This window comes from Aminobacterium thunnarium (assembly GCF_055390565.1).
Genome location: NZ_AP042412.1, coordinates 288,358 through 346,028, shown reverse-complemented (window position 1 = coordinate 346,028; position 57,671 = coordinate 288,358). Strand labels below are relative to the sequence as shown.

53 protein-coding genes, 3 rRNA genes and 1 riboswitch (2 of these 57 only partly in view) are annotated in these 57,671 nt (G+C 42.4%); of the genes, 15 read left to right on the top strand and 41 right to left on the bottom strand.

The window, feature by feature from the left end; translation table 11 throughout:
* The 5 genes from ACZ5GY_RS01625 to ACZ5GY_RS01605 form a co-directional block, all read right to left on the bottom strand.
* Window positions 1-657 carry the 5' portion of a citrate transporter gene (locus ACZ5GY_RS01625; RefSeq protein ID WP_213690245.1) on the bottom strand. The gene continues 648 nt to the left of window position 1, outside the view, so only the first 657 of its 1,305 coding nucleotides appear in the window; it begins with the start codon at window positions 655-657; its stop codon lies off the left edge, out of view.
* 123 nt (window positions 658-780) lie between these two features.
* Window positions 781-1,617: a MurR/RpiR family transcriptional regulator gene (locus ACZ5GY_RS01620; protein WP_213699819.1), complete on the bottom strand. Its 837-nt coding sequence runs from the start codon at window positions 1,615-1,617 to the stop codon at window positions 781-783.
* 249 nt (window positions 1,618-1,866) lie between these two features.
* Window positions 1,867-2,682 carry a formate/nitrite transporter family protein gene (locus tag ACZ5GY_RS01615; RefSeq protein ID WP_213690243.1) on the bottom strand — a complete coding sequence of 272 codons (816 nt, stop codon included), beginning with the start codon at window positions 2,680-2,682 and terminating at the stop codon, window positions 1,867-1,869.
* 30 nt (window positions 2,683-2,712) lie between these two features.
* Window positions 2,713-3,264, bottom strand: a complete 552-nt coding sequence (locus tag ACZ5GY_RS01610; RefSeq protein WP_213690242.1) for an ATP-binding protein — start codon at window positions 3,262-3,264, stop codon at window positions 2,713-2,715.
* A gap of 19 nt (window positions 3,265-3,283) precedes the next feature.
* Entirely contained in the window at window positions 3,284-4,207 is a 924-nt protein-coding gene (locus tag ACZ5GY_RS01605) for a hypothetical protein (protein WP_213695480.1), read from the bottom strand.
* 167 nt (window positions 4,208-4,374) lie between these two features.
* Here ACZ5GY_RS01605 and ACZ5GY_RS01600 point away from each other — a divergent pair, with 167 nt between their 5' ends.
* A complete protein-coding gene (locus ACZ5GY_RS01600; RefSeq protein WP_213695481.1) occupies window positions 4,375-5,091 on the top strand; it encodes a lipid-binding SYLF domain-containing protein in 717 nt (238 codons plus the stop codon).
* Window positions 5,092-5,208: 117 nt separating this feature from the next.
* On the opposite strand, the gene ACZ5GY_RS01595 is transcribed toward ACZ5GY_RS01600, so the two are convergent.
* Both ACZ5GY_RS01595 and ychF read right to left on the bottom strand, forming a co-directional pair.
* Window positions 5,209-5,649: a hypothetical protein gene (locus ACZ5GY_RS01595; RefSeq protein WP_213691772.1), complete on the bottom strand. Its 441-nt coding sequence runs from the start codon at window positions 5,647-5,649 to the stop codon at window positions 5,209-5,211.
* Between the two features lie 72 nt (window positions 5,650-5,721).
* Window positions 5,722-6,813, bottom strand: a complete 1,092-nt coding sequence (gene ychF, locus ACZ5GY_RS01590; RefSeq protein ID WP_213699886.1) for a redox-regulated ATPase YchF — start codon at window positions 6,811-6,813, stop codon at window positions 5,722-5,724.
* A gap of 109 nt (window positions 6,814-6,922) precedes the next feature.
* Between ychF and ACZ5GY_RS01585 the strand changes: the two genes are divergently transcribed.
* The 3 genes from ACZ5GY_RS01585 to ACZ5GY_RS01575 are packed head-to-tail and all read left to right on the top strand — an operon-like array spanning window position 6,923 to window position 10,419.
* Window positions 6,923-8,422, top strand: a complete 1,500-nt coding sequence (locus ACZ5GY_RS01585) for a mucoidy inhibitor MuiA family protein (RefSeq protein WP_464111929.1) — start codon at window positions 6,923-6,925, stop codon at window positions 8,420-8,422.
* A 39-nt stretch (window positions 8,423-8,461) separates the two neighbouring features.
* Complete coding sequence (locus tag ACZ5GY_RS01580) at window positions 8,462-9,274, top strand: MBL fold metallo-hydrolase (RefSeq protein ID WP_213699888.1); 813 nt, start codon at window positions 8,462-8,464, stop codon at window positions 9,272-9,274.
* Window positions 9,275-9,297: 23 nt separating this feature from the next.
* Complete coding sequence (locus tag ACZ5GY_RS01575) at window positions 9,298-10,419, top strand: diguanylate cyclase domain-containing protein (protein ID WP_213699889.1); 1,122 nt, start codon at window positions 9,298-9,300, stop codon at window positions 10,417-10,419.
* A 54-nt stretch (window positions 10,420-10,473) separates the two neighbouring features.
* Here the strand turns inward: ACZ5GY_RS01575 and ACZ5GY_RS01570 are convergent, their stop codons facing one another.
* Window positions 10,474-11,310 carry an Mrp/NBP35 family ATP-binding protein gene (locus ACZ5GY_RS01570; RefSeq protein WP_213699890.1) on the bottom strand — a complete coding sequence of 279 codons (837 nt, stop codon included), beginning with the start codon at window positions 11,308-11,310 and terminating at the stop codon, window positions 10,474-10,476.
* Window positions 11,311-11,463: 153 nt separating this feature from the next.
* Here ACZ5GY_RS01570 and ACZ5GY_RS01565 point away from each other — a divergent pair, with 153 nt between their 5' ends.
* Window positions 11,464-12,747: an ArsB/NhaD family transporter gene (locus ACZ5GY_RS01565; RefSeq protein WP_213699891.1), complete on the top strand. Its 1,284-nt coding sequence runs from the start codon at window positions 11,464-11,466 to the stop codon at window positions 12,745-12,747.
* Here the strand turns inward: ACZ5GY_RS01565 and ACZ5GY_RS01560 are convergent.
* The gene (locus ACZ5GY_RS01560; protein ID WP_213690935.1) at window positions 12,742-13,575 is read right to left on the bottom strand and encodes a LacI family DNA-binding transcriptional regulator; all 834 of its coding nucleotides are present in this window, start codon (window positions 13,573-13,575) and stop codon (window positions 12,742-12,744) included. The genes ACZ5GY_RS01565 and ACZ5GY_RS01560 overlap by 6 nt on opposite strands.
* 27 nt (window positions 13,576-13,602) lie before the next feature.
* Window positions 13,603-15,246 (bottom strand): nucleoside kinase, encoded by a 1,644-nt coding sequence (locus ACZ5GY_RS01555; protein WP_213690934.1) that lies wholly within the window; start codon window positions 15,244-15,246, stop codon window positions 13,603-13,605.
* A 93-nt stretch (window positions 15,247-15,339) separates the two neighbouring features.
* Between ACZ5GY_RS01555 and ACZ5GY_RS01550 the strand changes: the two genes are divergently transcribed.
* Window positions 15,340-16,050: a FadR/GntR family transcriptional regulator gene (locus tag ACZ5GY_RS01550; RefSeq protein ID WP_213690933.1), complete on the top strand. Its 711-nt coding sequence runs from the start codon at window positions 15,340-15,342 to the stop codon at window positions 16,048-16,050.
* Window positions 16,047-17,240, top strand: a complete 1,194-nt coding sequence (locus tag ACZ5GY_RS01545) for a YibE/F family protein (RefSeq protein WP_213690932.1) — start codon at window positions 16,047-16,049, stop codon at window positions 17,238-17,240. The genes ACZ5GY_RS01550 and ACZ5GY_RS01545 overlap by 4 nt, the downstream gene beginning before the upstream one ends.
* On the opposite strand, the gene ACZ5GY_RS01540 is transcribed toward ACZ5GY_RS01545, so the two are convergent.
* Complete coding sequence (locus ACZ5GY_RS01540; protein ID WP_213699892.1) at window positions 17,237-18,547, bottom strand: HD-GYP domain-containing protein; 1,311 nt, start codon at window positions 18,545-18,547, stop codon at window positions 17,237-17,239. The two genes, ACZ5GY_RS01545 and ACZ5GY_RS01540, sit on opposite strands and share 4 nt — an antisense overlap.
* Window positions 18,548-18,812: 265 nt before the next feature.
* Window positions 18,813-18,941, bottom strand: a riboswitch (molybdenum cofactor riboswitch).
* Between the two features lie 32 nt (window positions 18,942-18,973).
* A complete protein-coding gene (locus ACZ5GY_RS01535) occupies window positions 18,974-19,915 on the bottom strand; it encodes an AEC family transporter (RefSeq protein WP_213690930.1) in 942 nt (313 codons plus the stop codon).
* Window positions 19,916-20,019: 104 nt separating this feature from the next.
* Between ACZ5GY_RS01535 and ACZ5GY_RS01530 the strand changes: the two genes are divergently transcribed.
* Window positions 20,020-21,402 carry a phosphomannomutase/phosphoglucomutase gene (locus tag ACZ5GY_RS01530; RefSeq protein WP_213690929.1) on the top strand — a complete coding sequence of 461 codons (1,383 nt, stop codon included), beginning with the start codon at window positions 20,020-20,022 and terminating at the stop codon, window positions 21,400-21,402.
* An 88-nt stretch (window positions 21,403-21,490) separates the two neighbouring features.
* Here ACZ5GY_RS01530 and ACZ5GY_RS01525 read toward each other — a convergent pair whose 3' ends face one another.
* Window positions 21,491-22,381, bottom strand: coding sequence for an MBL fold metallo-hydrolase (locus ACZ5GY_RS01525; RefSeq protein WP_213690928.1), 891 nt, complete (start codon window positions 22,379-22,381; stop codon window positions 21,491-21,493).
* A gap of 144 nt (window positions 22,382-22,525) precedes the next feature.
* Here ACZ5GY_RS01525 and ACZ5GY_RS01520 point away from each other — a divergent pair, with 144 nt between their 5' ends.
* The 3 genes from ACZ5GY_RS01520 to ACZ5GY_RS01510 all read left to right on the top strand — a co-directional run bounded on the left by ACZ5GY_RS01520 (window position 22,526) and on the right by ACZ5GY_RS01510 (window position 24,276).
* Window positions 22,526-22,657 carry a hypothetical protein gene (locus tag ACZ5GY_RS01520; protein ID WP_307879540.1) on the top strand — a complete coding sequence of 44 codons (132 nt, stop codon included), beginning with the start codon at window positions 22,526-22,528 and terminating at the stop codon, window positions 22,655-22,657.
* A 189-nt stretch (window positions 22,658-22,846) separates the two neighbouring features.
* Complete coding sequence (locus ACZ5GY_RS01515) at window positions 22,847-23,623, top strand: amino acid ABC transporter ATP-binding protein (RefSeq protein ID WP_323402036.1); 777 nt, start codon at window positions 22,847-22,849, stop codon at window positions 23,621-23,623.
* The gene (locus tag ACZ5GY_RS01510) at window positions 23,623-24,276 is read left to right on the top strand and encodes an amino acid ABC transporter permease (protein ID WP_213690926.1); all 654 of its coding nucleotides are present in this window, start codon (window positions 23,623-23,625) and stop codon (window positions 24,274-24,276) included. The genes ACZ5GY_RS01515 and ACZ5GY_RS01510 overlap by 1 nt, the downstream gene beginning before the upstream one ends.
* A 43-nt stretch (window positions 24,277-24,319) precedes the next feature.
* On the opposite strand, the gene ACZ5GY_RS01505 is transcribed toward ACZ5GY_RS01510, so the two are convergent.
* From ACZ5GY_RS01505 to ACZ5GY_RS01460, 10 genes are all read right to left on the bottom strand, one after another.
* On the bottom strand, window positions 24,320-25,372 hold the full coding sequence (locus ACZ5GY_RS01505) for a hypothetical protein (protein WP_464111928.1): 1,053 nt from the start codon (window positions 25,370-25,372) through the stop codon (window positions 24,320-24,322).
* On the bottom strand, window positions 25,290-26,129 hold the full coding sequence (locus tag ACZ5GY_RS01500) for a lysophospholipid acyltransferase family protein (RefSeq protein WP_464111927.1): 840 nt from the start codon (window positions 26,127-26,129) through the stop codon (window positions 25,290-25,292). Before ACZ5GY_RS01500 ends, ACZ5GY_RS01505 begins: the two co-directional genes overlap by 83 nt.
* Window positions 26,130-26,152: 23 nt before the next feature.
* Window positions 26,153-27,049: a hypothetical protein gene (locus ACZ5GY_RS01495; RefSeq protein ID WP_464111926.1), complete on the bottom strand. Its 897-nt coding sequence runs from the start codon at window positions 27,047-27,049 to the stop codon at window positions 26,153-26,155.
* Window positions 27,050-27,054: 5 nt separating this feature from the next.
* Complete coding sequence (gene tyrS / locus ACZ5GY_RS01490) at window positions 27,055-28,338, bottom strand: tyrosine--tRNA ligase (protein WP_213690922.1); 1,284 nt, start codon at window positions 28,336-28,338, stop codon at window positions 27,055-27,057.
* Between the two features lie 37 nt (window positions 28,339-28,375).
* Window positions 28,376-29,890: a hypothetical protein gene (locus tag ACZ5GY_RS01485; RefSeq protein ID WP_213690921.1), complete on the bottom strand. Its 1,515-nt coding sequence runs from the start codon at window positions 29,888-29,890 to the stop codon at window positions 28,376-28,378.
* A gap of 86 nt (window positions 29,891-29,976) precedes the next feature.
* Entirely contained in the window at window positions 29,977-31,587 is a 1,611-nt protein-coding gene (locus ACZ5GY_RS01480; protein ID WP_213690920.1) for an MBL fold metallo-hydrolase RNA specificity domain-containing protein, read from the bottom strand.
* Between the two features lie 38 nt (window positions 31,588-31,625).
* Entirely contained in the window at window positions 31,626-33,002 is a 1,377-nt protein-coding gene (locus ACZ5GY_RS01475; RefSeq protein WP_213690919.1) for a sensor histidine kinase, read from the bottom strand.
* Window positions 32,999-33,634: a response regulator transcription factor gene (locus tag ACZ5GY_RS01470; RefSeq protein WP_213690918.1), complete on the bottom strand. Its 636-nt coding sequence runs from the start codon at window positions 33,632-33,634 to the stop codon at window positions 32,999-33,001. The genes ACZ5GY_RS01475 and ACZ5GY_RS01470 overlap by 4 nt, the downstream gene beginning before the upstream one ends.
* A 114-nt stretch (window positions 33,635-33,748) precedes the next feature.
* Window positions 33,749-34,324, bottom strand: coding sequence for an HDIG domain-containing metalloprotein (locus ACZ5GY_RS01465; RefSeq protein ID WP_213690917.1), 576 nt, complete (start codon window positions 34,322-34,324; stop codon window positions 33,749-33,751).
* A gap of 30 nt (window positions 34,325-34,354) precedes the next feature.
* The gene (locus ACZ5GY_RS01460) at window positions 34,355-34,855 is read right to left on the bottom strand and encodes a deoxycytidylate deaminase (protein WP_213690941.1); all 501 of its coding nucleotides are present in this window, start codon (window positions 34,853-34,855) and stop codon (window positions 34,355-34,357) included.
* Between the two features lie 129 nt (window positions 34,856-34,984).
* Between ACZ5GY_RS01460 and ACZ5GY_RS01455 the strand changes: the two genes are divergently transcribed.
* Together ACZ5GY_RS01455 and ACZ5GY_RS01450 are read left to right on the top strand one after the other, a co-directional pair.
* Window positions 34,985-36,268 (top strand): MFS transporter, encoded by a 1,284-nt coding sequence (locus ACZ5GY_RS01455; RefSeq protein ID WP_213690916.1) that lies wholly within the window; start codon window positions 34,985-34,987, stop codon window positions 36,266-36,268.
* A 28-nt stretch (window positions 36,269-36,296) separates the two neighbouring features.
* On the top strand, window positions 36,297-37,313 hold the full coding sequence (locus ACZ5GY_RS01450) for an asparaginase (protein WP_213690915.1): 1,017 nt from the start codon (window positions 36,297-36,299) through the stop codon (window positions 37,311-37,313).
* Here the strand turns inward: ACZ5GY_RS01450 and ACZ5GY_RS01445 are convergent.
* The 6 genes from ACZ5GY_RS01445 to ACZ5GY_RS01420 all read right to left on the bottom strand — a co-directional run bounded on the left by ACZ5GY_RS01445 (window position 37,300) and on the right by ACZ5GY_RS01420 (window position 42,472).
* Complete coding sequence (locus ACZ5GY_RS01445) at window positions 37,300-38,166, bottom strand: TIGR02757 family protein (RefSeq protein ID WP_213690914.1); 867 nt, start codon at window positions 38,164-38,166, stop codon at window positions 37,300-37,302. The two genes, ACZ5GY_RS01450 and ACZ5GY_RS01445, sit on opposite strands and share 14 nt — an antisense overlap.
* Window positions 38,147-39,355 carry an FprA family A-type flavoprotein gene (locus ACZ5GY_RS01440; protein WP_213690913.1) on the bottom strand — a complete coding sequence of 403 codons (1,209 nt, stop codon included), beginning with the start codon at window positions 39,353-39,355 and terminating at the stop codon, window positions 38,147-38,149. The genes ACZ5GY_RS01445 and ACZ5GY_RS01440 overlap by 20 nt, the downstream gene beginning before the upstream one ends.
* A gap of 37 nt (window positions 39,356-39,392) precedes the next feature.
* Window positions 39,393-39,917: a flavin reductase family protein gene (locus ACZ5GY_RS01435; RefSeq protein ID WP_213690912.1), complete on the bottom strand. Its 525-nt coding sequence runs from the start codon at window positions 39,915-39,917 to the stop codon at window positions 39,393-39,395.
* Between the two features lie 88 nt (window positions 39,918-40,005).
* Window positions 40,006-40,521 carry a ferritin gene (locus ACZ5GY_RS01430; RefSeq protein WP_213690911.1) on the bottom strand — a complete coding sequence of 172 codons (516 nt, stop codon included), beginning with the start codon at window positions 40,519-40,521 and terminating at the stop codon, window positions 40,006-40,008.
* 3 nt (window positions 40,522-40,524) lie between these two features.
* Window positions 40,525-40,890, bottom strand: a complete 366-nt coding sequence (locus ACZ5GY_RS01425) for a desulfoferrodoxin (protein ID WP_213690910.1) — start codon at window positions 40,888-40,890, stop codon at window positions 40,525-40,527.
* Window positions 40,891-41,104: 214 nt separating this feature from the next.
* Window positions 41,105-42,472: a uracil-xanthine permease family protein gene (locus ACZ5GY_RS01420; protein ID WP_213690909.1), complete on the bottom strand. Its 1,368-nt coding sequence runs from the start codon at window positions 42,470-42,472 to the stop codon at window positions 41,105-41,107.
* A gap of 123 nt (window positions 42,473-42,595) precedes the next feature.
* Between ACZ5GY_RS01420 and ACZ5GY_RS01415 the strand changes: the two genes are divergently transcribed.
* Both ACZ5GY_RS01415 and ACZ5GY_RS01410 read left to right on the top strand, forming a co-directional pair.
* Complete coding sequence (locus tag ACZ5GY_RS01415) at window positions 42,596-43,363, top strand: SIR2 family NAD-dependent protein deacylase (protein ID WP_307879546.1); 768 nt, start codon at window positions 42,596-42,598, stop codon at window positions 43,361-43,363.
* Window positions 43,364-43,401: 38 nt separating this feature from the next.
* Complete coding sequence (locus ACZ5GY_RS01410) at window positions 43,402-44,397, top strand: FlgT C-terminal domain-containing protein (RefSeq protein ID WP_213690907.1); 996 nt, start codon at window positions 43,402-43,404, stop codon at window positions 44,395-44,397.
* Between the two features lie 164 nt (window positions 44,398-44,561).
* Here the strand turns inward: ACZ5GY_RS01410 and rrf are convergent.
* The 12 genes from rrf to ACZ5GY_RS01350 form a co-directional block, all read right to left on the bottom strand.
* A 5S ribosomal RNA gene (gene rrf / locus ACZ5GY_RS01405) occupies window positions 44,562-44,677 on the bottom strand.
* A 66-nt stretch (window positions 44,678-44,743) separates the two neighbouring features.
* Window positions 44,744-47,728: ribosomal RNA gene (locus tag ACZ5GY_RS01400) — 23S ribosomal RNA — on the bottom strand.
* A gap of 127 nt (window positions 47,729-47,855) precedes the next feature.
* A 16S ribosomal RNA gene (locus ACZ5GY_RS01395) occupies window positions 47,856-49,386 on the bottom strand.
* The 16S, 23S and 5S rRNA genes sit together here, the layout of an rRNA operon.
* Before the next feature lie 289 nt (window positions 49,387-49,675).
* Window positions 49,676-50,791, bottom strand: coding sequence for a recombinase RecA (recA, locus tag ACZ5GY_RS01390; protein WP_213691793.1), 1,116 nt, complete (start codon window positions 50,789-50,791; stop codon window positions 49,676-49,678).
* 57 nt (window positions 50,792-50,848) lie between these two features.
* Window positions 50,849-51,415: an RNA 2',3'-cyclic phosphodiesterase gene (thpR, locus tag ACZ5GY_RS01385; protein ID WP_464111925.1), complete on the bottom strand. Its 567-nt coding sequence runs from the start codon at window positions 51,413-51,415 to the stop codon at window positions 50,849-50,851.
* Window positions 51,412-52,635: a CinA family nicotinamide mononucleotide deamidase-related protein gene (locus tag ACZ5GY_RS01380; RefSeq protein ID WP_213691795.1), complete on the bottom strand. Its 1,224-nt coding sequence runs from the start codon at window positions 52,633-52,635 to the stop codon at window positions 51,412-51,414. The genes thpR and ACZ5GY_RS01380 overlap by 4 nt, the downstream gene beginning before the upstream one ends.
* Before the next feature lie 6 nt (window positions 52,636-52,641).
* Complete coding sequence (locus tag ACZ5GY_RS01375) at window positions 52,642-53,109, bottom strand: phosphatidylglycerophosphatase A family protein (protein WP_213691796.1); 468 nt, start codon at window positions 53,107-53,109, stop codon at window positions 52,642-52,644.
* On the bottom strand, window positions 53,106-54,398 hold the full coding sequence (rimO, locus tag ACZ5GY_RS01370) for a 30S ribosomal protein S12 methylthiotransferase RimO (protein ID WP_213691797.1): 1,293 nt from the start codon (window positions 54,396-54,398) through the stop codon (window positions 53,106-53,108). The genes ACZ5GY_RS01375 and rimO overlap by 4 nt, the downstream gene beginning before the upstream one ends.
* Window positions 54,395-55,318, bottom strand: coding sequence for a RodZ domain-containing protein (locus ACZ5GY_RS01365; RefSeq protein ID WP_213691798.1), 924 nt, complete (start codon window positions 55,316-55,318; stop codon window positions 54,395-54,397). The genes rimO and ACZ5GY_RS01365 overlap by 4 nt, the downstream gene beginning before the upstream one ends.
* The gene (gene rpe, locus ACZ5GY_RS01360) at window positions 55,287-56,018 is read right to left on the bottom strand and encodes a ribulose-phosphate 3-epimerase (RefSeq protein ID WP_464111924.1); all 732 of its coding nucleotides are present in this window, start codon (window positions 56,016-56,018) and stop codon (window positions 55,287-55,289) included. Before rpe ends, ACZ5GY_RS01365 begins: the two co-directional genes overlap by 32 nt.
* Window positions 55,997-57,181, bottom strand: coding sequence for a PASTA domain-containing protein (locus ACZ5GY_RS01355; protein ID WP_213691800.1), 1,185 nt, complete (start codon window positions 57,179-57,181; stop codon window positions 55,997-55,999). The genes rpe and ACZ5GY_RS01355 overlap by 22 nt, the downstream gene beginning before the upstream one ends.
* 2 nt (window positions 57,182-57,183) lie before the next feature.
* Window positions 57,184-57,671, bottom strand: partial view of an RsmB/NOP family class I SAM-dependent RNA methyltransferase gene (locus tag ACZ5GY_RS01350; protein WP_213691801.1) — the final stretch only. Its footprint extends 841 nt past the window's final position; 488 of the gene's 1,329 nt are visible here — the last part of the coding sequence; its start codon lies off the right edge, out of view — the gene reads right to left on this strand; its stop codon occupies window positions 57,184-57,186.

Below are 57,671 nucleotides of genomic sequence, written 5' to 3'. Positions count from 1 at the left end.
TGCATCTTCTTCACTATAAGAAAACTTTCCTTCTGTAAGTTTTTGAGTTCGACAAGCCATGAAGAAGGTACTTCCCCAAACTATGACTGCAAGAGGTATTCCTGCTGTCATAAGATATTCGCAATATCCTATTCCAGTTAATCCCATGATGGTTACTACAGGAGGAACAAAGGGACCTATGTATAAACCAGTCGCACCTGCACCATGCATAATTACGCCAAGGGTATTGGGAGTAACACCAAGACTGGCCACAATGGGGATGAGGATAGGGGCGATAATAGCATTTGAACCAGCGAGAGTTCCGAGCATGCTAACCAACCCGGTAGATGTAAGCATAGCAATCAAAATAGCCTGTTTCTTCGATTTAAGTCTTGCTTTGCCAACAACTTGATACACAATATTGTGAGCAACCTTGGTTTCTGTTAAGACTTCCCCAAGACCTGCCCCCAGAACAATAATAAAACCTATTAAAGATAAAAAGGAACTTAACGATTGCTGTAATACGGCACCGAAACCAGTAATACTTTCTCCAGTCAAAATAGCCCCAAGAATAACACAAACCAACACCGATAAATTCATGTCCTTGCCTTTAAGCATTAAAACGATATAAAGCAAGAGAGGGAGAAAACCTAAAATTGGTGGTAACCCAAGAATCATGTTATAACCTCCTCAAGTTGTATTTAGTCATAAAGTACGATGGTCAACCACAGCCCCATGCGGTTATTAAGGCCAAGCACTTTTATGCTGAAGAGTAAGAACATAGAAATAAGAAATTAAAGACTAAAGATAGATACCATTTTCGAGCGCTATCTGATCCTGTTGTTTCATTCGTTCTAATGATTCTGGAAGATTTGCTTTGGCTAATGCCGCAACTAAACAGTTTGCAAGCGTCATTGCACCCACAAGAGAATAAGAAGCTGTATTTTGTGCAAGCAATATTTGCGATGATTTCAATGCAATAGGGGAGGTATGAGTATCTGTTATAGAAATTACATTACAACCTTTGGAAAAGAAATGATTTACCACTTTATATGTAGTTTTCGTATAGCGAGTATAGCTCACGGCAATAAGACAGTCCGTCTTTTCAACATAGAGTAAATGATTAGAAAGATCGCCTACTCCATTAATAAGACAAACATTATCGAGAAATCTTTGAAGCATAAAATAGATGTAGTACCCAACAGAATATGAAGAACGGGAAGCGATAATATATATTTTTCGCGCTTTCTGTATTTTTTGAATTGCAATTTCGAAGCTCTTCTCTAAATTTTCGTTGTATAGCGTATCAAGAGCATACGCATTATTTTTTATAGTCTGCATTAGAAAACTTCCGTTGGAATCTTCCTGTATTAAACTTTTCAAAGAATGAAAGGGCGTTATATCCTTCTGCACTAATTGACTTAAACTTCTTTGGAAATCAGCATACCCTGCAAAAGATATTTCTCGTGTAAAACGAGTGATACTGGCAATACTGACACCAGCTCGATCTCCTAGTTCGTTTATAGAAAGAAAGGGTAAGTCATGAATGTTCGCTTGAATGTAATTTGCAAGTTTTTTATGGGTTTTTGAAAGTGATTCATAACGTTCTTCTATGAGCTTTAGTACATTTTTATTCATTTCTTAACATCCCTTTCTTTGTTGGATAGAGAGATTTTCTGAACTTGAAGGAACTAAAGTTTTTAAAAATGAAAATAAATTATCGTTTTTTGATGTAAAAAATAATTTCTTTTCATTTTAGCACCTATTGTATGACAGTCAATATATTCAATGAATAAATAATCTTTAATCAAAAAGAAAGGAACCTGCTTTCACAGGTTCCTTTAACGGCAACAATATTCATATATTCGTTATTTTATTCAACAAACACTATTCCGACGCCCGTAGCTTCTCTTTAAATATAAGGAAATAAAAAACAGCGACAAAAAGAACACCACCAACGATATTTCCTAATGTTACGGGAATAAGGTTTTTAAAATAGCCGCCTAGAGAAATAGCATGTAACTGAGCTTCCGTAAGATGTGCAGCTGCCACTAAAGACGGCATTCCTTTTAAAAGAAGCCCCATTCCCATAAAGTACATATTTGCAATAGAGTGTTCAAAACCTGAGGCTACAAAAGCCATTATAGGAAAGAAAATAGCCCATATTTTGCCAGTGACATCCGTTGCTGCCATGCTTAACCATACAGCAAGCACAACAAGCCAATTACAAAGTACTCCCCTGAAAAAAGCCTGTCCGAAAGGCAAACTCATCTTCCCAGCTGCAATAGAAAGTGTTTTGGCCCCAATGGGGCCATTCCATAAGCCTGTGCTATAGATAAGAAAAGCTACAAGTGTGCCCCCTATAAAATTCGCAACGTAAACCCAAAACCAAGCGCGCAGAATACTCTTCATAGGTGTACATCCAACCATGGCACCCAGAGGCATCATACAGTTCCCGGTAAAAAGTTCTCCTCCGCCAATAACTACCAGAATAAGGCCGACTGAAAAGACAAATCCTGCCATAAATTTCCCCATCCCACCAGGGATATCATAGGTTACACATGTCATGAGCCAACCGCCAAAGCCAATATATGCTCCGGCTAGTATTCCAAGTAAGAGCATTTGCCTGATGCTCCATGATATTTTTGTTTGTGATGTCGAACAAGCCATTTTCGCCAATTCAAAGGGCGACTTGTAGTTCATACTGTATCACTCCTCCAGAAAACCTAAAGATCAATGCTGACGTAAGGTTTCTATACTCTCTTTAAAATACTCTTGAAGCCAGCGCGCTATTGATGGATTCTGTACCTCTCTTATATCCCCCAAGACATTATTTAGTTCAAAACTATCAAAAGTAAAATTTCTACCATTGAGATTGTGGCGATAGATCAGCTGTACTTCGGGATATGCAATGAGGAGGGAGATCAAAGATGCTGGAATATTGCCGAGCGGTGGAAGATCTATATGGTCATAGCGAAAACTGGCCCGCACCCAGGTGCCCTTTCCGGGAGCAGACTCTATAACCAATTTTCCATCACATAATTCGGCTAATTGTTTTAAAAAAGGTAGACCCAGCCCAACCCTGCGCGTTGTGCGGCTTGTATAAAAAGGATCTGTTACAACACGCAAAACCTCTTGATTCATTCCTCTTCCATTATCTTTTACCTCGAAAAGAAACCATCCCCCCTTACGATCTTCTGTTATGCGTATATCAACCCATGTAGCTCCCGCATTAATGCTGTTTTCCGCTATGTCTAATACGTGTTGAGAAAAATCTTCTAACACGGCGCCACCCCTCCATTTTTTATTTTAGGGGAAGGTAGACGTTTGACCTCAGCATATCTAAAACAGTTGTGTCAAAGGATTCAGCGTCAAGAGCATCGACGTCATACCCCATGTCCTGCGTTGCCTTCTCATAGAAAGAAGTGATTCCAAGGGAATCCATAAGTACAAGGAAATTTTCTTTATCTTCTTCAAGGAAGCGGCCTGTAAGCATTCCAAAAAGAATAGTCGCAGAAGCAAGCCAATTGGCAAGTTCTTGTGAAATTGTCCAGGCGTCTTCGAAGAGTATAGAAAAATTGTAATCTTCTTCCTGCTGTTCATCAATAGAATCAAGGTCAGGCTCAGGAACGTAACCCAATATATAAAGAGGAATATCTGGTCCGACTTTAAATGCATCCCAAAGAGCTTTATACGAAGCGTTATCTGCACCTGAAAGCATAAAAGTAGCTATGGCAATCGAATGTTGACGAGCAGGTGAAACTTCCTCGTCTTTCATTGCTCTTTCCAGAACTTCGCCAAAACGCTGAAGCTCTACAAGACAACGATACATAAGTGTTTTTCCGAGGGTAAGTCCTTCAGGGTCGTACGAAATGATCTCTTCTGCGACACCAAGAGCCTCTTCTATGTGTGCCTCAGAGAGCAAAGCAAATCCTAAACGTTGTAAAAGACCAATATAGATGAGTCCTTCATCTTCATCCATTAGCTCCTCGCTATTGAGAAGTCCGGCTTCTTCCATCATGCTGCGCATGGGCTTTAGTGCACGCTGCAAAAGTTCGAGCTTTTCTTCCGAGTATTCCAACGTATCGGCAAGGAGCATTAACGCCTCTGGATTCTCGGGATCAAGCTCAAGAATCTGCCGGGTGATGCGCGCTATTTCTTCTATCTCTTCACTTTGATACGCTTCTTCAAGTAACTCTTCAATTTGTTTCATTTCTGAATAAGACATATAGGGTACCTCCAGCCTTATAATCAATATTATATATATCTAGTCAGTGTACGCGAAAAAGTGGAGCTCCGTCAATTCTTTAGATTCTTGCGCAAAAGAAAACATGCGAATAATATAGACGAAGCAGATTCTAAGATAAAGAAGCTATTGTGAAAGGAGAGATAAAGATGACATTGCAGAGAGAGAGGAACCTCCATTCTATAATAGGGGTATTCATCCTCCTGGCTCTGTTGAGCTGCGGAGGTATTTTTTCTCAGGCTGCCTGGGCTAAAACTCCAGAAGAAAGAATTTCTGGCTCTGTTAAGCTTCTCAGAGAGATGCAAGAACAATCAGATGTTGGAACTATGGCCGATTTGTTAGAGCGTGCAAAGGGAGTAGCTATATTTCCATCAGTGATCAAGGCGGGGTTTGTCTTTGGGGGGAAATATGGCGAAGGACTTGTGCTCAAAAGAGATGCCACTACAGGAAGATGGTATGGGCCCAGTTTTGCAACAATAGCGGGAGCCTCGTGGGGATTGCAAATCGGAGCAGAATCTATAGGTCTGGTTCTTGTTATTACCAATGAACGAGGTCTTGAAGGGTTTATGGGAAACAACGTTAAACTCGGTGGGGATCTCGGAGTTGCTGCCGGCCCAGTGGGACGTCGAGGTGAACTTGGAACAGATATTAAGCTTAAAGCTTCTATCTACAGCTATTCTATTGCCAAGGGGCTTTTTGCTGGGATGTCTCTTGAAGGCGCGGCAATCAATGTTGACGAAAATGCAAATACAGTATATTGGGGAAAACCCACAACCGCTGCACAAGCTCTGAAACAACGAGCAAGCAGCGCTAAAATTAACAGCCTCATAAAAGAACTTGAGAAAGTTATAAAAGAAGCAAAATAGAAATCTTCAGAATAACGCTGCTTCAAAAAATGAACGCCAACAAAAAGATCTAAAAAAGCGGGGAAGAATATTCTTCCCCGCTTTTCGTATTCATTGTAACTAGATAATTACTTTTAACTAGATGATAAGTTTCCCTCCGCCACCCTGCCGAGAGTTGCCACTCATCTTATCGAGCTGCTGCAACATCTGAGGTGAAGCTACATCAATCTTCGGTTTTCGTGCTTCTTCCATAGCAGCTTCCTGCATCTTCTTTTCATATTCTTTAATCTGCTCTTTCAGCTTCTCTGAGTCTCCCTTAATCCAAAGCAAAATGCTATCAGCAATAGCATTTACGACTTCATCTTCTGGCTCTTCTTTTATGAGACCCAGTTCTTTCATCAAGCGATGCTCATCACGAATGGACTCGACAACATCATCGTCTGTAATGAGCCCTTTTTTATAGAGAACTCTGAAGATGATGTTCAGACGACTTTTCAGATTTTCTTCATTCATAGCCATACCGTCTACACGAGCAAGTAAGGCACTTAAAAGCTCATCAAGACTAATCTGCATTGGCATGTGTCGATCCTCCTCTCTTCTCGTAAAATTCAGTTATTCATTCTAACATAGAACAAAAACAGAATAAAAATTCTATACGTTAAATCGAATTTCGATCATATCTCCGTCTTGTACTATATAATCCTTTCCTTCGAGGCGTAATACCCCCTTATCACGACATGCAGACAAGGAGCAACCGAAATCGATAAAATCCTGATAATGAACTACCTGAGCACGGATAAAGCCCCTCGCCAGATCCGAATGAATAGCCCCAGCTGCATCAACAGCAGTTGAACCTTTCTTCAAAGTCCAAGCTTTGACTTCGTCCTTACCTGTCGTGAAAAAGGAAATCAATCCCAACAGACTATAAGCTTCTTGTATCAGCCTGTTTCGCCCAGCCTCTTCAATGCCAAGTTCGGCCATAAATTCTTGTTGCTCTTCTTCTGAAAGATCAGCCATATCCATTTCCATTCGGCCAAAGACCTGAACAAGGCCGAGGCCACGCTCTTTTGCTATAGAACGGATTTCATCAAGACCGGGGATATTTTCTCCTGTTTGAGTTTCGTCGAGATTCAAAACGATCATCTCTGGTTTAAGGGTAAGGAACGCGAAACCACTTAACTTCCGTTGCTCTTCTTCAGTGAGCCCCAGCTCGCGAAGGGGTTTTTCATCCATCAAAAAGGCCTGACAACGCTCAAGTTGTTTTCTCTCTTCTTCCTCTTCAGGCATAAGACGCTTTTTAGCAGCAAGACGAGAAAGGCGATTTTCTATAACGCCAAGATCTCGATAGATCAACTCCATCTCAACAATGTTCCAATCTCTTGCAGGATCTATTGTCTCTTCAGGGTGGGGAACATCAGCATTATCGAATGTTCTTACCACATGAACGAGAGCATCTGATTCTGAAACGAAAGAAAGGAAAGCATTTCCTACACCTGCCCCCTTGCTCGCATCTTTTGAGAGTCCCGCCAAATCGACAAAATCGACAGTGGCAGGAGCTTCTTTTTTCGGCTCAAAGACCTTAACGAGATTATCAAAACGAACATCTGGCACAGCAACCATAGCTCTATTTGGATCTGTTTTGCCGCTGGCATAAGCCTTTACTTCCGCTCCAGCCCGCGTTATAACATTAAAAATAGTGCTTTTACCACAAAGGGGCAAACCCACTATACCGCATTTCAGCATGAGGACATACCTCCTGATTATTCGATATCATCTTTTCCATGATGAGATTGCATTATAATTGTATTATACGCTTATGCCAACTGAAAAAGAAAAGGAGGTCTTTTCTTTCATGAAAAAACTATTTTTGGTGTGCTTTACGATCATTTTTACTTTGATTTCAAGCGCAACTCTTTGGGCAACTGATGTAGCTATAGAGCAGGTTCACGTCTATCCAAGAGGAGCACAGATACGACTAAAAACAAGTGTCAATGGAAAGGGAGAAATTATCCTTCCCAATACTTTTACACTCGAAAGCATTAAAGTAATTCCAGGAGATGGACTGCTTTTAAAAAACTCTCAGGTGAAAGTACGAAATAATACTCAATGGCTTCCCCCTACGCTTACCCCTTTGTCTAATCAGATTGAAGAAAAGAAAAAAGAGCTTTCAGTTCTGGAATCCCGATTAATGGCCCTTAAGCAATCTACTCTTCTTATGGAGAAAGCGGTTCCTTCGGATCTTTCTATCTCTAATATGTCTTCATATTTGAAAACAACAGAAGAAACCCGTGAAGCGAAAGAAGAAGAACAAACATCTGTAGTAAACGCTATTGAAGATATAAAGCAAATTATTGCCGATCTAACCAAAGAACTAGAAGAGAAGAAACCTCAAACACAGGGAAAGGTCATTACCGTCGAATATACAGCATTAGCCAAGGGAGACCTTTACATTGAAGCGTGGTCTAACTATGCTCGCTGGACTCCTGAATATATATTGTCTCTTTCCACAAAAGATCAAACTATACAAGGACAAATGCTAGCTAAAGTTACGCAACATACGGGGCTGACATGGGACGGTGCTATACAACTACATACCGCCTACCCGATTTCTTCAGTGGAAACGCCAGAGCTATTTCCGCTTGTAGCTGATTTTAAAAAAACCACCTATCAAACTCGGAGCATGGAAAATGCTATGATGCTGAAAACAGCGGCAAAAGATGAAGCTTCCCTTGCACCTATGGAAGAAACTCTGACAGATCGTATATTTACAGCCAAAGGCAATGTAGAAGGAGATAACTCACAAACGATGCTGCTGTTAAACGAGCTTTCTTTGCCGATTACGGTTTCTATAGAATGCATTCCCGTTCTTTCTCCCCAAGCTTGGATCGTAGCCTCTACAGAAAAAGTAGAAGATCCATTGCTTGCTGGACAAGCGGACCTCTTTATAGACGGCGTGGGATCAGGCAGAACATCAGTACCGCAAGTTGCACGTGGTGAAATAATAAGATTGGCCTTTGGACAAACACCTTCGGTTACTGCGGCACGTGAGGAAATTATCCCTAAAGAAGGTAGCAATTGGTTGGGTAAGGGGAAATTAGCCCAGGGCTATACTATAAACGTAACCAACGGTTTACCCTACGAAACAGAGTTAGTTATTAAAGATAGAATTCCTGTTTCAGCTCAAGAGAAAATAACTGTTAGTGCAGAAAGTCTAGACCCTCAACCTACAGAGCAAGATTCTAAAAAGGGTTTTCTCACGTGGAAGCTAAAGCTTCGATCGGGAGAACAAAAGAAACTTTCTGTAATTTATCGCCTTTCCTTCCCCGCGGAAGAGGAAATATGGATTCAATAAACATGTGGAGAAACACCCTGAAAAGGAGCGTAAAAGAAGATGAATATAACTGTAGTTGTAGATGATTATTGCGGAACATCAAAGCTTTTAGGAGAACATGGTTTAAGCCTTTTCATTGAAACACCGAGAGGTAATCTGCTTTTTGACACTGGTAGGGGTATGGCCCTCTATCCTAATGCATCCACCCTCGGAATTCGGCTTGGCAACCTTGACGGTGTGGTTCTTAGCCATGGCCATTTTGACCATACATGGGGTTTACCCGAAATTTTAAGACGAGAGGGAAATATTCCCGTATGGGCTTCTCCCCTTTTTGATCAGCAAAGATTTGCACGAAGGGGAAAAGAAAAAGAAATTGCAGGAAGTCTTCTTCGAAAAGATGACGTAAACTTTCATTCAGTAGGTGATAGTGCCGAAATTATAGAAGGGGTATGGGCTATCACTGTTCCTCTCTCAGAAAGAAACACCGATTTTATTCCAGTAGACTCTGATCTTGTTGTTGAAGAAAAGGGAGAATTCAAAGCTGATCAGATGGAAGACGACCTCTCCCTTGTTGTTCGTGGTATTCATGGATATAGTATTATATTAGGGTGTGCACATGCAGGAAGCGTTAATATTCTCGAACGAGCTTCCCGCCTTTTTAATACCCGGGATTTTTATAGTGTTATTGGAGGCATGCATTTCAGAAGTCAGAATGAAGAGTTTCTTATTCGTTCGGCCACGGAATTCAAGGATAAATTCTCCGTGCAATACTGGAGACCATGTCATTGCACAGGATTTAAAGCAGCCTTTACACTTGGAAAAATTCTAAACGATGTGGATTGGGCCCCTTCCGGCTCTAACTACGAGGTATAAACCAACTTTAGGAGGATCTTTTTATGCTCTCATGGTCAACGTTGCCCCCCTTCATTTCCCTTCCTATTTTGATAGGGACAATACTCTTAGCTGGAGGTGGGGAAAGGTATTTTATTAGTCTTCCCTTCTGGGCGCTTTTTATTATGAGTTATATTACATGTACGTTTCTTTACGCTTTTTTCGTCACTCAAAATTATAAAGAAGGGTATATTCCTCTTCAATTTTTAGCGCAGGGAATGCTGATAACAATGCTAGCGCAACATTTAGGAAATCCTGAATCGTTGATCTGGGTGGGAGTGGCAACATCAACAGTTGGCTTTATACTTTTCGCCAACATTATTATTCGTAAACGCGAATCAGATGTTTCGGTAGATTTCAGCAAGAGCACACCGAAACCAGAAGATGTTCTTACAGATGATTCTTCTTTCTGCACCATTCCCGTACCTATTCTAGTCACGGATGAGAATGGACTTATTACGAATGCTAATGAAGCTTTTCTTTCCCTTATCGATCAAAAAAAAGAATCCCTTTTAGGGAAAATTGTCACAGAAATTATTTCTCTTGACACGGAAAAGATGGTTTTAAAAGGGAAAGAGTGGCATATTCAGCAAAAGCAGCAGGAAGGTACATTTTTTTTCTTTCTTTCCGAGGATTCCGAGCTTAATGAAAATAATGAGCCACATAAAGGTTTTTCAGACTTATTGGATTCCGATCTGCCAATTTATACTTTTAAATATAGCGAGCGTCGTCTTCCTGAAGAGATAAGTCGGGCTCACAGATATCGACGGTGGCTTTCTGCTGCCCTTTTCAAAATGGATTTTCATAAAACAGAAACAGGACTTTTTTCTTCAGATGATGAAGATGATTTTTTCAAGGCATTTTGCAACTATGTATTTGAAAAAGTAAGAGAAAGTGATCTTTGTTTTCGGATGGGCAATAGAGAAGTGCTTGTCCTTATGCCGGAAACGCCTCAAAATGGAGCAAAAGAATTAGCTATACGATTGACACATTTTCCGAAGGATGTCAGTGAAGAATATGATATCGCCGAAACAGCACAGGTCTACTCAAGCATTACCTTTTATAATGGAAATCAAGAAACGACTGCGGAAAAAATTCTTCAAGCCTTGTACAGCAATTTAGCGTAATGGGAAAGGCAGCTTGAATAAAGTTACCTTTCCCATTCTTATTATCAACGTAAATTAAACTTCTACTGAAACTCCCAACCGACTTAAAACACCCTCGGCGAGAGAGTTAAAAAGCTCTTCATTCTTATATTTCTCTATATCGCCATGATCTGCCAGGCGCGCAAGCTCTGGATCAATGGGGAATCGCCCGAGAGCAGGTATAGAGAACTTCTCTTCAATCTCTTGTACGTGACTCGGTCCAAAAACTTCCATCCTTTTTCCACAATCAGGACACTTAACGTAACTCATATTTTCAATAACACCAAGAAGTGGAATTTCCATCATTTGAGTCATATTGAGAGCTTTCTCCACTACCATAACGGAAAGCTCCTGAGGTGACGTAACTACGAGGAAACCGTTCAAGTCAATAGTCTGCATAACTGTGAGAGGCGCATCGGCCGTTCCAGGAGGAAGATCAACTATAACAAAATCCGTGCCATCCCATGCTACATCTTCCCAGAACTGTTTTATTACATTTCCAATGATAGGGCCACGCCATACCACTGGTTTAGTAGGATCGTCAAGAAGAAGATTGACAGACATAACTCTTATATTGAAAATAGAAGAAGCTGGAGGAACGATTCCCTCGGGGGTACCGTATGGAGCATCAGAAATTCCCATTAATTTGGGAACAGAAGGTCCCGTTATATCTGCATCGAGAATTCCTACAGAAAAACCTTTTTTCGCCAAAGCAACAGCCAACAAGCAAGATACGGAACTTTTTCCTACTCCGCCCTTACCGCTACCAACAGCTATTACGTGGCCAACATTCTTTTTCTTTTTAGCGCATCCGCTGCAACCTTCACAAGAAGATTTCCCGCAAGATTGTTCGCCGCATACATTATCTGACATTCATTTATCCTCCCCTATTGGAATCCCCTCAGAGGGGCTTTTTGTCTGTTTCTTTATACTCTTAGAGATTGTGAGCGTCAAGTTATTCACACTCTTGTCGCCATTCCTGAATAGTTGTATAGTGAGAAATTTGTCAGGAGGCGATGATGAAAAATGCAAATCCAAGCCTGGATAACATTAGGTATATTTATTACTATTTTAGCTATTATCGGAACGGGAAAACTCTCAAGAAGCGTAGCTGCTCTTCTTGGGGCAGCCTTTCTCATGGTAACACAGCTTCTTCCGGCAGATGTCGCTGTTCGTTTTATCGACTTTAACACTATTGGCCTGTTAATGGGAATGATGATTGTTGTCGGAGTCCTCTCTAAAACAGGTATTTTCCAATATATAGCCATTAAAAGTCTTAAGATGACCAAGGGTAATTGGCTTGTTACTGTTTTTGCCATTACTTTAACAACAGCAGTCCTCTCTGGTGTGCTTGATAACGTCACGACAGTATTGCTCATCAGCCCTATTATTCTTTCTCTGGCTGATATTATGAAATTCAACCCGGTTCCCCTTCTTATTTCAGAAGCTATCGCTTCGAATATTGGAGGAACGGCAACTCTTATTGGAGACCCACCAAACATTATTATTGGTTCTCATGCCCACTTTTCTTTTATGGATTTTATTGTGAATCTGACTCCCATTACCTTTGTCATTCTTTTTGTTACTGTGGGAATCATTGCCCTCATATATAGAAGAGACTTCAAGATTCAGCCTGAAGAATATGAGAAAATTCTTAAGGTTGATGAGAATGCTGCTGTGAAAAACATTCTGACTTTGAAAAAAGCCCTGATTATAACTGGCTTTATCCTCATTGGTTTCTTAAGTCATGGATTTTTACATGTTGAAGCAGCCGTTATTGCTCTTATGGGGGCATCTTTGCTTCTCGCCATCATTCCAGACAACGGAGACGAGATCATTCACAAAGACATAGAGTGGCCTACTCTTATTTTTTTCGCAGGACTCTTCATTATTGTAGGAGCCCTCAAAGAAACGGGAGTTATTTCTGCTCTCTCAAATATTTTAGGACGCCATCTCCACGGACACCCCATGGCAGCGTTACTTACCGTTCTGTGGTTTTCAGGCCTAACATGTGCTTTCGTAAATAACATTGGATTTACGGCAACGTTTGTCTATGTTATTGACGAGTTGGCTGGACAGGTGGGCATGCCCTCCGAGCCTCTTTTCTGGGCTCTTGCGCTAGGAGCCTGTCTTGGAGGCAACGGTAGCTTCCTCGGCGCAGCTGCTAACGTTGTGGTTGCAGATGTCGCCAATCGTTTCGGATACCCCATTACCTTCAAAGCATTTATGAAGACAGGTATGCTTAGTGTATTTATAGCAATGATTCTATGCAGCATTTACCTCGTTATCCGTTACAGAGCTCTTTTATAAAGATATAACTTCCCCATCAGGACTATAAAGAGGAGGAACGACCATGACTTTTTCAGGTCGTACTCCCTTTTCCTGAATAGCATTGAGAGAAAGACGACCTGCAATGGCCCCCAAGTCAAAAGCAGGCCAATCAAGACAGTAGCACTTTAAAATTCTGGCGAGATCTGGATACCCGCAAAGAACAATATTCTCTCCTCCGCCAATCATATTTTTTTCATGAGTTGAATCTAATATATGAATAGGAAGAGCGCTCTTCATCGTCGGTTTTTCTAAAAAGTTTTCTATCCCCTTGAAGAAGGGAGATGCTCCTTCATCAACAACAAAGGGTCTCCCTTGAGCAATTTTGAGAAGTTTTTGAGCACCACGTTCCAGATCGATCATAACAGAAGACCCCAGTAGACTCTCCGTTCCAACTGAAACAAAAGATCCTTCAAATGAAATATCTGGAGTCGATCCAGCTATCCATATAATTCCATCAACATTACGCGAAAGAAGATCTCGAGCTACCAAATTTCTTTGAGAAGAAATCTCCCCTGAACATTTCACTAACAAGCTATAATTCTGTCTCGATATGACTCTGTCGAGTCCTGATAAAAAAAGTCCCACCCACGGACGTGAAAGGTCTTCAAAAACAACTCCTAACAACCCGGTACGATTGCTTGATAATCCCCTGGCCACGGCATCAGGCTGATATCCCAAAGCCTTGGCTGCCTGCCATACTTTTTCTCTTGTCGTCGACGATATGCGGGAATCACCTTTCAAGGCTCGACTTACAGTTGCCTTATTCACATTAGCTAATTTAGCTACATCTTCCATCTTTACTTTCATCTTTGGCACCTCTTTAGACTTACCCTTTTAGTGTTCGTAACATCCGCCCCCTATAAATTCTCGCAAAATAGAATTCGATGGAACATATTCAGACGATAGCGGCGGGACGAATTTCAGCATCGAAAGAAGTCGCCGGGCTTCTCCATACATGGAGGATGACTCAGATACTGTCTGCAAAAGAGGTTGCACGTACCCCTTCAATATGGCCAGTTCGTAGGGTAACGAAGAGTTAAACATAGCATCTGCACGACTTTGATAAGGGAAAATATACTCCTTCGCCCCTTTAATTACAGAAGGCCACAAATCAAGTGTCCGCTCTGCTGAATGTCCTCGCGTTCTGTTATCTCGAATCATACGTCGAAGCAGTCTATTATCGGTAGTGCTTGTTCTGTTGTGTTCGTCAAGGTTTATTCCAGTTAGAGGCGACACAAAGATACCAAATTTATTTTCTTCGGGAACAACAGCTGTAACATTTTCATTAAGGCCATGAATACCCTCGAGAATCAAAACATCATTTTTTGCTAGACGAAGAGTTGGCCCCTCAAACTTTTTCCCCTTGATAAAATCAAATTCAGGAATACGAACCTCTTTCCCCTTCAGGAGTTCAGAAAGCTGTTTTTCCAAGAGATCAAGATCTATAGCTTCAAGAACCTCAAAATCGAGATTTCCATGTTCATCCAAAGGTGTTTTTTCTCTATCAACAAAGTAATTGTCAAGAGAAATAACCGTCGGATTCAATCCACACACCTGTAGCTGTATTTTCAATCGTTTGGCCGTCGTTGTTTTACCAGATCCAGAAGGACCCGCAATAGCAACTATTTTAACTCTTTCCCGCAGAGCAATTTCCTCGGCAATACGACTTAATCGCTGTGAATGAAAAGCTTCGGAAATAAGCACAAGCTCCAGTCCCTTTCCTTGGGCTATTCGAGCATGAAAGCTATCCATCGTCCTCAGGCCCAATACCTCCAACCATTTAGCGTAGTCAAGAAAAACTCCAGAAAGTTTTTTAGAAGCTCTGAATGGAGGAAGACGTTTAGGATACGACACAGTAGGAAACTGAAGTACCATGCCCGGCGAAAACAATTTCAGTTGGAAGACACGTAAATATCCTGTCGATGGAGCGAGTGGAGCGTAATAAAAGCCGTAATTGTCTTCGCAACGATAGAGTTCTACTGGGTCTTCGGCTGCCCACATGAAAAGTCGCGCACTCTCTGGATTTCCCTGACGTTCAAAAATACGCCGTGCTTTATCGAGAGGAACAACTTCTCTTGTAATAGGAACATCCCGATTAACAAGATCGCGAAGAGCTTTCTCTACAATAAGCACATCGTCTTCTTTTAGCTCCCCTTCTGGAAGCTCCCAGTAATAGCCATCACTTATAGAGTGTTTAATAACAATTTTTTTATTTAAAGCTCTCTGCACTGCTAAAACAAGTAGAAAGCTCAAGGATCGGCGATAGACTTCCATCCCTTCAAAAGAAGAAGTATCAACAAATTCCACATCAGCATCATCGTCCACAATCCAGCCTAGTGGTCTAAGATAATTGTTGACGCGCCAAGCCACAATATGAGATCCTCCGTCAATATTTGCCTTAGAAAGAACGTCTTTGCCATTCATAGGGCTGGAGCATTCACAAATATCATGGTTACGGATACGTATCTGAAAAGACATTTTTAGCCTCCTCTCGTGCCTTTCTATCTGGTATGATTTACTTTACTACAAGAAGAAGAATACGTCTTGAGTTGTTTGGGGAGGGTAAGTAGAATGACGAAAAACAAATCTACGAAAATATATGAACAAGTCGCAGAGAAATTAAAGAATCTCATAGCCTCTGGACAATTGATCCAAGGTGATCCCCTTCCTCCTGAACGCCAGCTAATCGAAGAGCTAAATGTAAGCCGCAGCTCGCTCAGGGAAGCTTTTCGTATTCTTGAACTTGTAGGTCTTATCGAAAGTATTCCCGGAAAGGGACGCTTCGTAAGAAAATCAAGATTTGAAACACAACATTCTAAAATGCCCCTACAAGATGAAGCTATACTTGAGTTAGTTGAAGCTCGAATGACATTAGAACCAGCAATAGTTACCGAAGCAGTTAAACATGCTACTCCAAGCGATTTAACGCGCATACGCAAAATTCTGACACTGACAAGCAAAGATGTAGAATCTCTTGAACATAGAGCACAGTGCGATTATGATTTTCACTTGCTTCTTGCCGAAGCAACACATAACTTTGTTTTCGTGAACATTGTAAAGATGACTTTCAATCTTATTATGGAAACTCATGAGCGAATTTATTCTCTACTTGATGACAAAGAAATTTTTTTAAAGGAACATAATCAAATATATCAAAGCATTCTTGATCGTGATATCAAGAAAGCCCGCCGCCTGATGACTAACCATGTCAGCAGGGTATATAAGACACTGCTTGACGGCATAGCTCTTGAAGATCACAAGGAGGATATTTCTTTACTATGAACCAGAATCAAAGCATAAAAAATTATATTCTAGCCTTTATTGCCGTCATTTTCATTGCACTTCTAGCAGCCGTTTCCGTCGATAAAGTAGTCTTAAATTCTTGGAATACTGACGATTCTCTCATTGTTCGCATCGATAGGGTGGGCAAAGTCAGAGGGACAGAAAGCCCCCTCTCTTTCAACAACTCCAATGAATCTTCGGAAAGCTCCTCCAGCTCTGACGAGGGACTCTGGCAAACTGAGTACATCGACATTACCGTTACCTTTCTTAACGGAGAAAAAAAGGGAACTAAGGAAGATCTTCTCATAACTCAGCTGTCAACGTCTTCTCTAGAACTCATAGAAGAGCGTCGATACCTTCTTGTAAGTGACTTGTTCGAAGATGGAAGTATTCAATACTCTATTAGCGATCGTTATAGAATACCATGGGTCGCCGCTTTTCTTATTTTAGCCTCTGGAGGCCTAATCGCCTCTGCAGGAAAAGCCGGATTCAGGGCCCTTGCTGGCCTTCTTCTTTCTTTAGCTGTACTTCTAGGTTGGTACGTTCCAGCGCTGGCTCAGGGAATTGCCCCTGTCCCCTTCGCTATTCTTGCTGTAGGTGCCGTTTCTATTATTACAGTACTTCTTGTTGTACGAAGACCGGCTTTTTGGATCGTTGCATTTTTAGGCGCACTAGGTGGTGCTGTTGCTTCTTCTCTCGTAGGCTGGGCCATGGTCAAAACATGGCAACTCACCGGACTGGCAAGTGACAGTGCAAGTCTTTTAGCTTCTACCATCCCTGGAATGTCAATGGAGGGACTGCTTCTCGCTGCAGTTATGATTGGATCAATTGGAGCTGTTCTTGATGTTGCTATTTCTGTAACATCGACTCTTGCCGAAATGTTCTCATATGATAACAACATTGAAGGGCATAGATTATGGCAGGCAGGAATCGGAGTAGGTCGTGAAGTTTTGGGAAGTATGATTAATACGTTGATATTGGCCTATTTAGGTAGCGCGCTGCCCTTTACCATCCTCATTACAAATGCAGGAATTGATGCTACGGCACTCTTTAATGATCCCTATATAGCACAGGAACTCGTGCGAAGTGTCGCTGGTACAATCGGTCTTTTGCTAACAATTCCAATAACAACAGGGGTATGCGTCTGGTGGCTTGAGTTCCGATTACAACCTCGAAAAAAAAGTGCTTAATCTCCACCTGTAGGAATATGCTCAAGAAGTGACGGGATAAAACCATTTTTTATAATATGTTCCCAACTTGGCAAAGAAGCGAGGGAAATTTTTCTGTCATGGAATGCTTTTTGTATACTTTCTAAGAAGCGATAGGCCGATGTTCCGAAGTCTTTTGGTGATGTTAAAATCTCAGCAGTTTTTAAAGCGAGATGTTCCAAAGAAGGAGCTCCAATAATAATCTGTGCCGCCTGATTTTTAAGAGGAAAAACACATCCCAACTTGTGTTCATCTTCTTGTCGGAAAGTACCTAAAATCATTACCTGAGGTTCTCCATCAACAATTGAAGTGACTGCTGATAGTGTCCAGTCAGAGAGAAAAAGGATACTCCCAACTGGGTAAGGGATTATAACTTTTTCAAGAAGAGGGACAATAGCAGGGTCAAACTTTATTCCGGCCTCTTTACGTATAATTTTGAGAGCCTCTGCCGGAAGAAAAGCACGTCGATAAGGACGATCGCTAACCAAGGCATCGTAACTATCAGCTACAGAAACAAGTCTGACGAGAAGGGGAATCTTTTCTCCATAGAGACCTGGTAGTCCGACACGTCCATAGCCTTCCCCATTCCAATATTGATGATGATTCAAAACAATAGCTCTCGCCATGGGGTTAATACACGGAAATTCCCTTACGATTTTAAAGCCATCGTAGGGATGTTTTTTCATGAGAGCCCACTCTTCACTATTCAATGAACCTTTTTTATTGATCAGAGATGAGGGAAGCATAAGTTTGCCAATATCGTGGAAAAGTGCACCAAGGCCTATGTTGATCTTATCCTGATAAGAAAGGACAAAAATCCCCTCTTCTTCTCCTCTGCGAGACAACAACAAAGCTACAGTCATTACACCTATCATATGCTCATACGTGTACTGATCATGACTACTAATATTCTTTAAACCAAACAGTACCGCCGTAGAGTCTTCGAATATAATCGAAATGACCTGAGAAACACATTTTTGAAGACTCTCAAGCTCTTTAGCATGTAAAGAACGATTATGAACCACGTTTTGAACTATTTGAGACATATGCCCTCGCAACTGTCTTTCCATATGTTCAGGCACCAGAGACTGCCATTCACTCTCATTTATCTCAGTCTCTCCTGGCAAATAGACAAAACAAGCTTCAACGCCTCGGCGCAAAAGTTTAACTATCATCTGTTCGGTAAGGATGATTCCTGCACTTAATAAAAGTTGCCCCTCACAGCCGAGAACAGATCGAGCTAAACGCATTCCCGCCCTGAGGTGATCTGACGTAACGATAAGCGGCATTTTCCTGTCCCCTGCAAAGTCCGTAATAATTAGATACAAAACCAGAGTTCATAATAACACACATATTAAACAGGACTCTCTCTACCAAGGCCTGTTTAAAAGTGGTACTTTTGACCCTTTTAGTTGCACAAAGGTATGATTAAGGGGAGGGGATTTGCTTCAAGCAAATCCCCCGGCTGATCTATTGCAAAATGGTACGGGAATAGATCTCAAAAAGAGAGGCCGCTTCTTCTCACAGGAGAAACGGCCTCTCTTTATATGCAAAGATAAGCTTTTTGTTCCTCCTTTTCAAACATGGAAGGCTCTCTCGTTTCCGAAAAAACCCTAACGGCCCTGAACCATAGAAATTTTTTAAAAAATCTTTAGGTTGTCAGGCTCGGAGGTTCTTCATATTTTTAATAATGGTACCTCATTAAAAACAAGAAATCAAGATATACCTAAAAGATTTGCCCATAGAGGAATTGTCACTATAGAACAAAGCGTTGAAGCAGCAATAGACTCAGCCGTATAGTTTTCATCCATGCCCATGCCACGAGCAACAACGTAAGAGTTAACGGCTATGGGCATTGAAGATACAAGAACTGTCGTTTTAAGTAACATAGAGTCTACTGGCCACAGATGTAAAAAGAACCATACAATTGCCGGGAATAAAAGAAGTTTGAATAAAATGGCTTCCCATGTATCTTTGAGTAGCTCTTTTACACGCGACAATTCTAAGGAGGCACCCAACGATAACAGCGCCAAACCACTTCCTACATTGCCGAGTACCTTCAACGCTTCATCAAGCCACGCTGGTAACGGGCCGATTCCTATAAATGCACACGAAACACCTACAACACACGCCATGATAAGAGGATTTGTAAGAATTCGTTTCATTGTATCTTTTAATGCACTCAAACGAAAACTTCCAGAAAGAACAACTTGCCCCCAAGTAATGGAGATCAGTTGATATCCAGCCATGACAACAGCAAGATACAAGGAAAGGGCCTGAAGGCCAGCTTCTCCCAATGCCACGGATACAGCTGGAACACCCATAAAAATGTTATTCGAACGTATAGAAACCATAGTCAGGACAGAGACTCGCTCCCTCTTTAATTTCAGGAAGCGCCCAAATAAAAGAGCGAGAGGAGGCGTAACCATAAGAGAGATATAAATGGCCTTTACGAAGTTTCCCCCCATGAGGACTTCTACGTTTGCTCCATAAGTCACTCTAAAAAGAAGTGCTGGAAGGGCAATCCAATACAAAATAAAATTCATGCCCGCAAAAGCTTCTTCCCCTACAAAGTGTTTTTGCCGTATGAACCACCCGACGCTGACAATAAGAATTATAGGAAGAACTATTAGAAAACTACCCACCTGAAATCTCACTCCCCCCTTTGTTACAAGTGGTATTATACATTGCACAGACAGAAAAGATCTGGTTACGATATAATATTCAGCAAAATATAATCAGGGGAAGGTGATGAATCCTGATGAAAGTCCCAGCACATATTTTCAGAGAATACGATATTAGAGGGATAGCCGATACAGAACTCACAGCAGAAACTGTTACAACCATAGGAAAAGCCTATGGAACCTTCCTTCGCAGAGAAGGAATAACAACAATCACTGTTGGAGGAGATGTACGCCTTTCTACAGAAAGAATACGTCAAAACGTTATTAGTGGTGTTACATGGGCAGGTATTAATATTATTGATATAGGTGTCGCTACATCGCCACTTCTCTACTGGAGCCAATATCATTTTAATCTTGATGGTGCCATCATGGTTACGGGAAGCCACAATCCTAAAGATATGAACGGGTTGAAGTTAGCATTTGGTAAGAGCACTATGTATGGAGAACAGATTCAAGACATTCTTTCTATGATTGAAAAAGATGATTTTGTGCAGACAGAAACACCTGGTTCAGTAAGAAAAGCCAATATCTGGAATGAGTATATAGATATGCTCGTATCGAAGATAAAATTGGGCACACGTAAACTTAAAGTTGTCGCTGACGCAGGAAATGGAACGGCAGGACTCTATATCCAAACATTCCTTGAAAAATTGGGGTGTCATGTTATTCCTCTTTTCTGCGAACCAGATGGAACATTTCCCAACCATCATCCCGATCCTCTGAAGCGAGAAAACCTCACGTCACTTATAGAAAAAGTCAGAATGGAAAAGGCAGATCTCGGGCTCGCTTTTGACGGGGATGCCGACCGCATCGGAGTTGTAGACGAAAAGGGATCGGTAGTATGGGGAGACACCCTTATGGCTCTCTATTGGCGCGAAATTCTTCCACAGCATCCAGGAGCAACCGCCATTATAGAGGTAAAATGCTCACAAGCTTTGGAAGACGAAATCCGTCGTCTAGGAGGGGCTCCGCTCTATTACAAGGCTGGACACTCTCTTATCAAGGCAAAGATGAAAGAGATTGATGCTCTTTTTGCCGGAGAGCTTTCAGGACACATGTTTTTCGCTGATGAATTTTATGGTTTTGACGATTCTTTCTATGCCGCAGGACGTTTGCTTCGCATTCTTTCAAACGATAGTCGTTCTCTTTCTGAAATGCTTGTTGATTATCCAGTCTATTACAGCACTGCTGAGGTTCGAGTAGACTGCCCCGATGAAAAGAAATTCGAGGTTATTGAAACCATTAAAGAAAAGGCACTTAAAGACCACGAAGCTATAACTATTGATGGGGTTCGAATTCTTTACAAAGAAGGTTGGGGGCTCGTAAGGGCATCAAATACACAACCTGTTCTTGTAACACGATGTGAAGGGAAAACAAAAGAAGCTCTTGATGCCATAACAAAAGATATGAAACAACGAATGCTCGATGTGGGTATTTCAGATTTTGAATGGACATATTAAATATGTGAAATAATAACGATACGAAAAAGGGTCCTCTCAAAGAAAAACATATTCAACAAACTAAACATCGAGGACCCTTTTAGTTAATTTATATCTTTTTCCTCCACAATAAAAAGCCTTTTTCGACCCAAGTTTCTACTAGGCCTCTCTTTTCAAGAAATGCGAGATGTGCAGATATTGTCGAGAGATTCAGTACATATTGAACAGGGTTCATATCAATATTCCATGTTGCTGCTAAGTGAGCAAGAACCTCTTCGCGACTGTGTGGGTCAGAACAAGAATGCAAAACTGCGTCGTTTAAAGAAAGGATTCCCTTCCTGTTAACTTCAACGATGGGTGTAATGTCTTCTTTAATAGCTTCGGCATGACACGGAACAAACCATGATGCTTCTATTGTTTCTAGTTTATCTAAAGTAGAAAGAGTTGCCTCAACATCGAATGTAACTATAAAACGATATTTATTGATAATCTCTTCAGAAAAAACACTATCTGCTATATAGCACACTCCATCAGACGACAAAAGGCCTATCATGTTTATAAAGTGGCCAGGAAGATCAATCACCGTCAGGTCTGTATTGGGAACAACTTGCCCTCTTGTAAGTTCTGTCCCGACAACAGAGGGAACAGCTTGTAAAAACTTCGTCTGTATCCCACTAAAAGGATAGGCTCCCCATAAAATTAAAGGCTCCAAAACAGGATTTTCAATAATCGTTCTTTCGATACTACTCGCCATAATGACACATGATGTTTTTTTCTGTAAATATGCATTACCACCAATGTGATCAGCGTTGGAATGAGTATTTATAATTCCTTTAAGAGTCAAAGAGTTTTCTTGTAATAGCCGAAAAAGCTTACGCCCTGAACTCTCGTCACCACCACTATCAATAAGATAACATCCTCCCTCGCCATCCTTCCAAATACCAATATTGACACGTCCTGGTATATAACAACTTCGGTTATTTAAAATGTTAATTTCCATAAGATAATCACCTCTCAAAACTCTAATTTTTTGATAAACTTCCAATTTCCTTTTCTCCATGATAAAATGAGCTTGGTGGTTCGTACCAATAAATTTTTTGAATTTAATGGTTCGTATGTAGCGCTTTTCAGGAGGTGGGTAAAGGTGGAAGTTAAGAAAACAAAAGAGAGCTCGAAGAATATTCGTACTAAATATATGAACGATCAGAGCGACGCCTTCTCTAACGCAATGTCAGATCTTAATCAGGAACTATATCGTTGCCGTTACGATTCCTAAGACATAGTTGTCTTTAAAAAGTCGGGGCCAAAGGGCCCCTTTTTTTTATGTTTTTATACTACTTTTTCCTCAATGAATTGTTCGTGATACACCGGATTATTTTATTTTTTCAATTATTTTTCAAAAAAATGTTTGCCAGTAACCTAAAGTTGAGTTATAATTCCCGCGACAAACAGGAGGTGACGATTGTTGCAAACTGCAATCGAAGTTAAAAATTTACATAAATCGTTTGGAGACCTTCACGTTCTACAGGGAGTGTCACTCTCCGTAGGTGAAGGTGAAGTTGTTTCTGTTATCGGGCCAAGCGGCTCTGGGAAAAGCACTCTCGCCCGTTGTATCTGCCGTCTTGAAGATATTAATGATGGAGAAATATATCTCTACGGACAACGAATAGACAACGGTAAACATTCTAACAAAGAAGTAGCAAATCTTGTAGGGATGATCTTTCAACAATTTAACCTTTTCCCTCATCTTTCAGTTTTGGATAATGTTACGCTCAGCCCTATACAGATTAAGGGAATGAAAAAGAGTGATGCTGAAGATTTAGCCGTCCGTCTTCTCGAACGAGTCGGCCTTGGAGATAAAGTAAGTGCAAAGCCTACTCAGCTCTCAGGAGGCCAGCAACAGCGGGTAGCTATAGCTCGAGCTCTTGCGATGCAACCTAAAATAATGCTTTTTGATGAGCCAACAAGCGCCCTTGACCCCGAGTTGGTTGGGGAAGTTCTTGATGTTATTGCTCAACTTGCAGAGACAGGAATGACAATGGTCATTATTACCCACGAGATGCTCTTTGCTAAAGATGTTTCGGATAGAATCGTCTTTATGGCAGATGGAAATATTGTTGAACAAGGATCACCAAAAGATATTATGGTGAATCCTTCTCATCCGAGAACACAAATGTTCTTGCAAAGGATGCTGGCCCACTTCGGGGAAGATCTTACAAAAAATCAGGGAGGTGCATACTAATGATGTTGGATTTCACGTCAATAACTCCCTATTGGCATATGTTTTTAACAGGTGCCCTCTTTACAGTAAAAGCTTCAATCCTTGCTGTTTTACTTGGATCAATTATTGGTGTTTTGATTGGTGCTCTTCGCGTTGTGCCCTTTAAACCACTTAAAAGTATTGCTGCAGCTTACATTTATGTTATCCGAGGAACACCGTTGCTCATACAACTTTTCCTCATTTACTTCGGATTACCATCTCTCGGAATTAATCTTCCGGCTTTTGCTGCTGGCATTATAGGTTTGTCTATTAATTCAGCTGGTTATGTCGGAGAGATAGTACGAGGAGGAATTGAAGCTGTGCCTAAGGGACAATGGGAAGCCGCTCAGGTCCTTGGCCTTTCGTACTTCAGAACAATGCGACACATTATTCTTCCTCAAGCTATACGAAATATGCTTCCGGCTTTCGGGAATGAATTCGTCACTCTTATAAAGGAATCATCCTTATTATCTACACTCGCCATTGCTGAATTGACAATGGTAGGGCAACAGGTTCGAAGTGTTACCTATGCTTCTTTTGAAACTTTCATTATGGTGGGACTCATCTATCTCTGTTTAACAAGCTGTACAAGTATTGCACTTCAATTTCTTGAGAAACACTGGCAAGTTAATTAAAATCATAAAAGAAGAAAAAAGCGAGGAACTTTTCCTCGCTTTTTTAATGCGGATATGTTGTTGTTTCTCTTCGTTTGCCGTAAAGTTCCATTTCCCTCATCGCTTCTTTCGCCTCTAAATACCCCCAAGAAGCAGATATTATTTCCCGTATAGAAAGTTTTCTCTTTTCACGAAGTTCATTCCAAAGGTGAAGAGGAAGATAGAGCCAAATTCTGAATACTGTCTCAGACTTCTCGAAAGATTGCTCAGAAAGAACAAGATAACCAGAACGGCTAAATAACACTACAGGTCGAGAACGTTGAGAATTCATGCGTTGGAGATCATCAAGAGTAAAGGACAAATTTTCCAGATCAGCCAATTCTTTTCGGCCAGGCAAATCTGTTAAGGAGAACCATAAATGTACTCCTTGTGCAACTTCATCAAAAAGGCTTCCAACACTTTTCAGCCATGCCTTTATACGGGCAACTGACGTATAATCATTTCTCGCCAAGGCAAAACGTATACCCCAGTAGGCTTGTTTTACAGATAAATCTCGCTCTATAAGATCTAAAATAAACTGCTCATCTTTGAGCGTTTCTTCTGTTATAACATCAGCCATTTCGTTACGAAGCAATCCTTTAAGAATCAAAACCGCAGGCATATGTTCGCCAGGAGGCTCTGTTTGCGAAAGTAACAATTTACGAAGCTCAGCGACAACTTCTTCGCTAAGGGAAATGGGACGAAGACCCTCTACAGACAACATCAGAGGCTTATTCTGATACAAAAACACCTCTGCCATTTGTTCTTCTCCGATTTTTCCCCACACCCACTTTTCAAGGTTTAAAGAAGATGAGGTTCCTATTAAAACCCTGTTGTACGGGAGGAGAAGAACAACGTTTGGAGCTTCTATCTTCGGTAGTCCAGAAATAGTCATTGCATCTGGAAGCCTTACAATGTTACCAGTAGACATTAATTCATAGATCACCGAAATCCCCTCCTTTCCTAAAGAAGCATACCACGAGGGGATAACGTTATCAAGGTAAACGGGTATGCCAACGACGATGGAGCCAAAGCCATTGATCTGGATGCCTGCATACCATTTTTTCAAGAGTCTCATCTGCCATATGAGTGATACTCTCTATTCTTTCTTTCCTTTTCCCCTCTGTAGGCAGACACAACGGCGGAGAAATTATAATCTGATGCTTAAAAGGTGAAACACGATATGAAATTACAGGAACGATAGGCGCGTTAGCCATAAGAGATATTGCAGCAGGCCCGTTCACAGTCGTACATTTTTGCCCTAAAAAAGTTGAGGCAATCCCTGAAGGCCCTCCGTCCTGGTCAGCTAAAACTCCTAAAAAAGCACCATTCTGTACTAAACGAACAGCTTCTTTCATTACAAATCTTTTCTTCAATGTCTGAAGACCAACACGGGAACGATACTTTTCAACAACATCTGCTACGTCTTCATCGTCTGGATCTCTTACTATGGCATAAAGAGGGTAGCCCCGTTGACATAACCATGCTGCCAAAAGTTCCCAGTTACCCAGGTGCCCTGTAAGAATAACAGCACCTTTATTCTCTTTGGCCAGCTGCTCTAATATTTCTTCACCTTCAACGTCTACTACCCAATCGAGAACATCTGCTGGATTATCAACTAACGTTAAAAATTCTGTAACAGTCCAGGCAATATGACGATACACGCCAGAAAGAGTTTTATCTCTCCATCCCTCTTCGTGAGGGAAAGATGATTTTGACATATTTTCGAGAGCAACAGCTTTCCTGGGATGAAACCCTCGAAGAAGTCCGTTCAAAAGGCTGGCCGTAACGTGAGCTCTCCATCCTTGAGCAGTAAATTTTTGAAACAATTCCAATAAATAAGAGCCTGAACTCACCTTTATACACCGTCTTCCTGAGAATAAAGTGACATGAGGGCCTGAAGCCCCCTATCAATTGCCCATGAAGAAAGAAGATAATTTCTCCCCTTCAGGGCATGTTCTTTCCCCATAGAATCAAAAGCACTCTGGAGAGTATGAAGAAGTTCCCTCTCGTTTTCCTGAGATGTTATCGTTATATAACCTTCCCTGCTCAAAAGCTCATCAAGGCGCTTCGAAGGGGTACTTATAATAGGAACCCCCAATATGGTCGCATGAGCCGCCAACAAAGCAAGTGAAGGAGAAGAAGATAACAGTAAAAGCGCACCACCTCGTTGCCCCATATAAGATGATACGAGAGAAGAATTGGGAAAGATTCTACCTGGCCACATATTCGCTTCAGGAAAGGGAATTTTAAAAAGAGGGGCTTCCCACGCAGATAAAACATTTTTATACCAACGATTTTTTTTGTGAGGGGAACCTGCCATGTATAGAGAAGGAGTTCCTTCACAACTATTTCTTTCAGACATTGTCCAAGCAATCTTCGATTCAAAAATAGGCGGAATATATGTACTCATTTCATCCTCATCAGAAGAGAAGAATGTTAAATGAGTTCCTCTTGAAGGTACTGTTTTTTCGCATAATCCATAAAATAAACGAGAACGAAGGGAAAGTAAGGAACCCCACCATGGAGTTCCTCCCCAAAAGTGCCATACATTACCTTGAGAAAGCGCCACCCAAAGTTTCTCTCTCTCCGTTAAAGAAGACCAACATTCTGTTGATATGAAAGATCTATCTAATTCTTCTTCCGCATATATAGAGAGAGCTATTCCACGTTCTCTCATATTCCGAGCGAAGGAATAAATAATCGCAAGTTCCCACGTTGGAAAGTTTTGAGAAAGAAACCATATTGGTGACAAAAATACTACCTCTTTATCTCAATAAGGAAAAATCTTTTTTTACCGAGACGAACGAAGATATGGCGACCGCCAATAAGATGATCTTCATCAATAGAAGCAGCTTCATCTTCAATTCTGTCTCCGTTAATATATACTCCGCCACCACGAAGAAGACGCTTAGCCTCCCCCTTGCTCTTACATGCTCCTACAGAAGCAAGGATATCTACTACCGCAACAGGAAGAGCAACATCAAGAGTTTCGTATGGGACCTCTTCTGCAAGCATCTCCATCATTTCTTCCGTCATGTCTTCGTGCGTAATTTCTCCGCTAAAGAGAATTTCACTTGCTCGCGCAACTGTATCAGCTGCATGAGAGCTATGAACCAAAGCTGTTACTTCCCAAGCTAAACGTTTTTGTGCCTCACGTTTTTCAGGAGCAGCAGCATGTTTCTCCATAATTGCTTTAATTTCATCCAAAGGCAAGAACGTGAAGAATTTAAGAAGTTTTTCGACCATCTCGTCTTCAGTATTAATCCAGAACTGGTAAAATCGGTATGGAGATGTTCGTTTAGGATCAAGCCAGACTGCTCCACCTTCTGTCTTCCCGAACTTAGTTCCTGAAGATGTTAAAAGCAAGGGGTTGGTCCACCCATAAACTTGTTCACCTTTTCTTTTGCGAATAAGATCTATGCCAGAAACTATATTCCCCTGCTGATCGTTTCCACCCATTTGAACTTGACATCCGTAACTCTCAAGCAGATGCATAAAGTCAAAAGCCTGCAGGAGAGTATAAGAAAATTCTGTATATGAGATACTCTTCTCAGGATCGTTGAGACGAGACTTTACGTGCTCTTTATTAATCATATAATTCACTGAAAAATATTTTCCCACGTCTCTTAAAAAATCAAGAAAGGAAATACTTTTCAGCCAATCATAGTTATTAACGATAATGGCGGAATTCTCACCACAATCAAAATCCATAAAATGCTCGAGCTGTTTTTTTACACCTTTAATATTTTCCTGAACAGCTTCTGGAGAAAGGAGATTTCTTTCTTTGCTTTTCCCTGATGGATCTCCAATCATTCCAGTTCCTCCACCGGCCAGACAAATAGGTCTATGTCCCATACGTTGCAACCAGCTCAGAGTCATAATAGGAATAAGATGTCCCACATGAAGGCTGTCAGCTGTAGGATCAAAACCTATATACGCTGTAATCCTTTCTCCCGTGTTAAAAAAAGCATCCAAATCTTCTGGATGACTACACCATTCCACTAGACCTCGCTCTTCTAGAGCGCGGAAAGCATTGACCATCGATACATATCCTCCCGTTTTATATAATTCAATAATTTTACATTTCTGTTTTTTCTTCAGATTCTTCGTCTGTATCTTGTGGGATTGTCCACTTTAAGGAACCTTCATCAATTGTAGGCATCACTAATGAAATTTCTCCCACTTGACGCAGCTCTTCCGCTGCTTTCGTCAATTCATCTGCATTGATCCCTACATCGCTTCCCAACTTGTCTGCCATAGCACTCGCCCGTGCAACAACATCAAGGGCATCTGCAAGACGTTCCCCATGAGCGTACCCCCAAGCAAAGGCTCCACCACTATTTTTAAGGGAAGGGATAGCGTTGTTGATCTTTTTCTCAACCTTTATATCACTTTTCTGAATAATGCCAAGAACTGCGAGGTCATCTCTTGCCGCTCCCAAAATAGTGAAAGGAACGCTGGCGGTTCCCCCTGTATGAAACCCTTCCAGGCTTTCTATTGACGGAACAAGCATTCTCCACTCCTGCGACCAGAATTCGTTCACAAGCTTTACGCCCGCTGTTCCTCTATCTGGTAGTTGTAAAACAAAGCCTGGCAAAGAAAAGAAAATAACCTTACTATTACCTGCGACTGTAAGGCATACGGGTCCATGAAGCAACGTTAAGAGTTCCTCAGCAGAAAAAGGAAATTCTTCTGGCATTTCCTTAACCAACTCACTTGCCATTTCCGTTTCTCGGATATCAGGAATATTGATACCTGCCGCTAAAAGAAGAGGTTCGGGGGCAATTATTCTCTGATTCCACTGAATTGGCATAAGTTTTTCATAAAGGGTAGCGGGAATAACACCGTCTATACCAGATGTTTTCCAACTCAATTCTCCCTTTTCATCGTTCTTGTACCATGATGCATTAAAAATAAAGGGGACAAGCGATACTTTCACTCCATCTAACGAAAGAAGCTGAGAGAGCAACCCCCCGTCGTAAAAACGGAAATGGTTTTTCCAATCAGAAGAGACCTTCCATTCCATATCCAAATTCTCTTTAGTCTTGTGAAGAACATCTTTCATTAGTTGAAGTCCTTCTTTTGATGTCGAAAGAAGAGAAAGTCCACCATCAACATCCATGTATAAAGAAGGAATTCCGTTTTTCCATGTCAGAAGGGTTATATTATTTTCGTCTTTACTTAAGGTCAGTCTTTCTTCAAGATTTTTCCATTCGGCAGGAAGTTCCGCCTTCTTTAAATTTTCCGTAACAGAGACACTGAATAGAGCCGAAGCGTAAAGATGAGGTTCGTTTTTATCCCAGGCAACAAGACATGCGCTATCCTTTGAAAATGAAAGAATGGGAGAAACACCCTGAACGGCCAACAAAAATGGACGAGCCTGTCCAGACTCTTCAAGAAGCTCTTCTGGAAAATCAAATTTGAACGAGGCTCCGTCTCCCTCTAGATAAACATAGGGAGATGATGCTTCAGGAACAGGAATAGACTCTGTTATGGATCGTTGTTCAGGTTCTTTACCTACTAAAAAAATGACAAGGGCAATGATTGCAAAACAGAGTCCGAAAGCACTCCAAAAAAACAGTCCTTTCCGCATAGTATTCTCCCTCCCTGCGGTAAAAATAAGACTATAAGTGTATCATAAGCTCTAAATGGCTTAAAAGCCAGAGAAGCCAGTTTATCCTATTCCTTTTCTTCTACAATTCCCGCTTTCTGACTAACTGTTTCAAGAAGAACAACCGTAGATTGAAGCAAAGGAATTAAATCTCCCGGATCTTCTGCCTTATCTGCTTTTGTTCGAATAGACGCTGCTAATCCTGAAATATTGGCAAGAAGAGTGTTAACTTCCTCACAACGTTTTTTTTCTATACAAATAGGAGAAATAACCGACGTGGTTATATCCTTCTGCGGTGTCAACTCAAACTCCTCACCAATAACTGGGACAACTGCTTTCAAATTATTCTCCTGAAGAGATGCTGCTAAAGCCTGGGATGATTTGGGTTCGCCGTGGGTTACAAAAAAGACAGGCGATGTTTCGAAATTTCCAGCCCATGCTAAAAGATCTTCCCGATCTGCGTGAGCAGAAAAGCCATTTATAGTATGAAGTTGCGCATTTACTGTAACCTCTTCACCGGCTATTCGAAGTATCTTCTCACCATCGATAATGCGACGACCCAATGTTCCACGAGCCTGATACCCCACAAAGATAATTCTATTATCGGGGTTCCATACTCCATGCTTTAAATGATGCACTATTCGTCCACCGTTACACATTCCACTTCCGGCCAAAACAATGGCGTGCTTTATATCGTTAATTCTCCGCGAATCTTCAACACTTTCTACATAATGAAGTTGATTCGGAGTAAAGGGATCATCTCCCTGTTTTACATGATTCTGTATCTCCCCGGAAAGAAGGCTTAAATGACTATTATAAATTTCCGTCGCCTTGACTCCCATGGGGGAATCAAAAAAGATGGGAACGTTGTCTCTTAAAATACCCTCTTTCTGCAACAACATCATTTCGTAAAGAAGACGCTGTGCCCGATCAACAACAAATGTAGGGATCATAACTTTGGCTTTAGACTTTAACGCCTCCGTAATGACCTGTCTGAATTCTTCTCGTGTTTCCTTGTTCGATTTATGCGATCGATCTCCATATGTGGATTCAATAATGACATAATCAGCCCGTGAAATATCTGCAGGGTTGCGTTCCATTACTGTCTGTTGAGGCCCCAAGTCTCCGCTAAAAACAACTTTTACTTCTTTTCCATCTTCTTCCATCCAGACTTCTATAATGGCACTTCCGAGAATATGGCCTGCATCACGGAAACGAACGGTAATGCCAGGTGCCACTTCAATTTTATCGTCGTATGTAGCCGGAGTTAAAAGATGAGCAGCCTTTTGGGCATCTTCTTCTTTATAGAGTGGCTCTACAGGAGGTAGTCCCTTTCGTTCGTTCTTTCGAGTCTTCCATGCCGCTTCTTCCTTCATTAAGCGAACTGAATCCTGCCATAAGACACTGACTAATTCCACAGTAGGAAGTGTCGCCCAAATTTTTCCCTTAAATCCCTTCTGTACTAAAAGAGGAACTCGCCCAGAATGATCTATATGAGCATGGGTAAGCAAAACAGAGTTAAGACTCGAAGGAACAAAATCAAACTGTGCTCTATTTTTCTCGTCGTCACCTTTTCCCTGATACATACCGCAATCAATCAATACTCGACTTGATCCACATTCAAGCAAATAGTTCGAACCAGTTACTTCTCCTGCTGCGCCTAGAACTTTTAATCTCATACTGTTCGCCCCGTATGGGCCTGCCTCCCTTCCTAATCCTAATTCTCATCGTTGTCTTGTACAATAGGTACAAGACAACGCAAAAGAGTTCCTTTGCCTGGTACCGACTCTACTTCAAATTCACCTCGAAGCGTCGTTATACGTTCCATAATGTTCGCTAATCCGCGATGACCGTTAAGACGAAGTTCTTCATAGCTTTTATTAGGTTCAAAACCTTTTCCGTTATCCTGAATTTCAAACATCACTGTCGTATCATCAAGTTGGCTTACTTCTCCCTTTACCTGCGTCGCCCTTCCATGATGCACAGCATTCGAGACACCCTCTTGAAATATTCTGAAGAAGGCCAACACAACTTCCGACGGCATGTATATCTGCTCATCTACATCTATTGTCACATCAATGGCATTATGCCTAGATAAACGATCGGCCAGTTCTGTAAGAGCATGCTCTAAACCGAGATCAAGCCATGGAGGTGAAAGTTCATCGCAAAGTTCCCGCAAATCCCTTACGGCTATCTGAGCCGCTTCTTCAGCCAATTTTAAATGAGACGTCTCTCCAGAGGGACACGAATTCATATTGAAAAGACGCATCTGCTGGATCATCGCCGTAATATCCTGCAGCGGGCCATCATGAATATCTCTGGCTATCCTCTTCTTCTCTTCTTCCTGCACGCTTACAACATCATGAACGTAACGATTCCTTAAATCGTCACGCTCAATAGCTGTTTTGGCAAGACGGTAAAGTGCTCTGCGAAGACGTCCAAGTTCAAAGACTGCTTGCGGATCATCTTGTTCTGGCAATTCCTTTCCCCAGATGAGAGAATCAACTTCTATTACCATTTTTCGAAGAGGAAGAATCAACCAGTGCCACATCGCCCATACGGCAATAAGAGTGGTCAGTGTCATGAGCACGATGAGAACAGGCCAAATATGCCCAAAGCGAAGCATTGGGCCGATAAGCTGACGCCACGCCACAGCAGCAATAACTAGATGGTTGCCCCCATCTAAAGGATACACAGCTATTGTATAGCGATCTCCCTGGCGATCACGAACCTCTACCGCACGCCCTATAGGGATACGCGGGTCCCAGATGGCTGCCAAGTTGCTAACGCCAGGAGAAGCCATCAAGATTTTTCCTTCTGACGTTATTACAGCCACCCATCCAGGCAAAGAAGGCCCCCACGAAAAGACTCGAAGTTTCTTTACTATCGATGAAAAAGAATCTCTTCCCCCCCACAATGGTGGTTCGAGATTAAGCCATGATGCTACATTCTCAGCCAAATCCTCAACATATGAATGGGTAACAGCCTCCATAGCCCATTCCTGATGAATCATAGCAACACTTGAAACTACAAGAACAGCCATGGTCGGCAAAGTAATGGCCAAGACAAGAAGCAAGAGCAAATGACGCCTCATTCCAGCAATTCCTCAAGAGTAACAACACCATATTTCAGCGCTAAAAGAAGCGCTTCCGTTTTATTTCGAGCTCCAAGTTTGTCGTAAATGGAAGCCAGGTGAGTTTGAACAGTTCGCTCACTAATAAAAAGTTCTCCTGCTACTTCTTTGCTCGACAATCCCTTCGATGCCAAAACGAGAACTTCCCTTTCTCTTGCAGAAAGAGACTCTGGCACAAGCTCTCGCTCACCCACAACTGTAGCAACTTCAGAGTCAAGGTAAAGCCCTCCCTGTACTACAGTCTGAATAGCTCGAATTAAATCTTGTGGCGTCGCAGTCTTTAAAACAAATCCGCGAGCCCCTGCCCGCAAAGATGCAACAACATACTGATGAGCGTCATAAGAGGTAAGCATTACCGGAATGACTGGAAGCTTCTCTTCTTTAATACGTCGTGCTATAGAAACACCATCTTCACCTGGCATTCGTATGTCAAGCAAAGCTACATCTGGTTTAAGTTCATTAATAAGCTTCCACGCTTTTTCCCCATCATCTGCTTCTCCAACAAGCTCTATGGTGCTCTCTTGTTGAAGATACGCAGAAAGACCCGCTCTGGTAAGGGGATGATCGTCTGCCAATATGACACGTATTGTCATAGTACTCCCTCCAAGGTCTATATATCTCGCTTAATATTTTTGATTCCCTTTTATAATAGCGAATCGACCTTATTTGACAATCAGCGAATTGACTGAACTATAGCTCCGCCGTTATTACGCTAACCCCAATCCGAGTTCCTGCTCGATGGGACGAAGTGCCTCTAAAACTCCGTTAACCATTTCTTCTAAATTCATATCGAGCAAATCTACTCCCTTTTGGATTACATCACGATCGACACCTCGCGCAAATGCCTTATCCTTCCATTTTTTCTTTACTGACTTTACGGTAAGATCCTGAAGAGACTTGGAAGGTCGAACAAGGGCCGCAGCAATAATAAGACCAGTCAACTCGTCAACGGCAAAAAGTGTCTTCTCCATAAGAGAACGAGGTTCCACATCTGACGTTATTCCCCAACCATGGGCTTGAATAGCTCTGATAATATCGTCAGCATATCCCTTTGCCTTGAGCCATTCAGCTGCAAGATGGGTGTGCTTCTCAGGCGTTTGCTCAGTCTGTTCCCAATCAATATCATGAAGCAAACCGACAAGCCCCCACTTCTCTTCGTCCTCTCCAGCTTTTTTAGCGAAATATTTCATGGTCGCTTCAACAGCCAGAGCATGTTTAATGTGAGCATCTTCGTTGTTATATTCTCTCAAATGTTCCATAGCCTGTTCACGAGTAAATGTCATAATATTCCCCTCCTAATCTATATTCTAACCTTATTGATCCAAGAAGGCTTTGAGAGCTCCATCCATCTCCTGAAAAACTTCCTCAGAAAGCTGACATACTTCCAATTTTGCTTCTTGGCGCATTTGAGCCGCCAATGGGTCGGGATACCCGAACACAAAGACAATCCGATGGATACCCGCGTTTATAATGGCCTTGGTACAAAAGGAGCAAGGTTCATGGGTACAGTAGAGAACCGCACCCTCGGTACTAGTTCCTACAGCAGCCGCTTGGGCAATTGCGTTTATTTCTGCATGGGATCCCCTGCATATCTCATGTCGTTCTCCTGAAGGGATACCTAATTTTTCTCTTAAACATCCTACTTCTGAGCAATGGGGTAATCCTTTGGGAGCTCCATTATAACCAGTACTGATAATTTGAAGATCTTTAACGATAACAGCCCCGACCTTTCGCCGTAAACATGTTCCCCGAGTAGCTGCCACCGCAGCAATCATCATAAAATACGAATCCCAATCTGGACGATGAAATGTCATCATAACCTCCATAATGTTTAAAGTGTTTAAAGTTTTCAATTAATCGACATTATATCATTCAAAATATATCTGCACTGTCATCCGTCGCTATGGTACTATCAATTATATTCCCTCTATAGGAGGACTTTCGTGAAAAAATTGAGGCGGATACTTCCCAAAGACAAAAAAACAACATCATGGTGCCTTTATGATGTCGGAAATTCGGCTTTTGCAACAACAATCATGGCAACCATACTTCCTGTTTATTTCAAAGAAATTGCGACACCCTTTCTTAAAGGCAATCTTTCCACTGTATATTGGGGATATGCTTCTGCTTTAGCCCTACTATGCAGCGCCATCGTCGCACCTCTCCTCGGTGCCATTGGAGATATCAGCCAAAAGAAAAAAAAGATGTTGGGCCTCTTTACATTATTGGGGATTATCTCTACAGCTGCACTTTTTTTTGTACAACACGGTCACTGGAAAGCCGCGCTTTTTTTTATGGTTCTAGGTACAATCGGTTTTTCAGCCTCTATGATTTTTTATGACTCTCTCTTGCCTCACATTGTTCCTCTTAATGAAATAGATATGGTTTCCTCTCAAGGCTATGCCCTTGGATATTTAGGTGGTGGCATATTGTTAGCCATCAATCTAGTTATGATCTCTATCTTTCCAGGAACACTCGGCCCCCGGCTCTCTTTTCTTTCCGTAGCTCTTTGGTGGGGACTTTTCTCTATACCTCTCTTTATTTTTGTACCTGAGCCCTACGCGAAACCTCTTATTAACAGGCGTCATAAATGGATTGCAGGAGAAGCCAGGCTTCGCCTTCGACAAACATTTTCTGAAATTAGAAAATATCGCGACTTATTCAGATTTCTTATAGCTTTTTGGTTTTATAATGACGGCATTGGCACCATGATACGGATGGCTGCCATCTATGGTGCCAATGTAGGTATTTCCAAGCTTCACCTCGTAGGAGCGCTTCTTATGACCCAATTTATAGGCGTGCCGTTTTCCCTTTTCTTCGGTCAATTCGCTTCAAAGGTCGGAAGCAAAAAGGCTATTCTTACAGGGCTGAGCGGCTATGTTTTAATCTCTATAGGCGCCCTGTTTTTATCAAAAGCATGGCATTTTTGGCTCTTAGCTCTTGCCGTAGGAACAGTTCAGGGTGGAACGCAGGCTATAAGCAGAAGTTTATACGCCAGTCTTGTTCCTCCTTCGCGTAGTGCCGAGTTTTTTGGCTTCTACGACATTTCAAGTAAATTTGCAGGAGTAATGGGGCCTGCACTTTTTGGCTTTATTACCCATATTACAGGATCAAGTCGAATGGGCATCGCTGTTATAAGCACAACATTTATTATAGGAGCCATTATTCTTTTTGGAGTTAATGTAATGCGAGGTATCAAAAATGCATCGCTCCAAAATTCTTTATAAGCATTTTTGCTGAAAGGTGGTGCTGGTTTTGAATCGTTTTCTTGTTGTTTCCACAGGAGGAACAATAGCCTCTGCGCAAGGAGAAGATGGCCTTGCCCCTGCGTTAACAGGTAATGAGCTTTTAAACTATATTCCTGCGTTGCAAGATTTCGGAGATATTGATATTCACGATCTACTTTCTAAAGACAGCTCGAATATGTCGCCCTTCGATTGGAAAAGAATCGCGTCTTTTCTTCTCGAACAAGAGAGAAATTACGACGCCTTTATTATTCTTCATGGAACAGACACTATGGCTTACACAGCTTCTGCCCTTTCTTTCATGATTCCCTATTTTTCCAAACCTGTAATTATTACAGGCTCAATGCAACCTATCCTAGTCCCAGGAACAGACGCTGTAGACAACATTTATACGTCTTTCCTATTTGCCCAGGCCATGGTAGAAAACAAGCGTAGAGGAATAACTATCTCTTTCGGAAATCAACTCATACATGGACCTCGATCTCAAAAAATTCTAAGCCATGACTATACAGCCTTTTCAAGTATTAACTATCCTCATTTAGGCCATATTGAAAGAGGGAAAGCTTTATTAACACATGTACCTAACCTAGAAATGGAACCTTTTCCGTTACGTACGAAAAATCATGATTTCGACCTTGAAACAGCTGTCTTTCTTGTAACTCTTTTTCCTGGATTTCCCGCCAAGTATCTGGAATATGTTGTTAACATGGAACCTAAAGCTATCGTCATAGAAGCTCTCGGTCTTGGAGGTGTCCCTTACCTTGGAGAAAGCTTGCTCCCTCCGTTGAAACTTTCTCAAGATATGGGAATACCCGTCGTCATCACCACTCAATGTGTCTATGGCGGCGTTGATTTGAATGTGTATGAAGTTGGACGAAAGACCCTCAAAATGGGGGTTATTTCAGGAAAAGACATGACGCGAGAGGGCATTATTACTAAACTTATGGTTTTATTACCTCATATACGTCCTTACGAAACTGAAAAATGGTTACACACTAATTTTTGCGACGAGATTACTCTCGAATAGAAGACGACACGCCATCATTGCATTGTTTAATAAGTTCAGCTATATGTAGTTCTGAACGGATTCCAAAACGGGTTAAAGCAAAATCGTACCGTGTAGGATCGTGGGGAGCTATTTTCTGAAAGGCACGAGTTACTTCTATAACGGTTTTTAAATCAGCCTGTTTTCGTTCTGTAAAATGAAGAGACCGCGCAATTTTATGCATATGTGTATCTATTGGAAAATATAGATCAGCAGACGAAACAGCAGACCATCCACCAGGATCAACAGCATCGTGCCGTATCATCCACTTAAGAAAGAGAAAATAACGTTTGCAGGCACTCCCATCAGCAGGTGAAGCGATAAGAGAGGTTGCTCCTCCTGCTGCTTTTTTTATGCTATCTGCAAAAGCAGTCAATCCATCAAAAATGCTACTGTTTGAAGACAAACAAGCAATAATGCACTCTTCCAGAGATAAGTACCTTTTCAAAATTTTCTGTACCCCTAATAAAAACTGTACCAATTCACTGCCCGAAGTAAAACGATGTCTAAAATCAGAGTAGAGCCTTTCCAACTCTTTTTCGGACGTAGAACGTATAAAAGAAGCCGGTTTATCTCCCATGGGGGTAAGGACTTTGCTTACACTGTTATGAATCTGCTGAACTCTTCCGTATGCAAGAGATGACGCTATAAGCGCCACAATCTCTCTATCTCTTACATCTGCATACCTCCGCGGGAACTCCACGGGGTCTGGATAGATAAGTTCGGCTCGTGTGTAGGTCTTATATATATTTTCCAACACGGTATGGAAGCATTCAGGGGAAAATTCTCCCCTGAATGCTGATATCGCTACTTTATCAGGCTTTATTTGCTTCATAAATTGCTTCAGCTACGCTCTCTCCCATAGCAAAACATTCATGTAGATCGCTTTCCCGGGGAACATATTTTACCTTTATTCCTGGATGAACGATGTTGATCTTCATAGCTTCCAATTCTTGGTTGAGAAGTTTAAGCGATTCGCCTGCCCATCCGTAAGAACCAAAAGCAGCTCCAACTTTTTTTATGGGACGTAATCCTTTCACGTAGCAGACAAGATCGGCCATTCTCGGTAAATATCCAGTATTTAATGTCGGGGAACCGAGAAGGAGTCCTCTCGCATCAAGAATTTCTGTCATTACATCGCTATGGTGCGTCACCCGTAAATCCATAACATGAGTTTCGATACCTTTATTGATAAGCCCCTCTGCAATATGGCGTGCCATGTTCTCTGTACTATGCCACATCGTATCGTATGTTACTACAGCTTTATCGAGACATTTCCCTTCAGCCCATTTACGATATGCAGATAAAATTTCAGGGATGTGGCTTCTCCAAATAATGCCATGGTCTGGGGCTATCATATCTATTTCTATATTCATAGATCCTATCTCGTCAAGTTTCTTAAGCATTATGGGAGAATAGGGTAATAGAATGTTCGCATAATATTTAGCCGATTGGTGCATCAACTCTCCCCAGTCAGCTTCGTCATCAAAGCGAACACTTGTGGAATAATGCTGGCCGAAACCATCGTTGGAAATAAGAACGCGGTCTTCCTTTATATACGAAAACATGCTATCGGGCCAATGAAGCATACGCGCTTCAATAAAAGAGATAGTTTTTCCGCCGAGAGAGACTTCATCTCCTGTGGCAACAATCTGCAAGGGCCAACTTTCAACAACATCTCCAAAGTGAGCTATAAGTGCATCTTTGCAGGGTTTAGAAAGAAAAATTTTCTCAGGTTTTACTCTATCTACAACCATAGGAAGACTACCTGAATGATCCATTTCCGCATGATTGACAACAATGTAGTCAATCTTCTCTACGTCTACTATTTCTTCTAATCTCTCTATAAATTCGTCAAAGTGGGTTGTCTTTACTGTATCGAAAAGGGCTATTTTATCTCGCCCTTTAACAATATACGCATTGTACGTTGAACCTTTTTCTGTAGAATACCCATGAAAATCCCTTAAGGTCCAATCCAAAACGCCTGCCCAAAAAATACCAGGTTTTATCTCAAGTGGTGTCATTCTTATCCTCCTTGCTCTTTACCTATTAAGATTATTCTTATTTTATAGTATTGAATATAGCTGAGGGAGCCTTATCTGGAGATTTTCCCTTTTTAATAGTGTGATAATCTGCATAAAGCAAGGGTTTACCTTCTTTTATAACCTCCGCGGCTTCAACTTGCGCTATAAACAATTTATGGGTATGAACTTCTGTTACAGAAAGAACACGTGCTTCAATAGAAGCCAACGAATATTCTGTAACTATGGGAATTCCTGTTTCTCCTCTTTTATATATACAGGCACTGAACTTGTCAAAATCCCGTCCGCAACGGAAGCCAAATACTCCTATAAATTTTAAGGGAACTGTTTCTTCCAAAACTGAAATCGATAAGCGTCGACTTTTTTCAAGTAATTCCGTAGTGTAATTATCTCTATGAAGACACGCAGCTATACAGATAGGCTTACTTGTCAGCTGTATCAAAGCATTGAGAATTTGTCCATTTTTTTGACCTTCATATTCCGTACTTAAAATATACATCCCATAACTTAAAGAGAAAAGAGCTTTGGCATCAATATGCGCCATTGTGTAACCCTCCCTTTTCACAAGAAAGGGGCACAAGCATAATCTGCTTTGCCCCTTGATCATCTATTTCTTCGTTAATAATAGGAAGTTATTCTTCTTCAGTTGCAAGTGGAGTATATACCCTTGCTCCCAATTCTTTATCAAGCATATATATGCCATGCTTAGACTCAGAAACAAACTCTAGTTTATGAATAATTTCTTCAGCATTTGCTTCTTCTTCCACTTGCTCCGTCACATACCACTGAAGGAAAATGTTACTTGCATGATCTTTCTCTTCTATGGCAAGATCAACTAAGTCATTAATGCGCCGAGTAACATAGCGCTCATGGTCAAGTGCCGCTTTGAAAACATCAATACATGATTTCCATTCAAAGGGAGGCTCGGCAATAGCCTGTAACTTTACTCTTCCTCCACGCTCTACAATGTGATTATAGAATTTCATTGCATGGTCTTTCTCTTCTAAAGCCTGGATATGCATCCAATTTGCCATGCCCATAAGATTCTCTTCTTCAAAATAGGCAGCCATAGCTAAATATAAATAAGCGGAATAGAGCTCTGCATTAATCTGATCGTTTATTGCATCCTGCATTTTTTTAGATATCATATTCTACTTACCTGCCTTCCATAATCCATGAACATTACAATATTCTCTACTCATCTCTGGAGTAATTTCACCAAATTCTGCTTCGGGATCCTCTCCTGGGTTCAGGAATTGACGATAAATTTTATCTCCAGATATAACCTCAATCCATTCAATGTAATGCTCGTCTTTCATCGGATGAGGAACACTTCCTACCTTCACTTTGTTACCTTCGACAACAGGAACGTGTTTTTCTGTAGCAGAATCTGCTGTCTGCTCTTCAAGAAGTTTCATAGGTTGGCCGCAGCAAACGAGTTGGCCTGCTCCGGCATGAAGAACTTCAACAATGTTGCCGCACAACTCACACTTATATACTTCTAATCTTTTAGCCATCCTTGTACCTCCCTTAATCCATTTTCAAACATTTTTTTCATTATAACATTTTATTGAATGGCTTACCCTACTAAAATAGTAGAGTTAATTTTGTTTATATACACTATAGGGGAGATGGGTATTTTTGTCAAGTTTTAAAAATTAAAAAGCTGCCTTTAAAGGCAGCTTTAGATCTTCGTATTAAGAAATTGTTCTTTAATTACGTTTTGTAATGTTAGTCTGTTATTCCTCGTTCTTTATTCGTTCCAGGAACAATCGAATCCCAAAAAGCTGCGCAAATTCCTGCCACTGCCATGGGGGTTTTCATAACGGCCCAAAGAACCTGGCCACCGATACCAAGTGCAAAAAAGGCATCCTTCTGAGCTTCTACCCAGCCAGGAAGACCTAATGCCATAAGAAAAGCAAAACCAACAATAAGAACGTTTCTCTGACTCGTCATATCGGCTCGAAGCAATACCTGAATTCCCAACGTTCCGATAATGCCGAAAAGGGCAATATAAGCTCCTCCAATAACTGGACTAGGTATTGTTGCAATAAGAGCTCCAATTTTTCCAATAAAGCTCATTATGATGAGAAGCACAGCTCCTGTACGAACAACCCAGCGAGAAGCAACTCCAGTTAAGCCAATAAGACCAATATTCTCTGTATATGAAGTGGTAGCAACTGCACCAAGTGTTCCAGCTATAGCACAGTTGAGACCTTCCGCACCAATTCCTCTATTGATTGTAGATGGTTCAGGATCTGGTAAACCAGCCACATAGGAACAAGAGTGATAATCTCCAATCGACTCGATCATAACCGCGAAAAATCCAGCAATAATTGCTCCGAAAGAAACGAGATCAAACTTAGGAACCCCCCAGGGCATGAAACCAGTGAAACGGAACCATGGAGCTTCTACAACACTGGCAAGATTAATAAAAGCGGGATGATCAGCCGGGAAAAAGCCCGAGAGAGAACCAGCAAGTGCTACCAGATAAGCAATTGTAATAGATGCAAGAATTGCGAATATATTAAAGTATTTATTTTTGCTCATGAGGCTAAAGAAAAAGACGCAAAAAACAACAATAAGGGAAATAGGCCAATAATTGGCAGCGTTGAACTGGATGGCAACAGGCGCCAAAGAGAAGCCAATAGCCATAATGGTTGGTCCGATAACAACGGGAGTGATAACTTTTCTAATAATACCCACTATCCGACTGTACCCGATAACAGAAAGAATAAGTCCTCCAGCAATGAGTGCTCCACCAACATGCTGCATAACAACTGATGGTCCAGAAGCACCATATGCAGCGATGATTGTCATAATAGGAGGAATAAAACTAAAACTTGACCCTTGAACGATAGGAAGCCCCGATCCTAATTTAGGGTGAGTCTGTATAAGAGTCGCGATTCCCATCGCTAGATATACACAAGAAATAAAAAAGCCTATTTCTGCCGTTGTCATACCCATGGCAGGTCCAAAAATAAGAGGAACAAGAGTAGTAGCACCAAACAAAGTTAAGACGTGCTGAAATCCCGCCAAGACCATAATAGGGAAAGGCGGCTTATCATCAACACCATAAATGAGATTTTTTATAGCCATTCTATAACACCCCCGTTATTAAGCTGGCGATATTGTAACAAATTGGTCAATCGGTTGCATAAATTTTTGATTAAAAATACAAAGAAATATTTTGAGATATAATGTCACATGGAGGTGATCGGAGTGGAAGAAAACATAGAGACACTCACTCAACAATGCGCAGAGGCACTTTCAAAATCACGAAAGGTTGTTCTTCTCAGCGGTGCGGGCATGTCTACCAATGCTGGCATTCCTGATTTCAGAGGTCCAAATGGTGTTTATAAAAGGAAGATGAAGACCGACCCCGAACTTATTTTTGATATTGATTATTTTCGCCAAAACCCTAAATTCTTTTACGAATTTCACAGAGAATTTCTTCATACCATAAATACAATACGCCCAACGTTTTCACACCACTTCTTCGCAGAGCTTGAAAAGAAGGGAGTACTGAAAGGAATCATTACACAAAATATCGATGCGCTTCATCAAAAAGCAGGCTCAAAGAAAGTTTTTGAAATCCATGGCAGTACATGGGAAAGTTTCTGTACCCATTGTGGTCAAAGATACGATTATGATTTGTCATATGAAAAAACATTTAAAGAAGAAGTTCCTCATTGTGATAAATGCGGTGGCATTATAAAACCTGACATAGTGTTTTTTGGCGAAAACGTCAAATATCTTTATGAATGTCAAGCTCTTGTAGAAGATGCAGACCTTCTATTTGTTGTAGGGTCATCTCTGACGGTAACCCCAGCAGCATTTCTTCCTTCTATGTGCCACGGGAAAATTGTTATTGTCAATAAAGGGGAAATATCTACGTCGTATATTAGCCCAAGACGTCTCTTTATTCGTGCGGATTGTGATATTGATGAATTTTTTAAAGCTCTAGATAAAGAACTAAATCACCGATAAACAAAGGAGAAAGAGTAGATTTTTCCTGGGGTGAAGAGATGAAAATATTACGTTGCTTAAAAATTTGGGGACTCTCTATGTTAACAATCACGCTAATAACAGCAAGTGGACATTCTAGAGAGCTTCAAAAAGCGTCTATTTCTGTAGAAGTTATGCAAACGATGAACACCAGTGGTTATGAGGTTTGGCATAGTCGCTTTTATCCAATTGATGTGTTGGAAGAAAAAATCACCTCATACTGCATTTCCCAATTGAAGAGATCTCCATTTATTAGGATTTATAATGAAACGGCATCAACTGGGCAGGCTAAAAAAGATATATCTCTTCAGCTTGAGATTTATTCGTTGTTAGAAAAAGATAAAGATTTTTTCGTACAAGACAAGAGAAGTACTGTACGTATGAGAATGAAACTTTACGACACTTTAGGAACAGAAATTCCTTATGTTACAAGTGTTGTAAAAAAAGATCAACGTATTATCCCCTCTCCAGGAGATGACCGGTTATTTTTTCTCTCAGCTCGAGGCTTCTCTCCTTTTGATCCCTTATATAAAGATGGTATAGATCTGTTCAGACTTGCTCCCCGAGAAGACAAAAACAATTTTACTCATCCGGTCTGGGATGACTTTAAGCACTCTACAACATGGGCTGCCTGTAAAAAAGCAATAGATGCGATGCTCGACGAAGTTACAGAAGGCTTTACGGGTCTTTATCATACGGCAAGCATTTTGCGAAGTATAACAACTAATGATGTAAAGGGGAAAGAGAAATCTACTCCTCATGTGCAATACATCATTTCAGCAGGTCACTTTGAAGGAATTAAGAAAGGCGATATTCTTACAGTATTTAGAGAAAAAACATACAAAGGAATCTCTTCCAAAAAGCACGAAACAACATTCCCAGAAGAGGTAGGAAAAGTTGTGGTTGTTCAAGTATCAGCACATAATGCCATTGTAGAAACGGTGTTAAAAGAAGAAGGAGAACGAGACGAGGTTACTCTCTCTGATATAGTTTTTATCCCCATCATTAGGCAGTAATAAAATAGACAATAAAGAAAATAAGTCAGAAGAATACATTAGGACATCTAGCCACTTTTCAAGTTTAAAGGTTGGTTAGATGTCTTTTCCTATATCAAAGACTTCATAATTATAGAATTATCATAGGGAATTATGGTAAGGAAGGATGAGGGTATAAAAAAGATCTCTGGCGGCGACCTACTCTCCCACAGATAGCCTCTGCAGTACCATCGGCGCTGGAGGGCTTAACTTCCGGGTTCGGCATGGAACCGGGTGTGACCCCTCCGCTATTACCACCAGAGATCTCAAACTTTTATTCTTTCGTACTCTAAACACAGAAATCGAGGAAAGAAAACCAAGAGAAAGTGAGAATAAGGCCTCGATGTATTAGTACCGGTCAGCTAAGAGCCTCACAACTCGTACACTCCCGGCCTATCTATCCTGTCGTCTTCAGGACACCTTACTTCCCTATCGGAATGGGGTATCTCATCTTGGAGGCGGCTTCCCGCTTAGATGCCTTCAGCGGTTATCCGACCCGAACATAGCTACCCGGCTTATGCAGCTGGCGCTACAACCGGTACACCAGAGGTTCGTCCACTTCGGTCCTCTCGTACTAGAAGCAGATCTCCTCAAATACCCTACGCCTATGGTGGATAGGGACCGAACTGTCTCACGACGTTCTAAACCCAGCTCACGTACCGCTTTAATGGGCGAACAGACCAACCCTTGGGACCTGCTTCAGCCCCAGGATGCGACGAGCCGACATCGAGGTGCCAAACCCTGCCGTCGATAGGAACTCTCGGGCAGGATCAGCCTGTTATCCCCGGGGTAGCTTTTATCCGTTGAGCGACGGCCCTTCCACTCGGAACCGCCGGATCACTAAGACCAACTTTCGTTCCTGCTCGAAACGTCTCTCTCACAGTCAAGCCACCTTATACCTTTGCGCTCTCTATGGGCGATTTCCATGCGCCCTGAGGTGACCATTGCGCGCCTCCGTTACTCTTTAGGAGGCGACCGCCCCAGTCAAACTGCCCACCTGACACTGTCCTCTGTGTCGTTTCAGACCTCAAAGTTAGAACTTCGGCATGTCAAGGGTGGTATCCCAACAACGGCTCCTGCAAAACTGACGTCCTGCATTCTCAGCCTCCCACCTATCCTGTACATAACAGACCAAAATCCAATATCAGGCTACAGTAAAGCTCCACGGGGTCTTTCCGTCCCACCACAGGTAACTGGCGTCTTTACCAGTACCACAATTTCACCGGGTCCCTCGTTGAGACAGTGCTCAGATCGTTACACCATTCGTGCAGGTCGGAACTTACCCGACAAGGAATTTCGCTACCTTAGGACCGTTATAGTTACGGCCGCCGTTTACTGGGGCTTCATATCAAAGCTTCGCTTACGCTAACCTCTCCATTTAACCTTCCAGCACCGGGCAGGTGTCAGTCCCTATACTTCGGCTTGCGCCTTATGCAGAGACCTATGTTTTTAGTAAACAGTCGCCTGAGCCTGGTTTCTGCGACCACCCTTAGCTCTGTATCGTATATACACATCACCAGAGTGGCACCCCTTCTCCCTAGGTTACGGGGTCAACTTGCAGAGTTCCTTAACGAGGGTTTTCCCGCTCACCTTAGCCTTCTCAGCTAGCCCACCTGCGTCGGTTTCGGGTACGAGCAGCTTAAGACCTCCCTAGAGGCTTTTCTCGACAGCCGAGCTTCAATGACTTCGGTTCCGTAGAACCTCCCCTTCAGGTCTCAGAACTAACATCGCGGATTTGCCTGCAATGCCTTCCTACTCCCTTGGACCGGGTATTCCATCACCCGGATCACCTAGCTTTCTGTGTCACCCCTTCAGTAATAACGGTCTCAGGCTGGGGCAGGAATGTCTACCTGCTATCCATCGACTACGCTCTTCAGCCTCGCCTTAGGTCCCGCCTAACCCTGGGTGGATGAACCTTCCCCAGGAACCCTTGGGCTTCCGGTGAGTACGTTTCTCACGCACTTCTCGTTACTTATGCCGACATTCTCACTTCCATACAGTCCACACGACCTCTCGGTTCGGCTTCACCCCGTACAGAACGCTCCCCTACCGATAGTTGATACTCATCAATTATCCCGCAGCTTCGGCAGTATGCTTAGCCCCCTACATTTTCGGCGCAAAAGTCCTCGACCAGTGAGCTGTTACGCACTCTTTAAAGGGTGGCTGCTTCTAAGCCAACCTCCTGGCTGTCCAGGCACTCTCACATCCTTGCCACACTTAGCATACACTTTGGGACCTTAGCTGACGGTCTGGGCTGTTTCCCTCACGACCACGGACCTTCTCACCCGTAGTCTCACTCCCGCAATACAGTTATGGTATTCGAAGTTTGGTTGAATTTGGTAGGACCCCAGTCCCCCGCATCCATCCAGTGCTCTACCCCCATAACTGAACTCGCAAGGCTGCACCTCAATGCATATCGGGGAGAACCAGCTATCACCGCACTCGATTAGCTTTTCACTCCTATCCACAGCTCATCCAAGTCTTTTTCAACAGACAATGGTTCGGTCCTCCATCCGGCTTCACCCGGACTTCAACCTGGCCATGGATAGATCGTACGGCTTCGGGTCTATTAAACGAAACTCGCGCCCTATTCAGACTCGGTTTCCCTACGGCTCCAGTGCTAACGCACCTTAACCTCGCTACGTCTAATAACTCGTCGGCTCATTTTACAAAAGGCACACCGTCACGCGCCATACATCGCTGTATGGTTGCGCTCCGATTGCTTGTAGGCACACGGGTTCAGGTCTATTTCACTCCCCGCCAGGGGTGCTTTTCACCTTTCCCTCTCGGTACTGATTCACTATCGGTCACCAGTAGTATTTAGCCTTGGATGATGGTCCACCCTGATTCAACCGGAATTCCACGTGCTCCGGCCTACTCGGGAGATGTCTACAGAGTACATTTCCTGTCACCTACAGGGCTGTCACCTTCTATGGCGTGCTTTCCCAACACACTTCAACTAGAAAATGTATTGATAACTCTGTCGTGAGCCTGCGGACTCACTTTGACATTCCCTCGACCCCAAATACACAACGACCGCAGTCTTGACATGTATTCGGTTTAGGCTCTTCCCCTTTCGCTCACCACTACTCAGGGAATCTCTTCGATTTCTCTTCCTCCGGCTACTGAGATGTTTCACTTCGCCGGGTTCCTTCCCTTACGGGATGCCTGTACTCCTACAGGCGGGTTGCCCCATTCGGATATCTGCGGATCAATGGTCGCTTGCACCTCCCCACAGCTTTTCGCAGCTTGCCACGTCCTTCATCGGCTACTGGTGCCAAGGCATCCACCGTATGCCCTTTATACCTTATTCTCTTACTTTCCCTCGATTACTTTCCTCTATTCCTATGTCAAGGTACAAAAGCGAAACAGGTAAGACGAAAATTCTTCACAGTCATTATCTACAAGAGAATATACATCCCCTTGTCATTTCTCCTTAGAAAGGAGGTGATCCAGCCGCACCTTCCGGTACGGCTACCTTGTTACGACTTCACCCCCCTCACCAGACACACCTTCGACGGATCCTTCCATTGCTGGTTAAGCCTCCGGCTTCGGGTGCACCCAACTCGGGTGGTGTGACGGGCGGTGTGTACAAGGCCCGGGAACGGATTCACCGCGGCTTGGCTGATCCGCGATTACTAGCGATTCCTCCTTCATGTAGTCGAGTTGCAGACTACAATCCGAACTGAGACCGACTTTGTGGGATCTGCTTGCCTTCGCAGGCTTGCTTCCCGCTGTATCGGCCATTGTAGCACGTGTGTCGCCCTAGGCATAAGGGCCATGATGACTTGACGTCGTCCCCACCTTCCTCCAGCTTGTCGCTGGCAGTCCATCCAGAGTCCCCGACTCTACTCGCTGGTAACTGGATGCAGGGGTTGCGCTCGTTGCGGGACTTAACCCAACATCTCACGACACGAGCTGACGACAGCCATGCAGCACCTGTGTACGCTCTGTACCCGAAGGTACAGTCCTTCACCTTTCAGATCCGTACCACGTACATGTCAAACCTAGGTAAGGTTCTTCGGTTTGCATCGAATTAAACCACGTGCTCCACCGCTTGTGCGGGCCCCCGTCAATTCCTTTGAGTTTCAATCTTGCGATCGTACTCCCCAGGCGGAATGCTTATCGCGTTAACTCCGGCACGGATGCCTCTCGACACCCACACCTAGCATTCATCGTTTACGGCCAGGACTACCGGGGTATCTAATCCCGTTCGCTCCCCTGGCTTTCGCGCCTCAGCGTCAGTTGCTGGCCAGTAAGCCGCCTTCGCCACTGGTGTTCTTCCCGATATCTACGCATTTCACCGCTACACCGGGAATTCCGCCTACCTCTCCAGCACTCTAGATACCCAGTTTCAACCGCATACATGAGTTGAGCTCATGCCTTTTACAGCTGACTTAAATATCCGCCTGCGCGCCCTTTACGCCCAGTAATTCCGGACAACGCTCGTCCCCTACGTATTACCGCGGCTGCTGGCACGTAGTTAGCCGGGACTTCCTCGTATGGTACCGTCACTTCCTTCTTCCCATACAACAGAGGTTTACGACCCAAAGGCCTTCTTCCCTCACGCGGCGTCGCTGGGTCAGGCTTGCGCCCATTGCCCAATATTCCCCACTGCTGCCTCCCGTAGGAGTCTGGACCGTATCTCAGTTCCAATGTGGCCGGTCACCCTCTCAGGCCGGCTACCCGTCATCGCCTTGGTAAGCCTTTACCTCACCAACTAACTGATAGGACATGAGCCCCTCCTTCAGCGGATTACTCCTTTCACCTCTCGGCATATGGGGTATTAGCAGCCGTTTCCAACTGTTGTCCCCCTCTGAAGGACAGGTTCTCATGCATTACTCACCCGTCCGCTACTAAGAACACATCATCTCTCCTCCGAAAAGTCGTGATGATATGCCTCCGTTCAACTTGCATGTGTTAAGCACGCCGCCAGCGTTCGTCCTGAGCCAGGATCAAACTCTCCATGAATTTCTTTTAAATTGACTGGCTTCCTCTTCGTCTCACCTATTCACTTTACAAGGTCCTGCGCTGCGCCGCTCTCCGTCGCAGTGCCCGAAGATAATACTTGAGAAACGCGAGACTGTCAACACCTACTTATGGATTACTTTTAAGTAGCATAGCAATCCATTTGACTGCAAAAGCTTACATATATTTATTTTCTGTTAGAATTTATCAAGACATATGTTACATAAAATGCTTTTTTATCTTAAAAGATAAGAATATTGAGTTCGACTAAAATATTTCTGTATAAATTATTTTATTCATCGTCCAGTTCAAGAATTCCTTCTTCAATAGCCAATTCGTCCTCTTTTTCAAGAGAATCCTCGTCATCACCTTCTTTGTCTTCTCCGATGACAAAGCCTAATCCTTCAGCTACTTTTGACATAATTTCATTCTTAATCTCTTCCATGAGGTCTGTATGTTCTTCAAGGTATTGGGCTACATTATCTTTTCCCTGGCCTATTGTCTCTCCTTTATAAGCAAGCCATGAACCCTTTCGCTTAACAATTTCAAGGTCAATAGCCATATCAAGCAATGACATTCCCACAGGAACGCCCTTCCCATAAATAAGACTGGCATGGGCAGTTCTGAAGGGAGGAGCCTGCTTGTTCTTTACTACTTTCATCCACAACTCATGCCCTATAGCCTCGTCACCTTTGCTTATAGTCTTTCCACGTTTAACCTCTATACGAACCGAACTATAAAACTTTAGAGCCCGGCCACCTGTAGTCGTTTCCTGGGGGCCACTGCTGTACCCTGTGCTGATCTTTGCCCGCAATTGGTTTATGAAAACAACAACACAGTTACTTTTTGAAATAGCCGATGTCAAACGTCGCAATGCATAAGACATAAGGCGGGCTTGTAAACCAAGCTGACTATCTCCTATTTTCCCATCTATTTCAGCTTGTGGCGTTAAAGCTGCTACAGAGTCAACAACAACTAAATCGACAGCCCCACTGCGCACCAACGTGTCAAGTACGTAAAGAGCTTGTTCTCCGCTATCTGGCTGTGCCACATATAGAGATTGCACATCTACGCCGAGAGAGGCGGCCAATCTTGGATCAAGAGCGTGTTCAGCATCTATAAAAGCTGCTATTCCTCCCGCCTTCTGTGCTTCCGCTATTGCATGAAGAGCGACAGTTGTTTTTCCCGATCCTTCAGGCCCAAAAACTTCAACAATCCGCCCTTTTGGAAGACCCCCTATTCCCAAGGCAACATCAAGAGGAAGTATTCCAGTTGAGATGACTTCCACCTGAATCTTGAGGGGATCCCCCAGACGCATAATGGAACCTTCACCAAACTTTCCACGAATGTCATCTATTGCCTGTTCAAGAATATCTTCCCGTGTTTGTGGATTTTTCTTTTTCGCCATAAAGTAAAAACCTCCCGATTTTTCAGTCCCCAAGGTCTCTTAAACGTTATCTATACCTTAACACTTTAATAAATATGTTTCCAGTGGGGTATAGTTTGCACCTTCAGGACGTAAATCACTTTTCATTAGAGTGATAGATTCTACTTTCCAAACAATATCATGAAACGTATATTTTTTTAATGTCTCTATGAGCTCTGGGGTAATAGACGAATTTGTCCTTATTCGAGCAAGAGTCAGGTGGGGATAAAATGTCTTTTTTTCTTTTTCGAAACCCGTTTTTTCTCCTGCCCTTTCTAAAAGTTCCTCTAAAAAGCAAAGATCCTTCTTTCCTTTATCTACGCCAATCCAAAGAGTTCGTGGTCTTGATAAAGAAGGAAACCCTCCGACACTATTCAAAGAAACTGTGAAAGAGCCAAGAGAAGAGTTCTGAAGTTCTTGTGTTATGAGGGAAGAAAATGAGTTCACCACATCTTCAGGCTGTTCACCACAAAACTTTAAAGTGAGATGAAGAGTTTTTGGATGGACCCATTTTATGTCCGGGAAATTTTTTTTCAAAAAGACAAGCTTGGAAGCCAATATTTTACGATATTGCTCTGGTATATCTACGCAAACGAAGGTCCTCATATGCCTGAGCATCCCTCCTCTTTTAAAGATCTCCACATATGCTCAAGAGCTACAGCCGCTGACCTTTTTCTGACTCTATCACGATCCCCTGAAAAGCATTTTACAAAGGTACGAGTTTTCTGAGAAGTAGCAACTCCAAACCAAACTGTCCCAACCGGCTTCTCCGACGACCCTCCATCAGGCCCTGCTATGCCTGTAACAGAAACAGCTATATCTGTCTTATAAGCTTTTAAAGCCCCCTCGGCCATGGCTGCTGCACATTCAGAGCTCACTGCTCCAAATTGTTCAAGAATATGGACTGGCACAGCAAGAATATTGTGTTTGGCATCATTACTATAACAAACGGCACTTCCACAAAAACAACGAGAAATACCTGGGATATCCGTCAATGCAGCACCAACCATTCCTCCTGTACAAGATTCTGCCGCAGAAAGAGTAATACCTTTGAGTGAAGCTTCATGATAGATAGCCTCTGGAATTGAACGGCAACCGGCAGGAAGACAGTCATGGGGCAGTAAAGAAAGAACATGAGTTCCTACTTCGTTAACAATTTTTTCACTGCCACTGAGTGCCAACTCAATAAGGTTGATTGAAGGAAGAATTGAAATATGCAAATCATTTCTTAATAAGACAGAGGATAAATGATCTTTTAAAAGGCTCTCTGCCCATCCCGTAACAAAAATTGAAAGCCGCGCCCCGTAATCTTGAGCCAATAAGGGAAGAATCTGATCTTCAGCCATGCGCTGAAATTCATCTGGAACTCCCGGAAAGGAAAAAATATTCGTCTGCTTGTAAGGGAAAAAAATACCTAGTGCCGATCCCTTGGAATTATGAACCGACGTCGTTCCTTGGGGAACGGTTCCTTGAGTATCTCTCGACCTTTCAACTGCTTCTCGTTCTGAAGGATTATATCTCTCCACTATTTTGTTATAGGCCTTATGGTCGCAAACCAAAGATACGCCGAGAAAATCTGCAATAGCCTGCCGTGTTTTATCATCATGAGTAGGGCCTAATCCTCCCGAGAGAACAAGCATATCCACAGAACCTGCCCAGCGACCCAAAGCACCGACAATATCTTCCTTTTCATCGGAAACAAATTCTATCTCTTTGATTTGCCACCCTGCATCTGCAAATTTAGAAGCTAACCACGAACAATTTATATCTCTTCGAATTCCACTGAGTAACTCATCACCAATAGCTAAAAGTACTGCCCGTTTCACAACGAATCATCTCCCAAGAAGAAGCTGAAAACCTCCTCCATAATAGAGCCAATGTATTCCCCATAGGATTAGATTTGTTATTATTCCGCCAACAACGTCATCGGCCATAATTCCAAGCCCACCGGGAAATTTTTCAGCGGTAGAAACTGGTATGGGTTTTATAATATCCACAATTCTAAAAAGGAAAAGGGCAGGGAGCCAAAACCCCCTGGGGAGGCAAAACATAGAAATCCATGTTCCGATAACCTCATCAATGACCACTTCTTTCGGGTCATTTTGTTGTGTTTCTTTCGCATATACATCAGCTGCCCAAATACCAAGCAACATCACAGCTATAATGCCCAGCAAGGGCACCGGCAAAAAAACATAAAAAAGGAAGGCCGCTCCTGACCCCACTGTACCAGGCATGGAAGAGAAGAAGCCAAGACCCCCTAAAGTCGCAATATTTCCCGCTATTGAAAGTTTTTGTTTCATTCTTTTATCTCCAAACCCAGAAGGTCGTATTCCTGCGCATCTGTGATTTTAACATTAACAAAGGAGCCTTTCGCTAAATGTGAACCGTTGATAACGCCTACAAGGCCATCAACTTCCGGAGCATCTCTGTATGAACGTCCCCATGCCATATTGTCTTCCATATCGATATTTTCTATCAAGACTGTTAATTCTTTTCCAACAAAAAAGTTCTGTCTTTTCAATGAAATCTCGCTCTGCAATTCCATAAGTCGTGCATAACGCTCTTCTTTAATGTGTTGAGGGATTTGGTCAGGCAATTTAGCAGCAACAGTTCCCTCTTCGGCGCAATATGTAAAGGCACCAACTCTGTCAATTTCCATGTCTTCCATAAAATCAAGAACCTCTTGAAAATGCTTCTCTGTTTCTCCGGGAAAACCAACGATGAATGTTGTCCGCAAAGCAAAAGAAGGATACTCTTTTCTGATATAACCAAATAAATTACGAAGGCTTTCTTCGTTCTCGGTTCTATTCATGGCCTTCAAGATTTCCCCGTCAACATGCTGTATGGGTATATCAAGATAAGGTAAAACTTGTTTCTTCGATGCAATGTAATCCACGAATCTTTCGTCTATTCGTGCTGGATGAAGATATAAAAGACGTAACCATATATCTTTTGGCAATGCCTCTGTCAAAGCATCAAGCAAAGGAACAAGAGACGATTTGCCATAAAGATCTCGTCCGTAAATGGTAAGATCCTGGCCTACGAGACAAATTTCTTTGGCACCTTTTTCTGCAAGCTGGCATGCTTCGTGCGTAAGTTTTTCTATAGGATTACTCCGTGCTCTTCCTCGAATAGAGGGGATAGTACAATACGAACAGAAAGTATCGCACCCTTCTCCTACTTTCAAATATCGAGTCCAAATCTTGGTTTCTGGCAATATTCCTCGTTGCCAAGAAGAGGAAGGTGCACCTCCTAGTTGACGAATAACTGTTTCCCAATCTTCGGCCTGAGCCCAGATATCGACAGAAGGAAATTCTTTCTTCAAATCTTCTCCGTAACGATTGACCAAACAACCAACTACACCAATCCGAAGAAGCTGCCCTTCTTCTTTTAATTTTTCCAGATCCAGAATAACGCCTATATTCTCTTCCACCGCCGGTTGAATAAAGCCACATGTGTTAACAATTGCTACTTCCGCGTCATCTATAGTATCAACAACCTTAAAACCAGCAGATTCCATCATCCCGATAAGGTTTTCGCTATCGACTGAGTTTTTTGCACATCCAAGACTTATAAAATAAATGTTCACTCGCTCACCCTGCCTGTCTTTCCATCAGAAGAATAAAATATATGAACGACACGAGAGCCATCACCAGGGCGACCGAGATCTTCACCTTTCCATGAAACAAGAACATCGCTTGCACGCCCATATGTAACCGTTACTCTCTCTTTTACTTCAAGTGTATAGTTTTTCCCTTTTTTCAAAATTCCTTGGTAGAGGATTCCACTTTGGGAGCGCACACGCACCCAGCACTCACCTTTACTTGTTATATCAAGAACAGGCAATTTTGAAACAGCTTGAGATTCAATATCTTCTTTTTCAGGTTTCTCCGCATTTTCACTAGAAGATTGACCTTCTCCTTGTGACGTTGTCACAAGAGATGCTGCGTCACCGCTCTTTTCAGTAACATCAATAGATGCCCCATCAGAAAGAGGAGAGGTATCTTGGGAAACCACATCGGAAGAGGCAACCACATTATTTCTTTCTCCCAGCATCTTTTCCTCATTTTGTTGGGCTACCTGGTCAACAGAGAAGCCACCTTCTCTCCATGAATACCATACATACCATCCTGTTCCAATTACGGCCAAAATCAATACTACTATTACCCAAAAACGTGATGCTTGGCGAAACCCCTTCGCTGGGGGAGAACATGCGCCAACAACTTTATCCGCCTCTGCATCTTGTTTGTGCATATCATATAGGAGAGGCTTGTAATATTCCCATAAATCATCAGCATCTATTGTTCGTAATACAGTCCGTAAAAAACCCCGAGCATAGACCAACCCCGGCAATTTCTCAAAGCGGCCTTCCTCAATGCTCTCTAAGAATTGAACACGTATTTTCGTCAGATCTGCTACGTCCTGAAGACTTAACTCTAATTCTTCTCTTCTCGTTTTGATAGCTCTACCTAGTTCTTCAAGAGTTATTTGACGTCGTTCCTTTTTCACAGACCGCTGCCCCCCTAACACATTCTCTCAGCTCACGAATCGTTTCAGCAGGGTCAGGAGTTCCAAAGACGGAACTTCCCATAACGACTACATCGCATCCTGAGTTCACTACCTGCTTTATCGTTTCTCTTCCGATCCCTCCGTCCATTTCAATAAGGAAGGAGAGGTTGTGAGCTGCACGATACCTAAAAAGATCTACTGTTTTCTGTAGCGTCTCACCAATAAAAGATTGACCGCCAAATCCTGGATTAACAGACATTACAAGAACTAAATCTACCATCGATAGAATAGGAGAAACCCATTCTATCGGCGTCGCGGGATTAATAGCTACACCTGGCCAGCAACCAAGTTCCCGTATTCGCGAAATTACACGATGGAGATGAGGTGTTGCCTCTACATGAACAGTAAGATAGTCAGTTTTTGTCGCTGCAAAAGCCTCAATAAAATCTTCTGGTGGCTCTACCATCAAGTGCGTATCTATAACAGCAGATGGATATTTTTTTCGGAGGGCCTTTGCCAAACTAGGCCCATAAGACAAATTAGGAACAAAATGACCGTCCATAATATCCAGATGAAGCCAATCATAAGTATCCTCAAGGGAAGCAATACTTTTTTCCATATATAAAACATTGGCAGAAAGAAGGGACGGGGCTACAAGAAAAGACCTCCGTTCTTTCTCTAGCGGTAACGATCCTGCCATACAAATTCACCTCCGAGAAAGATAGTAACTACCCCTTCATCTACATAAGGAGCTTCAAGAGAAATGTACTCTCCACCTTTTACATCACGGTTTAAAAGAACTGTTGTGCCGCGATCATCAACCATTTCAATCTTTAATGGCATTTGTTTAGTAAGTGGAGGCACTTGATACCGTATTTTTGCAATTTTGCTGCCCGCTGGTAAAGGCGCAGGTTTTGTAATGGCCTCTTTTTGAGAAGGCTTCGAAACAGGAGCTACCGTCGATGACTGCTGAGATTGAGGCTTCGAAGACGGCGGCATAACAGGAACGAGCGTTCCTGTTTGCGTTACAGACTTGGGCTTGGAAGCGACCTCCGCCTGACTTTCCGATTGCTTCACAGATACTGACGGAGCAAGCCCGGGAGCAGCAATCTGTAGCTGTTCCGTTTCAGCCTTTTGTTCCGTCACAGTTTTTTTCATGGAAGCTACCTGAAGAATGACCCCTTGTCCCCGTTTCAAAGATGTTCCTACTTTCGGACGAATAGATATAACCATTCCCTCTGGAGAATTTTGAGTGTAGACATATTCTACATTGGCAACAGAAAGCCCCGACTCCTCCACTAGCTTTCTGGCAATTTGTTCCTGACGTTGCAAAACATCAGGAACAGCTATCAAGCCATTCTGAGAAATTTGTCCCTGGCTTACGAGTAAATCAATTTTCCTCGTGCTCTCTACCATGACAGGAGCAGCCGGACTTTGAGCTATAACAGTTCCTGCCGCTCTTGAATCATCATTGACACGTATAATATCTCCAACCTGGAATCCAGCTTCTTCTAACTTTTTAAGAGCCTGAGAATACTCAAGACCTCGCACGTCGGGAAGAGCCAATCTGTTCCCGCCTTTGCTTACTTTCAGCACAACAGTGGTATCTTTTTTCATTCTGGCTCCTGGATCTGGCCATTGAGCTAAAACGGTTCCGCCAGGAAGATTAGATTCTATCTGTTCTACCTTTACTTTAAAACCAATGCGATTTGCCTCATCAACAGCCTCAACAAGAGACATTTCTTTTAATGGTGGTACAGCTATGCCCTTGCCACCCTTCCAGATAGTCAATACGGCCATTCCACCAGAAACTACAATAATAAGAAGAATCAGGACCATGACCCATTTATACATTTTACTCATTTTTAACCCTCCTGAGTTCTTTTCAGGATTGCAGCCATGTAAAATCCGTCAAGCCACGGCAGCTGTGGCCATATATATGTTCCCCACGGCCGTCCCTTACGTAAATATCGTCCTGAAATAGGAAGAGACATTTCCACTAGGCTCTTATCTTCTGCCAATATTTCTGCTATAACCTGCTCGTTTTCCTGCCGCAACAAGCTACATGTAGAGTAGAGGATAATTCCTCCTTGTGCAACAATTTCAACTGCTTTTTTCAAAAGTTTTTTCTGAAGTAATACAAGCTCTTCTAGTTTTTCTTTAGTAAAAATCCATTTTGATTCAGGATGCCTGCTCCACGTTCCACTTCCTGAGCATGGGGCGTCCAAAAAGACTAAATTAGGTGTAGAACGAGGGGTCATCTTAAGAGAATCACCTTGATGTATCGTAACGTTTCGTGCACAAGAAAGACGCTGCATTTCTTTTTTTGAGGCGATGCTTCTTCCCTTTGAAA

What these genes read in the sequence shown, in the direction of transcription:
- ACZ5GY_RS01620 (WP_213699819.1), bottom strand. Translation starts at nt 1,617, where the DNA reads ATGAATAAAAATGTACTAAAGCTCATAGAAGAACGTTATGAATCACTT.
- ACZ5GY_RS01615 (WP_213690243.1), bottom strand. Translation starts at nt 2,682, where the DNA reads ATGAACTACAAGTCGCCCTTTGAATTGGCGAAAATGGCTTGTTCGACA.
- ACZ5GY_RS01605 (WP_213695480.1), bottom strand. Translation starts at nt 4,207, where the DNA reads ATGTCTTATTCAGAAATGAAACAAATTGAAGAGTTACTTGAAGAAGCG.
- ACZ5GY_RS01600 (WP_213695481.1), top strand. Translation starts at nt 4,375, where the DNA reads ATGACATTGCAGAGAGAGAGGAACCTCCATTCTATAATAGGGGTATTC.
- ACZ5GY_RS01595 (WP_213691772.1), bottom strand. Translation starts at nt 5,649, where the DNA reads ATGCCAATGCAGATTAGTCTTGATGAGCTTTTAAGTGCCTTACTTGCT.
- ychF (WP_213699886.1), bottom strand. Translation starts at nt 6,813, where the DNA reads ATGCTGAAATGCGGTATAGTGGGTTTGCCCCTTTGTGGTAAAAGCACT.
- ACZ5GY_RS01585 (WP_464111929.1), top strand. Translation starts at nt 6,923, where the DNA reads ATGAAAAAACTATTTTTGGTGTGCTTTACGATCATTTTTACTTTGATT.
- ACZ5GY_RS01580 (WP_213699888.1), top strand. Translation starts at nt 8,462, where the DNA reads ATGAATATAACTGTAGTTGTAGATGATTATTGCGGAACATCAAAGCTT.
- ACZ5GY_RS01575 (WP_213699889.1), top strand. Translation starts at nt 9,298, where the DNA reads ATGCTCTCATGGTCAACGTTGCCCCCCTTCATTTCCCTTCCTATTTTG.
- ACZ5GY_RS01570 (WP_213699890.1), bottom strand. Translation starts at nt 11,310, where the DNA reads ATGTCAGATAATGTATGCGGCGAACAATCTTGCGGGAAATCTTCTTGT.
- ACZ5GY_RS01565 (WP_213699891.1), top strand. Translation starts at nt 11,464, where the DNA reads ATGCAAATCCAAGCCTGGATAACATTAGGTATATTTATTACTATTTTA.
- ACZ5GY_RS01560 (WP_213690935.1), bottom strand. Translation starts at nt 13,575, where the DNA reads ATGAAAGTAAAGATGGAAGATGTAGCTAAATTAGCTAATGTGAATAAG.
- ACZ5GY_RS01555 (WP_213690934.1), bottom strand. Translation starts at nt 15,246, where the DNA reads ATGTCTTTTCAGATACGTATCCGTAACCATGATATTTGTGAATGCTCC.
- ACZ5GY_RS01550 (WP_213690933.1), top strand. Translation starts at nt 15,340, where the DNA reads ATGACGAAAAACAAATCTACGAAAATATATGAACAAGTCGCAGAGAAA.
- ACZ5GY_RS01545 (WP_213690932.1), top strand. Translation starts at nt 16,047, where the DNA reads ATGAACCAGAATCAAAGCATAAAAAATTATATTCTAGCCTTTATTGCC.
- ACZ5GY_RS01540 (WP_213699892.1), bottom strand. Translation starts at nt 18,547, where the DNA reads ATGCCGCTTATCGTTACGTCAGATCACCTCAGGGCGGGAATGCGTTTA.
- ACZ5GY_RS01530 (WP_213690929.1), top strand. Translation starts at nt 20,020, where the DNA reads ATGAAAGTCCCAGCACATATTTTCAGAGAATACGATATTAGAGGGATA.
- ACZ5GY_RS01525 (WP_213690928.1), bottom strand. Translation starts at nt 22,381, where the DNA reads ATGGAAATTAACATTTTAAATAACCGAAGTTGTTATATACCAGGACGT.
- ACZ5GY_RS01510 (WP_213690926.1), top strand. Translation starts at nt 23,623, where the DNA reads ATGATGTTGGATTTCACGTCAATAACTCCCTATTGGCATATGTTTTTA.
- ACZ5GY_RS01505 (WP_464111928.1), bottom strand. Translation starts at nt 25,372, where the DNA reads ATGAGACTCTTGAAAAAATGGTATGCAGGCATCCAGATCAATGGCTTT.
- tyrS (WP_213690922.1), bottom strand. Translation starts at nt 28,338, where the DNA reads ATGGTCAATGCTTTCCGCGCTCTAGAAGAGCGAGGTCTAGTGGAATGG.
- ACZ5GY_RS01485 (WP_213690921.1), bottom strand. Translation starts at nt 29,890, where the DNA reads ATGCGGAAAGGACTGTTTTTTTGGAGTGCTTTCGGACTCTGTTTTGCA.
- ACZ5GY_RS01480 (WP_213690920.1), bottom strand. Translation starts at nt 31,587, where the DNA reads ATGAGATTAAAAGTTCTAGGCGCAGCAGGAGAAGTAACTGGTTCGAAC.
- ACZ5GY_RS01475 (WP_213690919.1), bottom strand. Translation starts at nt 33,002, where the DNA reads ATGAGGCGTCATTTGCTCTTGCTTCTTGTCTTGGCCATTACTTTGCCG.
- ACZ5GY_RS01470 (WP_213690918.1), bottom strand. Translation starts at nt 33,634, where the DNA reads ATGACAATACGTGTCATATTGGCAGACGATCATCCCCTTACCAGAGCG.
- ACZ5GY_RS01465 (WP_213690917.1), bottom strand. Translation starts at nt 34,324, where the DNA reads ATGACATTTACTCGTGAACAGGCTATGGAACATTTGAGAGAATATAAC.
- ACZ5GY_RS01460 (WP_213690941.1), bottom strand. Translation starts at nt 34,855, where the DNA reads ATGACATTTCATCGTCCAGATTGGGATTCGTATTTTATGATGATTGCT.
- ACZ5GY_RS01445 (WP_213690914.1), bottom strand. Translation starts at nt 38,166, where the DNA reads ATGAAGCAAATAAAGCCTGATAAAGTAGCGATATCAGCATTCAGGGGA.
- ACZ5GY_RS01440 (WP_213690913.1), bottom strand. Translation starts at nt 39,355, where the DNA reads ATGACACCACTTGAGATAAAACCTGGTATTTTTTGGGCAGGCGTTTTG.
- ACZ5GY_RS01435 (WP_213690912.1), bottom strand. Translation starts at nt 39,917, where the DNA reads ATGGCGCATATTGATGCCAAAGCTCTTTTCTCTTTAAGTTATGGGATG.
- ACZ5GY_RS01430 (WP_213690911.1), bottom strand. Translation starts at nt 40,521, where the DNA reads ATGATATCTAAAAAAATGCAGGATGCAATAAACGATCAGATTAATGCA.
- ACZ5GY_RS01425 (WP_213690910.1), bottom strand. Translation starts at nt 40,890, where the DNA reads ATGGCTAAAAGATTAGAAGTATATAAGTGTGAGTTGTGCGGCAACATT.
- ACZ5GY_RS01420 (WP_213690909.1), bottom strand. Translation starts at nt 42,472, where the DNA reads ATGGCTATAAAAAATCTCATTTATGGTGTTGATGATAAGCCGCCTTTC.
- ACZ5GY_RS01410 (WP_213690907.1), top strand. Translation starts at nt 43,402, where the DNA reads ATGAAAATATTACGTTGCTTAAAAATTTGGGGACTCTCTATGTTAACA.
- recA (WP_213691793.1), bottom strand. Translation starts at nt 50,791, where the DNA reads ATGGCGAAAAAGAAAAATCCACAAACACGGGAAGATATTCTTGAACAG.
- thpR (WP_464111925.1), bottom strand. Translation starts at nt 51,415, where the DNA reads ATGAGGACCTTCGTTTGCGTAGATATACCAGAGCAATATCGTAAAATA.
- ACZ5GY_RS01375 (WP_213691796.1), bottom strand. Translation starts at nt 53,109, where the DNA reads ATGAAACAAAAACTTTCAATAGCGGGAAATATTGCGACTTTAGGGGGT.
- rpe (WP_464111924.1), bottom strand. Translation starts at nt 56,018, where the DNA reads ATGGCAGGATCGTTACCGCTAGAGAAAGAACGGAGGTCTTTTCTTGTA.
- ACZ5GY_RS01355 (WP_213691800.1), bottom strand. Translation starts at nt 57,181, where the DNA reads ATGAGTAAAATGTATAAATGGGTCATGGTCCTGATTCTTCTTATTATT.